This is a genomic window from Pseudoduganella violaceinigra DSM 15887, from assembly GCF_000425385.1.
GTDB lineage: Bacteria > Pseudomonadota > Gammaproteobacteria > Burkholderiales > Burkholderiaceae_D > Rugamonas > Rugamonas violaceinigra.
On the sequence record NZ_AUDI01000004.1, the window covers coordinates 507572 to 564881 of the forward strand.

Consider the following 57310-nt stretch of genomic DNA (forward strand, 5'->3'; position numbering starts at 1 on the left):
GGAAGGCGGCGCTGGAAGCGGGGAAGCCGGTCAATGTGCACCGCGACCTGAAGGCGATGTCGCTGGACGTGATCGTGGCCCTGGCTATGGGCTTCGAACTGAATGCCATTGACTCCGACGGCAATCAGCTGCAGCGCGATATCGACGGCCTCTTCATGCGCCTTGGCCAGCGCATGAACGCCATCTTCCCGCATTGGCGCCGCGTGCGCCTGCCGCGCGACCGTGATGCCGACGCGTCGGCTGACCGCATCGAGTTGGCGGTGAAGGACTTCATCCAGAAAACACGCGAACGCATCAAAAACAACACGCAGCTACGCGAGAAACCAGGCAATATGCTCGAGGCGATGATCGTGGCCAGCGAAGAGGAAGGCAACGATTTCACCGACCAGGAATTGATCGGAAACGCCATCACTGCCGTGCTGGGCGGCGAGGATACGACCGCCAACTCCATCGCATGGATGATCAATAACCTGGTGCAGAACCCCGCCGCCGCCGCCAAGCTGGCCGCCGAAGCCGACGCCGTGCTGGGCGAACAACGCTTCATCCAGGACTGGGAGATGCTGACGAAGCTGACTTACCTCGATGCCGCGCACAATGAAAGCCAGCGTCTGAAGTCCGTGGCGCCGGTGTTTGGCCTGGTCAGCAACGAGGCATGCGTTGTGGCCGACACCTTCTTCCCCAAAAATACCGTGGTCTTCGCCTCCGCCGTCGGCGCCAGCTTCGACGAGAACCACTTTCCGCAGTCCAGCCAGTTCCAGCCGGAGCGCTGGATTTTCGACGAGAAGCCGGACGAAGCCAATGACCCGAACCGCAAGCTCTTCCCCTTTGGCGGCGGCACGCGCCTCTGCCCCGGGCGTTTCCTGGCGCTGACGGAAATCCGCATGGTGATTGCCATGTTGTTCCGTAATTTTGAGATCGAACCTGATCCCAAGGCCTTGCCGGTGAAGGAAGTGATGAACTTCTTCATGGTTCCCAGCGGTGTTCCGGTGCGCCTGAAATTGCGCGCCTGATGCCGGTAGACAGATTTTTAAACGGATCGGAATTGAATATGACAAGCAATCCGGCTAAGCGCGACAGCAATGCCGCCATGCCCTTTATCATGCTGACGGTGCTGATCGACATGATGTCGGTCGGTCTGAGCATGCCTGTGCTGGCCCCGCTGATGGGTAGCTTCACCACTTCGCCGGCCGACCAGGCCTTCTGGTATGGCGTGGTAGTGGTGGCCTTCGCCATCGGGAACTTCTTTGGCTCGCCGATACTGGGCGCGCTGTCCGACGCCTATGGCCGCCGCCCGGTCCTGCTGCTTGGCTTTTGCGGCCTGGCGCTGAACTTCTTTGCCACCGGCTTTGCCACGTCGTTGTGGATGCTGGTGGCGGTGCGCCTGGTCGGTGGCGCCATGCAGGCCAATGGCGCGGTGGCCAACGCCTATGTGGCCGATATCACCGCTACGCCAGAAGAAAGGGCGCGCCGCTTCGGCATGCTGGGCGCGATGTTCGGCCTCGGCTTTATTCTGGGACCGGTCCTGGGCGGGCTGCTTGGGGCGATCAATCTGCAGCTGCCCTTTATCGTGTCGGGCAGCCTGGCCTTGGTCAATCTGCTGTACGGCTGCTTCGTACTGCCGGAATCGCTGCCGCCGTCGCGCCGCCGCCCGTTCTCCTGGCGCATGGCCAATCCTTTCACCTCGCTGCGTGCGCTGGCGCGGTTGGACGGCAATGGCCGTCTGGTCACGGCGTTTGCGCTGACCACGCTGGCGCAAACCATCGGCTTTATCATCTGGGTCATTTACGGCAATTTCAAATTCGGCTGGGGACCGCAGGAAAGCGGCTGGTCGGTAGCCGCCATCGGTGTGATGTCGGTGATTGTGCAGGGGGTGCTGTTGAAAGGGCTGCTCAAGGCTCTGGGTCCCCACCGCCTGGCCATGGCCGGCATGTTCTCCGCCTCGGTTGCCAACTTGCTGTATGGCCTGGCGAACGAAGGCTGGATGTTCTACGCGATCATTGTGGCAAATGGCCTGGGTTATATCGTCACCTCGACAATCCAAAGCATCATCTCCAGCTCGGCCGATGCGCGCAGCCAGGGCAATACCATGGGCGCGGTCAGCTCCGCCGGCAGCCTGATGGCGGTGGCGGCGCCGGTGATCGGCGCGCCGCTGCTGGCCATGATTTCGGAAATGCCGCGCAGCGACTGGCGCATGGGCGCGCCGTTCTATTTTTGCTGCCTGCTGCAGGCCAGCGCAGCGCTCTTCGCCTTGTGGCAATTCCGGCGCAATCGTGGACGGGTTGCCGCAACCGAGCCGGCAGCAGAGGCGGCGGGTTGATATGAGGGAGCGGGATGCTAGCCGTTGAAACTGAATGGAAGGCTGCCAGCGCCGGGCCGCAAGCCTTGCCCGGCTTTTGCGGACACTCGCGGTTGCGCTTGCCGCTCGCGGGCCGCGCTTGCGATGCGCAACTGCTGCGTTACGATGCCGCTGGTTTCCATGTATCTGCTTTTGCCGCTGCGGGCATCGCAATGCCTGCGACGATAGAGAGAAGCGTGCAAAAACGCCAGGCTGAATTCTTTTTTGGCCGCCTTGCCGCTGCTTTGGCGATCCAGGAACACGGCCATGCGGCGGGACAGGTGACGATAGGGGCCATGCGGGAGCCCGTATTCCCGGCCGCGCTGGCAGGAACGATCACCCATACCGGCTCGGTCGCAGCGGCCGCCGTGTTGCCCGCGTATTACTGTCAGGGCTTTGGCATCGATATCGAACAGCCCATTGCAGCCAGCTCCATCGACAGCGTGGAACAGCTGGTGCTTGACCGGTTCGAGCGCATTCTGCTGCAAGGGCTGGCGCAACTGCCATATCCGACGGCGCTGGCACTGGTCTTTTCCGCCAAAGAGAGCTTTTACAAAGCCGTGGCGCGCGCAGTGGGCCGCATCTTCGATTTTTCCGCCTTGCGCCTGGAAGCCTTCGACTTGACGGCGCAACGTATGCGGTTCGTGACGCAGGAGGCGCTGTGCGCTGACTGGCCAAGCGGACGCCGATGCGAAGTCGCCTTCTGCTTGCTGGCCGGCGGCGAGGTGTTGACGGCCTTCAGCTGGTAGCGTCGTGATGACCGTGGTCCACAGCAGGCGGTGCTCCCGAAGCCCTAGAGGTATATGACCGACTCAGGTACGGCATCGGCGTCCGTCAGCGGCTCGCCCTGTTCCCAGATCTTTTCCAGATTTGCTCGTACGATATCGAGTCGCGTGGAGACGCCTCGCTTGCCAGGAAAACGCGCCTGATTCATCGCCTGCAGTTCCAAGGTGCGTTCGTCCTGGCGTGCCACCTTATGCAGGAACGGGTAGACGAGCCAGCGCACCGCCCAGCGAGGCGCCCAGCGGTTTTCGACATGCATCGTAGTAAACACATGCGTGTGGTCCTGGGTTTCCGGCGTGAAGTGGAGCGTGATCCGAATCACACTGCCATTTGCGTACACATACTCGATCTGCGCCGATCCCGCGCCGGCAAAGTGCAGCTTTTCCGAAACGCGCGGCGACTCGAATAGTCGGAACAGGATCCCTGACTGGGCAGCCTGATCGCGGTAGTTCACGACGAATCCTTCGCCGGTGATATCGAGCTTAACCCGTACGGCCGAACGCGGCGCATCTGGTTTTCTTACCAGGCCGGGATGCACGGTGTGCGTATGGAGCGGATCCAGGAAATTCTCGATCACGTCGACAATGTAGCCGCGCCAGTGCAGCTGGTTCAGAAACTTGCGGGAATCCGGCAGAAACTTAGCGACCATCTCGGGAGGCGCGGCGTCACCCTCGGCCGCGAGCCGCACCCAGACCATGCCATCCAGTTCGCGTACTGCAATCGTGCGCGCGCCCACTTTGGGCAGGCAGTCGCCTTGCGCCAGCCCCGGTACGGCCTTGCAGCGGCCATCGGCGCCGAACACCCAGCCATGGTAGGCGCACTCGATGCCGGTGGGTGTCACACGACCTGCGGATAGCGGCACCTGCCGGTGTGGGCAGCGGTCTTCCATCGCGACGATTCCACTGTCCAGGCGCATCAGCACGAGCGGGCGGCCGAGCACCGTTACGGCCAGCGGTTTATGGCCGATCTTGTCAGCGATGGCAGCGACGAACCAGCGTTTGCTAATGGAAGGGTGCCAGGTCGTCATAGCTTGAAACGCCGCATTAGGGGAACTCCTATCTTGTTGGTCAATGCGCTCAGTACCCCAACCGCGCGCCGCGTGGATTTCGGCATGTGAGAAACCAGGACCGCGCTGTATTCGATGGCGGGCGTCCCGCCGCGCAAGCGCTTGAAGTGCGCGGCACCGGCGCTCAGATTGATATTAGACCCGGTGGCCATCGCTTGTTCGAAGACACATGCCATCAGCAGCCGGTACATTCCCAGCGATTGCGGCAGGGCCGTTTCGTAGCCGACGATGGGGGCGGTAAGCATCCCGTCCTGCGCGAAGATGCCGACCACGGCTTGTAGTTCGCCTGCATTGTCACGGAAGCCATGGAAGCGGAGAAGGCCCGCCGCGTGCCAGCGCTCGATGAAGCGGGCCGTATATCGGGGATTCAGCATCGAGTACTTTTCAAGGTATAGCCGGCGGTATAAGGTCTGGATGCGCAAATAATCGGCTTGCGTGAAATCGCTGCCGTCGGTGCGTTTCATCGATGTCTTGGAGAGCAGCATCAGGTCACGCTTCAGACCCTGATGGCGCTTCACCTTTGATGGCAGGTCATCAAACAGGTAGACTTGGCGGCTGGGCACCATCTGAAATCCTTGCGCGGCCAGCGCGGCGATCCAATCCTGGTTCAGGATGCTGTTCAGCGAGCGGAACCACAAGGCATGTTGCGGCCAGCGTTCCCGGGCGTTCTGCACCAGGTTCTCGAGCCACGGGGAGTCGAGGGGGGGATAGAGATTTGTGCTCAACAGCCAGTTATTCAGCGTGACCGCGCGGTCGATGACGGCGCGCTCGAGGACCCGTCCGTAGGCGCGACAGACCAGCCCTAGTGGCGCGCCGATGATGGGGTGAACATTGCGATGTAGCTCTTCCAGCGCGTAGTCACAATAGGTCGTCAATGGAGAGCACACCCAGGCATTGCCTTTCTCGCCATCGTTGACGGTGACCGGCAGCGACCGGCCGTCGACCATCAGCAACGCCACCTCGGTCCGCAGGTTGTCCGCGAACACGCGCGGATCCGTCCCACAGTGAATGACGCCAAACGCCGCCGCGCTGCTGGTGAACGTCGTCGTCGACTGGTTGGGGGGAAGCGTGTTCATAGATGGGCCAGTGCCTCGCCATCCCATTCGATATCGCGGGTGGCCGCTTCGCGCAGTGTGCAGCGCTGGCGCCGCGATAGCAGCAGATACGAGCCGATGTCGGCTACTGCGCCGACCAGCGGAACGCGGTCGCCAGTCACGCCGATCACATCGTCCGCCGCCAAAAAATCACGGCGCCATGCGGCGATGCGGCCGCTTGCCAGCGCTTGGCCCAGTCCAACGCTCGCCATGACCGGAGCGATCATTCGTGCCCGTAGCGTGGAAGGCGTGACCAGCCCCGGCGTGGCGCCGGCAAGGGCGGCGGGCAATGCATCCCCGGTCCCGAACAGATGCACGCCACTGATGGCCCTTGGATTGCACTCGATGACCGCCGGGTCGTCGTTGCCGGCGTCGATCCAGTCGAATGAAATCTGTCCGGTGAAGCGCTGCTGTGCGACAAAGCGCGCGACGAACGCGGCGATGCGCTGCGACGCATGGTGTGCAAAATAATAGCTCGAGCTACGCTTCAGGCGGTACTTTGGCAGGTAGACCGCGTGGGCCGTCAGCACTCCCTGGTCGGCAACACTGTACGAGCATAGTTCCTGCCCGTGGCGATAGTGCTGCACAATCCAGCGCCCCATTTCCGCCAGTTCTGGTGCGTCGGCCGGAATCCCGTCGGCAAAGAGCCGTACGTGGACGCCGAAGCGCGAAAACTCCGGCTTGAGCACGACCGGCGCGCCGTTTGCCCATTCTTTAGCTTCACCGATGTTGCGGACCTGTGCGCTGGCCGGCGCGTTGCCGCCGCATTCGCTGGCAAGCTGCAAAAAGTCCCACTTGCTGTGCAGGGTGCGCAGTTTGTCGAAGTCGTCCGCGAGGACGCGACATGACGACGGCAGCGCGTACCGGTAGCGAGACAGGTAAAACACTTCCTCGCAAGTGGGAATAACAAGATCGATCGCGTGGCGCCTGATGGCGTCCGACAGGCCCGCGATAAACGCGGCCGGATCGAAGCGCGGTGACGCCAGCGAAACCGTTGACCCCACCGCACGGGACCAGCCGGAAATGCGGCAGGGGATGCTGTCGGCGATATGGACCATCCAACCCTGGCTGGCAAAGCGGCGGGCGTGGTCCAGGGCCACGGGGGCGCGTCCGCCGAGTATCAATACCTTAGGCATGGGTGGCCTCCTGTCCGGTGGTGGGGCGCTGGACACAGCGGATACGCCTGCGCTTGACGTGGGCGTCCGTTTCGCTGAAAGGCATGCGCTCGAAAATCGGCGGCGTTAATTGATGGCGGGCGGTCAGGCGGCGCAGCGCCGCCGTCAACTCCGCGCAGGATGCGTCTTCCTCGTCCGCGACGGCGATGCGCCACGTCATGCCCCGCTGTTCGATGCGGTAATCCGGCAGCGTCGCCGGTGCCGACGCCACTGCCTGGCGCACCATGTCCGGGAAAAGTGGCGCTGGGCTGGCGTCTTGCGCGCTGTGCAGCCACAGCACGTCGTCGCAGCGGCCTTCGATGGCCTCGATCGCGCTGCCGGCAGCACCGCAGCCGCAAGGTGTGGAGCGCAGGCGCAGCACGTCGCCGAGCCGGTAGCGGACGATAAGCTGCGTGGTACGCGAAAAGTCGGTGATGATGGGTGTGAAACGCGTCTTGTCCTCATCCAGCCATTCCGGCTCGACGTGCACGAATTCCTCGTTCAGGTGCAGAACGCCGGCATCGCAGGTATAAGCCAGGAAGCCCTCCGTGCATTGATAAAGCTGGTGAACCTGCTGGCCAAAGGCTTGCTCGATGCGGGCCTTGTCGTCGGGCTCGAGCACCTCGGCCACTGAGATGACGCGCTCGGGACGGATCGGCAGAACACCGTCCAGCGCCAGTTCCGCGAGCCGGCCAAGTATGCGGGCGGGAGCGACCAGCAGATCCGGTTGCTGCGCGATCAGACCGGCCAGGTGGCAGTCAACGCCCTGCACCAGATCGTAAAAGCGGAAATCCACGCGGCGGCTCTTCAAAGTGGTGTAGAGATTGCTGTTCGCGCGAAGGAAAAACGCGACCTTCACGGGCCGGTTCCCGGCGAGCAGCTGACGCATCAACTTGCGAGGCAAGGCGCGCGCCATCATGATGCCGGCCCAACGCGCGCGTTCCCCGGGCGACACCAGGAACACGCCACGCGTGCCCGAAGTACCGCTCGACAGTCCGACTGTGATGCCGCGCAGCTGTGGCGTGAAATCGCGCGCCGTTTCGGCGGCGAGGCCGGCTTGCGTCGCTTCATCGAGCGTAATGCCGGCGGTATTCATGCCGTCGAAATGCGCGAGCATGGTCTGCTTGTCGACGATCGGCAGGGCGGACAGCGCTTGTCCCGCATAGCTGCGGTAATACGGACTGCGCGGCAGGTGGGTGTCGAGGAAGCGCTGGACCTGTCGCTGCTGCCAGGCCTCGAATGCGGCGCGGTCGCGAAAGCGCAGCAGCCAGCGGGTACGCGCCAATTGGCCTGCCAGGCGCAGCGTGTCAGTAAGTCTCATTCTGCCAATCTTTCAAGGTGCGTTCGCAATGCGAGGGTACGATAGCGACGCCGGTACGGCGTGCGGCCAGTTCGCGCAGTCTGGCGAAGGTGGTATGGTAATCGCGCCGGCTGTCGAATATGCGGCTGGCGATCCAGGTGGGCGGCCTGTCCTCATCGAGGGCGCGGCGTGTCCAGGCGGCGTCCGCCACCAGGAAGACGTGGCGACCGTCGGCGCGGCGGAATGCGATTCCCAATTGGCCCGCCGAATGGCCAGGCAATGGGATGCCTGCCACGCTGCCGTCGCCGAACAAGTCAAACCCATAGTCGAACGGTTGGAACTCGCGGGGCAGCGGCATGTGTTTCGTTTCCTCGGCAACTTCCAGGCGCGCCGCGAAATCGGCCGGCAACAGGGCTGGCAGGCAGCCGTGGAGCAAGTTGCCAAGGCGCGAGCGCTTCAGCAGTGCGTGGAAGTCGGCATGCGTCGACCAGAAGCGCGCTTGCGGAAAATCTTTGAGGCCAGCGATATGGTCACCGTGGTAGTGCGAAATAATGATGTGCCGGACTTCGTTGGCCGCGATGCCCAGACCTGCCAGCTGGGCCACAAGCGTTTTCTTCGGCGCGAGCGTGGGCGGCGTAATCCATCGGTAGGCGCGTTCGGGAAAGGGCTGGGTCGCCTCGAAGAAGTGCGGGCTGTACCCGGTATCGAACAGGATCACGCCGTGCTCGGGGTGCTCGATGACGCCGCACAAGGCCGGAAAGCGCAGGCTTGACCAGCGTCCGCCGCGCATCGCGATACACTCGGGATGCGAGCAATGTCCTACATCGAGCAGATGGAATTTGATTGGCTTCATCTTGGGGTGTTTTCCATTGTCTCGCGCCACCACTGGCCGGTGCGGCGTATTCCTTCGTCCAGGCTGACGCGTGGCCTGTAACTCAGGTGGGATGCCGCGCGCGACAGGTCCAGGGTTTGCGAGAAGGCGATAGCGCCGAGTGAGTAACGCGTGAAAGGCGGTTCCCAGTCCGGCGCCAGGCGCGCCACGGCTTCAAGCAGTCGCGCTGCCAGGTCGGCGGCGAAGTATGGCCGCGGCGCCGCATTGAACGGTACATCGAATGCCGCTGCGATGCGTGCCAACAGGTCCCCGATTTCAATCGGTTCGCCATTCGATACATTGAAAACCGGTTCAATGCCGACCGGGTTGGCGGGCAGGGCGAGCGCAGCTTCGATCGCGTCTACGACATTGTCGACATATGTCATGTCGACTAGCGCGCGGCCGCCGCGCAGCAACGGCACGCGCCCCAGCCGTATAAGCCGCAGGAGGCGCGGCAACAAGGCATTGTCCCAGGGACCGAAAATGGCGCGCGGACGCAGGATGATCGAATGCGGCAGTGCCGCGTCCAGGATCAGGGCTTCCGCGGCGCGCTTGGTGCGGGCGTAATCGTTCACCGGGGCCGGCAACGGACTTTCTTCACGCACCTGCAAACGGTCGGCGAATTCGAAATAGATACTGGGGCTCGATATGTGAACGAGTTTGGGAACGTCCCTGGTCCGGCAGGCTGCGAGGACCTCGTTTACGGCTTCGACGTTGCTACGCTCGAAGCCCTGCCGGCGGCCCCATGGCGAAGCCAGCGCCGCGCAATGTACGACCGCATCCATCCCCCGGCAGCACGCCGCGAGCGTGGCGTGCGCTGCAGCCGAACCATGATCAATCGCGACGAAATCGACGTCGTGTCGCCCTAAAGATTTGACCGCTGCCGCTTCACGCGCATTGCGGCCGGTGAACAAGACCCTGTGTCCGCGTTCGGCAAGTCGCCATACGGTATGCCGCCCGAGGAAGCCGGTCCCACCTGTGACCAGGATGTTCATAGGGTCAGTACCATGCCGCCCATCGTCAGGCCGGCTCCGGTTCCGAGCATCATGATCGTATCACCGCGCTTGGCGCGTCCTTGCGTGAGGCAGAGGTGCAGGGCTGTGGGAAGCGAAGCGCCGACTTGATTGCCGTAATCGGGAAAGATGTTGACCAACTGTCGGGGCGAGATATCCAGACGGCGCGAAAGATGCGTCAGCGCGAGTTGGCTCGCTTGATGGGGGACTACGGCCGCCAGATCCTTCATCCGCACACCGGCATTCGCGAGCAGCTTGTCGGTAAAATCCGGCAGCGCTTCGGATGCAAGCTTGAACACCGACTTGCCGTCCATCTGGAATACGGTGAGCGACGCGAAAGGCTGGTCCAGCTCGCGGCGCGGATGGTAACGCGAACCGCCAGCGGGGATTCGGCAGTGGTGGACGCCCTTGGACAAGGTTTCGATCTTCGACGACAAGATGGCGGACTCGCCACCTTCTTCCGTGCGCCGAATGACGGCCGCAGCAGCGCCATCGCCGAAGATTCCGCCCTCGCGCAGATTGCTCCAGTTGATGCCGAATGTCGCAATATCCGACGATACGAGGAGGACATGTCGATAGCGGCCAGCCTCGACCAGATAACTCATCGTGTCCAACGCTGCCAGGAAGGATAGGCAGCTCGCATTGATGTCAAACGTCGTTGTGCGCTGCGCCGACAGTCCTAGCTCGGCATGAATCAATGCGGCGTTGTATGGCAGGGATTGGTCCATCGTGGCGGAGGCGGCGACGATGCAGTCAATGTCGTCCCAGTCCAGACCGGCGTCCTCCATCGCCCGCCGACAGGCTTGCGCGGCAAGCTCGGCTGCGGTTTCGGTGGTGGACAGGAAGCGGCGGCGCACCCCGGTTTGCCTCAGGGACGTTCCCGGAGACAAGCGCAAGCGCTCGTCCAGTTGCTGGCTGCTCGTTGCTTGCGCTGGCACGGCCATTCCCGTGCCAGCAATTTGTATCGATCTCATGTTCCGCGCTCTGTGGGGTTCTCGCTTTGGCGTTGTTGCCTAACGGAACTTTATCTTAAAGCATTAAGGATGAAATGAAAGTCTCTTTGATACTGATATTGTATTGTTAGCTGATTGGTATCGATTTGTGATGCGTTAGTCGAGCGCCGGGTCATCAGTTCGGCAGGCCGCAAGGGGGCGCATGCGCTTTCCGATTCGTTCTGCTATTGCAACCGGGCCGCCATTGATACTCGGTGCCAGCAAGCGAAGTGGAAGTCAATTTCCGACAGAACTGGCATCGCTAAATCGGCAGGAGGCGCGGTGACGTTTTCGGCTGCTGGGCCGATGAATTGGCGGGGTATGGAAGTAGCGTGGTAATGCTCTTGAAGCACCGTAGCAAAAGAATCGCAGGCAGTCGGAAGATGCGCTAAAACTGTTCGGTTTTATATGGTTGTGTCAAGTGAGCTGCCGCTTCTCGCTCATTCCGAACGGTTTCCGCCCATCGAAGGAGATTGGGCTTGAATCTCAGGACATGGAGTTGCGCCCTCCAGCCACCATTTCTCTTTGTTCTCTTCTGGGAGAAAGTAGCTGGTTTCAAACCCGTACGCGTAATAGCCCGAGTATGTGCTTCGTTCTGATTCGGCATAACCACAAGAGACGAGGCAAAACAGGGTGAGGAAGCCTGGGAAGATCTTCATTGAGTTCCAACGTGTGCGATAACCGGTGGCTGGAGCGCGCAGCGCGTAAGCCGTCCGGTTGATTAAGAGGTTAGGCGAATTACTCATAGATTTTGCCGCAGTAAAGGAAAACTGCAAACCGCTTCCAGTAGTTAGATTCAGGAATACCTTGTTTGACACCGAAGTCGGTCGACTCGGCCCAAGCCGCAGCGCCTTCAAGGAACGTCTCAATTGTCAGATTTTCCCACCCGTTCGCGCTCGCCGCGTAGGGCGACGAAGGTTCAGCCGCTTCCTTAGCCAGGCAATCCAAACGATCAGCGCGAAGCGCATGAACGAATTCGAGGAACGAATTTGAGTCCGTTACCTTTTCAAGGAGTTCGTGAAGTTCCAAAGTATGCCTAACGTGTTGAATTCAGCGGCGCCGTAGGCGTCCGCTGGAATGAGCTGTTATGCGATTGCGTCATGCCAATTTCAAAAGCTCTATCACGAGTTGATCCAGTCCTTCCGCTCGTTCGCCGTACGTTGGCGCATTTGCGATGCGCTTGAGTTCTGGCTGAAGCAGCACAATTAGTTCTTTAGAGTTCACAACAACACCACTAACGAGACTCGATTTCCAGGTGTCGTCGCTGGATTCGAGTACAAGGCGAATGCCCGGCGCCACAATACTGCCAGCACTTGCCAAGAATGGAGCAAGAACTCGCGCGACAGGCCAATTTAAGTCCTGCACCCATTCCAGTAGGCCCGGGTCAGTCGCATCCCCCGAGGCTACTATTTCTTGAACAGTACTCGTATCGAACTTATCAGCGGGCATCATCGTAGTGGGCATAACGTGACAAGTAACCGGCTGCCGGAACGCGCAGCGGGGAGGCAGTCCGGTTGACTGCATTGGTAGGCCTTTTCAATTTTTTCATGCTGCCCCACCAACATAGATTGCTCTTCGAGCGTCGGCCAACGCTCCTCATTGAATTCGAAAGTGGCATACAAAAAGTTCGAGCGAAAGCTCTCCAGTCCTTTGTCCGGAAAAGTATCTCGCAGCCATTCAAGTCGGGTCCAGAACGCGCTCTCGTCAAAACCTTCAAAATCAATCGCAGAAAACAAGGCGAGGTTGTGTAGCCAGTCTGCGATACCCCCCGCAATTCGAATACTATCCTGCTCCCGAAGCCAATACATCGGATTCCATCGCTCCCACCATCGAAGCCCGATGGAGGCAACGGGTCGTATGCAAAGTGCGCCGTGGTAGATCAAGTACCGATATGCGTATTTTCTTGCTGCGTCCATCGCCGGATAAGGTCTAACGTGGCTGTTCAGCGGCGCCGGTAGGCGTCCGCTGGAACTGGAGGTTATGCCAAAGCGTTATTGTAAGGGTCATCGGGTTTGGCGACGGAATACCTGGTTAAGGAGCGGCAAGCGAATCTCAGATATGTTGGGGTTGTGCTTGAACTCTTTGATCTGGCGCAGCTCGTACAAGTAACGATCCCAGAAAGAATTCCACTTCTTTGTTTTCTTCGGAGACGGGACATGAAGCTTCCAATGCACACGAACGCTCTCGCGACCGCAAAGCGGGCAAAAGAAAGCCTCGATGTTTTGATCTTTGCGTTGAAGTTTGCGGCAATGGAGGCACGCGAATGTTCGATTACTCATGATGCATAACGTGATGTTAACCGGCGGCTGGAGCGCGCAGCGCGGAAGCCGTCCGGTTGAACCTGATGTTGGGCACCGCGCGTGAACTTGCCACGAATGCCCACCGTTTGCGCGTCCGCGCCAGCGCCCGCACGAACGGCAGCATACCGCACCGCAAGGCGCTTGCCAACGGACGCAGCGCCGCCAGCGGCCCAAACTCCAGCGCTTGTGGCGGCGGCTGATTTGCCGGATGCCTTGCAGCTAAGCGGAGTGGCGAGGACAACGGTCATGTTGAATGCGAGGCCCAACGTGATGTTAACCGGCGGCTGGAGCGCGCAGCGCGGAAGCCGTCCGGTTGAACCTGATGTTGGACACCGCGCGTGAACTTGCCACGAATGCCCACCGTTTGCGCGTCCGCGCCAGCGCCCGCACGAACGGAAGCATACCCTACCGCTAGGCGCTTGCCACAGGACGCAGCGCCGCCAGCGGCCCAAACGCCAGCGCTTGTGGCGGCGGCTGATTTGCCGGATGCCTTGCAGCTAAGCGGAGTGGCGAGGACAAAGGTCATGTTCAATGCGGGGCCCAACGTGGAGCTAACCGGCCGCCGGAGCCGAAGGCGGAGGGAACCGAAATGCGCAGCATTTCGGCGGTCCGGTTGAGCGAAGGGTTATGCCTCATTGCAGCCACTTGACCTCAAGGTTGTTCATAAAAAGCGCAATGATCTCTTGATCGTATGTGATGACCGTTCGGGTCACCGCATCGTTGACGACTCGCCACTCAGCAACGAAGTTGCCAGCGCCATCAGAGAACACTCCGCGAAAGGCGCAAATGTCTTTCACTAAGCAACTGCCTCCAAAGTAGCGGACTGGTTTTCCCTCGTGCTTTGTTAGATGGCGATCGCCCCACGCGTTGAACATTTGCGTGGTGTCGAGTTTCAGCGACTTCCCGTCGACCACGACGGTAAGGCTTTTGACATACGTCGAGGGAATACCACAGTCCGTGCCAAAAGGAATGCGACCATCAACCAGGCATGGTGAGCTATCGGAGTATTTCAGCTTGCTCTCTGAAAACGGAGCCTCAACTATTGTTACTTTGTGGCCGGACGGAAGCTTGAACGATGCAGTGCTGTCAGCCCCCAAGACAGACGCGGGGGCAAGAAAAAATGCAGTACAAGCGACAAGGATGCGAGTTCTATGAGGCATAACGTTGGACGTAACCGGCCGCTGCGGCGCGAAGCGATGCAGTGGTCCGGTTGACGGAATTGTTGGGCATAGGGATCAGCGTTCTCATCCGCGTTCAAAATGTACCCAAAAATGATTGTTGGGACAGTAAAGGCCCAGCGCTTTCTTATACTTGATAATGTCTTCTACCGTTAGCACAACTATTACGGTTTCACTGCATTTTGGACAGATGACTTTCAGCTGGCCAGCGGAGTACTCGTTCACAATTCGGATTTTGGTCTTGAGCGTCCCATCGTAGACGATCTCTTCCATCGATATCTCAATCTAAGTAAGCCCAACGTAAAGTAGACGTCAATTTGACTTTTTTGCAAATTTTACCACGACGTATAAACGCGGCTTGCCGAATCTCCTCAGCGGGCACGCACGTACCGGGATGTGAATATAAAACCTCCCAAAACCTGCAGAACTTCTTCATTTCGCCAAATAAAACCGAAGTTGCTCGACCATGTGCACGCGGTTATACCGGATTCTTCGTTGCAGCATTCGAACTTCGCCGGAATTCGTGGACTAGTTGGGCACGTTACCTTCTTCACGAAGAACGCCATCCGGGCAAAATGGGTAAAGGGAAAATTGACGTCTGGGCCATAGCCAATCTCTTGCGGCACCGCTACCAATGAGTGCTGCTTTACAGGACGAACAGGATGCCGGTCAATGCAGCCCGATCCCAGATGGATTTTCTCCCCGGATAGTGAAGCGACCTGGATGGGATTGCGGGAGTAGCGCTTCAATTCCTGGCCACAGTTCGTCGTCGGAAGTCTGTTTTCCCATCTGTTTGCTCCGTTCGTCATAATGAGCACAGTGAACAGGTATCTTGACGAGTGGGAGGAGGGCTGTGGTTATCTTGAAGTGTCTTTTAGGGACTCTTGTTTGTTCTCGCAAGAAATACTGGCGGCAATCTACCGTCTGCGAACTTATTCAACAGGAATGATCGTGAAATCGAAATTTGGCGTTCGTGCACTATTCGTTTGCTTTGCTTTTGCTTTAACCGTTACTGGATTCCTCGTTTGGGCAAAAGCAGCGTATGGCCAACCGGAGGCTATATCGGTAGCAAAGACCTTTTTGCTCAGATTGCAAAGCGGTGATTTTGAAAGTGCCCATGAGCTGACAACCAAGAAAGGATACGTCGGCAAGACCGCAGCAGAACTGCGCGAGTTCTCCCAGCGGCACACTTGCTTCAGCGGGCGATTTGTTTCGACCTTTCCTAGACAGACCAATGGAAACCGGCTGCGCAGGTTGTTCCGTGGTCAAGACGTCGATATGGACGAAGTCAATGTCGAATTTGAGGGCACGTGCTTACTGGGTGTCAGGTTGCGGCGAACGTCGGACAAGGCATGGAGGGTTTTCTATTTCGCCAGTCATGCCGGATAGTTGAGTAGCGCAGCCAGCCCACACGCTGACAAGCCGCTTAAAGTGGATGGGCGGAACCGATGAAGCTTACCCTCACCCAAAAGAGGTAGGCGGGGCACCCCCGGATGGGCGATTTAGAGCAGCGCATCGTTGGCTATTCTTCTTCTTGTGATTACAACCCCACAAGAAAGAAAGGCCAACACCATGTCATCTCCTATCAGCAACCGCCGTCGCCATGCCCTGCTGGGCGCCGCCACTGCCACCGCCGCCGCTGTCGCAGCGGGCGCCTCGTTCTCCGCTGTCGCGGCACCGGCGAGCCCCAAAGGCAGCGCCGCAGCCGGCCGCACCTCCGGTACTTTTACCACCCGTGATGGTGTGGAGATCTATTACAAAGATTGGGGCCCGCGTAACGGTCCTGTTGTGGTATTCAGCCATGGCTGGCCGCTGAATTCCGATAGCTGGGAATCGCAAATGCTGTTCCTGGCCGACCATGGCTACCGGACGATCGCCCATGACCGCCGCGGCCATGGCCGTTCCAGCCAGCCTTGGGACGGCAACGACATGGATCACTACGCAGACGATCTGGCGCAGTTGCTGGATTTGCTGGACGTGAAGAATGCGGCGCTGTTCGGCTTCTCCACCGGCGGCGGCGAAGTGGCGCGCTACCTGGCCCGTCACGGCAGCAAGCGTGTTGCCAAGGCCGGCCTGATTTCCGCCGTGCCGCCGCTGATGTTGAAGACCGCGGCCAATCCGGGTGGCTTGCCGATGGAAGTATTCGATGGTATCCGTGCCGGTTCGCTGAAGGACCGTTCGCAGCTCTACCTGGATATCGCCTCCGGCCCGTTCTTCAATTTCAACCGTCCAGGCTCCAAGCCATCGCAAGGCATGATCAATGCGTGGTGGATGCAGGGGATGATGGCTGGTCACAAGAACACCTATGACTGCATCAAGGCTTTCTCGGAGACCGATTTCACCGCAGACCTGAAAAAGATCGACATCCCGATGCTGGTGTTGCATGGCGACGACGACCAGATTGTGCCGATCGATGCTTCGGCCAAGGCTGCTGCTAAGCTGCTGAAGAACGCCAAGCTGGTGGTGTACCCGGGCGCCCCGCATGGGTTGACCGATACCCACAAAGACAAGCTGAACGCCGATCTGCTGGCCTTCATCAAGGGCTAATTCATGGAGCGATACCTGACTACCGCGGCCGGCGCACCGGTCGCGGACAACCAGAACGTGGAAACGGCGGGTCCGCGCGGCCCAATGCTGCTGCAGGACGTGTGGCACCTGGAAAAGCTGGCCCACTTCCACCGTGAAGTCATCCCCGAACGCCGCATGCACGCCAAGGGATCCGGTGCCTTCGGGACGTTCACCGTGACCCACGACATCACGCGCTACTCCAAAGCTGCGCTGTTCGGCGCTGTTGGCAAGAAGACCGATGTGTTCGCACGCTTCTCCACCGTGGCCGGCGAGCGCGGTGCGGCGGATGCGGAACGCGATATCCGCGGTTTCGCCGTCAAGTTCTATACCGAGCAAGGCAACTGGGACGTGGTTGGCAACAATACGCCGGTGTTCTTCATGCGCGACCCGCTCAAGTTCCCGGACCTGAACCACGCCGTGAAGCGGGACCCTCGCACGAACCTGCGAAGCGCCGAAAACAACTGGGACTATTGGACCTTGCTGCCGGAAGCGCTGCACCAGGTCACCATTGTCATGAGTGAGCGCGGCATTCCTGCCTCGTATCGGCACATGCATGGTTTCGGCAGCCATACCTTCAGCTTTATCAACGCTGCGGGTGAACGGCACTGGGTGAAATTCCACTTCACCAGCCAGCAAGGGATCGTCAATCTGAGCGATGAGGAAGCGTCGGCGCTGATCGCCAGGGACCGCGAATCCTCGCAGCGCGACCTGTTCGAAGCGATCGAGCGCGGTGAATATCCGCGCTGGACGCTGAAAGTGCAACTGATGACGGAGCAGCAGGCCGCAAATGCGTCCTTCAATCCGTTTGACCTGACCAAGGTCTGGCCGCATAAAGAATACCCGCTGCATGAAGTTGGCGTACTGGAGTTGAACCGCAACCCGGAGAACTACCACGCCGACGTCGAACAGGCGGCTTTCACGCCAGCCAATGTGGTGCCGGGCATCGGTTTTTCGCCTGATCGCATGCTGCAATCGCGCCTGTTCGCTTATGGCGACGCGCAGCGTTACCGCCTGGGCGTGAACCACCACGCTATCCCGGTCAACGCGCCGCGCTGCCCGTTCCATAGCTACCATCGTGACGGCGCCATGCGCGTCGACGGCAACCAGGGCTCCACTATCGGCTACGAGCCCAATTCCAAAGGCGAATGGCAGGAGCAAGCTGCCTACGCCGAGCCGCCGCTGGCGTTGGATGGCGCGGCTGCGCGCTGGAACCATCGTGTGGATGACGACTATTACAGCCAGCCGCGCGCGCTGTTCCGCCTGATGGACGAACGCCAGCGCCAGACGCTGTTCGACAACACCGCGCGTTCGCTGGCCGGCGTGCCGCTGCATATTCAGCAGCGCCACATTGAAAACTGCAGCAAGGCCGACGAGGCCTACGGCGCGGGCGTTTCCGCCGCGCTCGACAAATTACGACCACTTTGGTAATTCTTCGAAACGAATACAAATGACCATTACCGCTAAAGCCGCTCCAGGCACCCTGTTGCTGACACCGGGCGACCACACCCTGATCATGATCGACCATCAGTCGCAGATGGCCTTCGCAACCCATTCGATCGACGCGGTCACGCTGCGCAGCAACGCCGCTCTCGTGGCGCACGCCGCCGCCGGCTTCGATGTGTCGACCATCGTCACCAGTGTGGCGGAGAAGAGCTTCTCCGGCCCGGTTTTCGACGAAGTCAAGGACGCCTTCCCGGGCGCCGAAGTGACTGACCGCACCTCAATGAACACCTGGGAAGACGAAAACGTGATCCGCCGCATCAATGCCATCGGTAAGAAACGCATCGTGCTGGCTGGCTTGTGGACCTCCGTCTGCATCGTTGGACCGGCGCTCTCCGCACTGGACCAGGGCTTTGAGGTGTATGTGATTGCCGACGCTTGCGGCGACGTCTCGGCCGAAGCGCACCAGCGTGCAATGGAGCGCATGATCCAGGCCGGTGCGCGCCCAATGACTTCGCTGCAGTACCTGCTGGAACTGCAACGCGACTGGGCACGGACCGATACCTATGAATTGACCACCGGGATCGCGAAGAAATTTGGCGGAGCTTACGGTCTGGGTATCATCTACGCTCAAACCATGTTCCACGCCAAGGAAGGCCAGTGAAGATTTATCTTCTCTCGCTGGGTGCCGGCCTGTTGGCCGGCATCTTGTACGGCGCGCTGAACGTGCGCTCACCGGCGCCGCCCGTGGTGGCGCTGGTGGGGCTGCTCGGCATCCTGTTGGGGGAGCAGCTGCCGCCGCTGGTTCGCCAGTGGCTGGCGCCGAAAGAACAGCAGATTTCATGGTTGCGTGAGCAGGTCAAGCCGCATTGTTTCGGCGAACTGCCATGCGCCGGCAAAGATGAGGGAAAGCAATGAGTAAGATACCGGAGCTGATACTTCATAATGGCCGCTTCACGACCCTGAACAAGGGCCAGCCCGAGGCCAGTGCAGTCGCCGTGACAGGCGGCCGTTTCACCCATGTAGGCGAGGCGCGCGAAATACTGCCGCTGGCGGGACCGCAAACCCGCCTCATCGACTTGCAAGGCCGGCGCGTGCTGCCCGGCCTGATTGACAACCATCTGCACCTGATACGCGGTGGCCTGAACTTCAATATGGAGTTGCGCTGGGACGGCGTGCGCTCGCTGGCCGATGCGATGGCCATGCTGCGTGCCCAGGTGGCGATTACCCCGGCGCCGCAGTGGGTGCGCGTGGTGGGCGGCTTCACCGAGCACCAGTTCGCGGAGAAGCGCCTGCCGACCATTGAGGAGCTGAATGCCGTTGCTCCCGACACGCCGGTGTTTATCCTGCATCTTTACGACAGGGCGCTGTTGAATGGCGCAGCACTGCGCGCGGTGGGCTATGACCGCGACACGCCGGAGCCGCCGGGTGGCCAGATCCTGCGCGATCGTGCAGGTAATCCGACCGGCTTGCTGCTGGCGAAACCGAATGCATCGATCCTGTACGCCACGCTGGCCAAGGGACCCAAGCTGCCGCCGGAATACCAGCTCAACTCCACCCGCCATTTCATGCGCGAGCTAAATCGCCTTGGCGTGACCGGCGCACTGGATGCAGGCGGTGGCAACCAAAACTACCCTGAGGATTATCAGGTGATCCAGCAACTGGCCGATGCTGGGGAATTGACCATCCGCCTGGCCTATAACCTGTTTACGCAAAAGCCCAAGCAGGAGAAGGACGACTTCCTGAACTGGGCGGCCAGCAGCAAGTACCAGCAAGGCGACGACTACTTCCGTCACAACGGCGCAGGCGAGATGCTGACCTTCTCGGCCGCGGACTTCGAAGACTTCCGCCAGCCGCGCCCCGATATGCCTGCCGGCATGGAAGATGACCTGGAAGGCGTGATCCGTATCCTGGTGCAGAACCGCTGGCCATGGCGCATGCACGCAACCTATGACGAGACCATCTCGCGCGCGCTGGACGTGTTCGAGAAAGTGAACCGCGACATGCCGCTTGATGGCCTGCATTGGTTCTTCGACCATGCGGAAACCATTTCTCCGAAGTCCATCGACCGCATTGCGGCGTTGGGAGGCGGGGTAGCAGTGCAGCACCGCATGGCTTACCAGGGCGAGTATTTCGTCGAGCGCTACGGAGCTGCGGCAGCGGAAGCGACGCCGCCGGTGAAGTACCTGCTGGAGTCGGGCGTCAAGGTGTCGGCTGGCACAGATGCGACGCGCGTGGCTTCTTACAATCCGTGGGTCTCGCTGTCATGGCTGACCACTGGACGCACTGTAGGCGGAATGCGGCTTTATCCGCAGCGCAATCTGCTGGACCGCGAGGCGGCGCTGCGCATGTGGACCGAAAACGTGACCTGGTTCTCCAACGAGGAAGGCAAGAAGGGCCGCATCGAGGTTGGCCAATTGGCGGACCTGATGGTGCCCGACCGCGACTTCATGCGTTGCCCGGAGGACGAGATTACGGATATCACTTCGCTGCTGACCATTGTAGGCGGCAAGGTGGTTTACGGTGCCGGGCTGTTTGGCGCATTCGACCCGCCGATTCCGCCTGCGATGCCTGACTGGTCGCCGGTACGCCAGTACGGCGGCTACGGCTCCTGGGGCACCATGCCCGGCGCCATGGCGCTTGGCCAGGGCAGGGCGGCAACGGTGGCCGCGGCGGCGGGATGCGGCTGCGCCAAACAATGCGGCATGCACGGCCACCAGCATGCCACAGCGTGGACGCGCTCCCTGCCGATCTCGGATCTGAAGTCGTTCTGGGGCGCGCTGGGTTGTTCCTGTTGGGCAGTGTGACATGGCGCAGCACACTCGCGGCGCTGGGCTCTGGCACACCGGCATCGGTGGGCTGCATTGGCTGTTCCTGCTTCTGCTGTGCTCCGCCTACCTGCAGGGCGGCCTGGCCAAGCTGCTCGATTTTGGCGGGGCTGTCCGGGAAATGCAGCACTTCGGACTTCAGCCGCCTGCACCGCTGGCGATACTGGTGATCGCCAGCGAACTGGGAGCGGCGGCCATGATCCTGAGCGGCCGCCTGCGCTGGCTGGGCGCCATCTGGCTGGCCTTGTTCACGGTGGCGGCCACGTTCATCGCCAACCGCTATTGGAATTTCAATGGCCAGGAACGATTTGCCGCTGTGAACAGCTTTTACGAGCATTTGGGACTGGCCGGAGGCTTCTTGCTGGTGGCCTGGCATGACTTGGCGGGGAAGGTGGGAAGATGACACGCAATACTGCCCTGAGTTTCGTGGCCGGGTATGTCGATACCCTGGGATTCATTGCGCTGCATGGCCTCTTTACGGCTCACGTGACGGGCAACTTCGTGCTGCTCGGGCGGGAGGTGGTCGCGCCAGGAAACGATGTGCTGCTCAAACTTCTTGCCTTCCCGGCCTTCGTGGCGGGCGTGGTGGCCGTGCGCGCTCTGGTGCGTTTGCGCCAGCGCACCGGCAGCGATGCATTACGCCCGGCCCACCTGTTGCAAGCAGCGTTGCTGCTGGCATCGGCGGCTGCGGCGCGCTGGGACATGGCGGCTGGCCTGCTATGCGCCGCGGGCATGGGGGCGCAGAACGGCTACGGGAAGCTGCTCTTGGCGAAACTGCCTGCGAGTACCGTCATGACGGGCAACGTCACTCAGTTGGTGATCGATTGCCTGGATCGGGTGGACGGCGCCCCACGGCCCGCGCTGGCCAGTCTGGCGGGCGGCATACTTGCCTTCGGGTTGGGTTGCATGGCAGGCGCGCTGGCCTCGCAGTGGGGAATGGCTGTCGGTTTGCTGCCGGCAGCGGTACTGTTGCTAGGGTTGGCCTGGTTCTCACAGACCGATAATGCCGCGCTTTAGCGCAATAGTGACGGCGTGCGTGCGGTCGTTGGCATCGAGCTTGGTCAGGATGCTCCGCATGTGCGTCTTCACAGTTTCCTCGGAAATCTCCAGCAGGCTGGAGATGCGCTTATTGGAGTTGCCGGCCGCCGCGCATTGCAACACTTCGACTTCGCGCTCGCTAAGCAAGGATGCGCCCATATGATTGGCGAGTTGCTGCGCGATCGCGGGCGAGATGTAGCGTTGTCCGTCGTGAACCGTGCGGATCATCTGCACCAGTTCCTTTCGTAGACTGCTCTTGAGCAGGAAGCCGTAGGCGCCAGCTTCCAATGCACGCCGCACCTGGGCGTCGCCGCCGAAAGTGGTGAGCATTACGATGCGGGCGGCAGGGAACCGTGATCGGATTGCCTGCAGCGCTTCCACTCCGCACGTGCCTGGCATCGCCAGGTCCATAATGGTCACGTCCGGCCGGTGGGCGGCCCAGGCGGAGATCGCCTCGTCGCCGTCTCCCGCCTCGGCCACCACCCGCATGTCCATCTGGCTGTTAATGGCTTCGGCTACGCCGCTCCGCAACATGGGATGATCGTCTACCAGCAGTACGCTGATTTGTGAATCAAGTGACGGGAAATCCTGACTGCTCAAAAATACTCCTGCATTGGATAAAAACGGGGATTCTACCAAAGGCAACGATTCCCCTAGTCCGTGACCGCTACCGCACGTTATCCGGCCAGGACTTGGTCTCCGGTGAATGGGAACGTAAAATGCCGGGTTGATTACCCGAATTTACCTCTATGCCGACACTGCTCTTCGATCGGATCTTATTTATCTTGTTTTTGTCTGTCACGCCTGTCCTTTGCGGCGCTGCCACGGCGGGTTTCAGTCCGATTAATTTGCACCAGCGTAGCTGGACTGCCAAGGATGGCGCGCCATCAGCAGTCATCGGAATTGTCCAAACTCCTGACCGGTGGATGTGGATCGCGTCGTTGAACGGGATATATCGCTTCGATGGCACGCAATTTGAACGTTTCGCTTCGGGGAACGGCGTTGGGCCGAGGAGCGATATATGGGGGATGAAGGTACTGGAAAACGGTGATCTATGGATTGGTTACCGCTTTGGCGGCGCCAGCATGTGGCGTAGCGGCAGGCTGCAAACCTTTGGCGCTGAGGAAGGACTCAACGGGGGCAGCGTTTTGGACTTCGCAGAAGATGCTCGTGGCCGCGTGTGGGCGTCGACATCGCGAGGATTTCGTATATTCGATGGCATGCGTTGGACGTCGGCCGACGAAAGCAGCTCAGGGCGTACCGGTTCATGTTTCCTTGCCAAGGACCTCGGCGGCACCATCTGGGCCCGGTGTGAAACCGGGGTGTACACGCTGGATAAACACGCTGAAGCGTTTGGCGGAAAAGTTCTCGATTTAAGTTTCGGACGAATGGCCCTCGCATCCGATGGAACCCTTTGGGCGACCGGCGGTGCTGAAAATGAACTTGTCGCACTTGCGGGACCAGGTAAGGGCAAGCCTGTTCCGGCTTGGCCGCGTCCTCGAGGGGGTAGTGGGCCAATGATGTTTGAGCGCGATGGCCGCCACATCTGGTCTTCCCAGCCGACTGGCGTCATTCGCTACGGGCCAGGCGAAAATGGCGACTTGTTTGGTGTCGCAAACGGATTAAGCGGCAGTCTTGCCAACTGCTTCTATCAGGACGACGAGGGCAATATCTGGGTTGGCACTGAAAACGGGCTGGACCGCTTCAGGAAAACCGCATTATCCGGCGTAGCCCTGCCGCCGGCCTACTGGGATGCGGAAGCTATTGCTGCAGACGATGACGGTGCCTTGTGGGTCGGTAACGTGAAGGTGGCGGCGCCCGATATTCGCACGCTGGGCGAGCTTCCCACTCAGAACGCAGCGACCGCGGTGAGTGTCGTGTACAGGGATGGCGCAGATGTTTGGACCGGGGGACGTGACGGTCTTTGGCACTACGTAGCTGGTCAGCGTACCCGTGTTCCATTGCCCGACTACGTCAAGGTAATGCAATTTTTTGCGATATGCCGCGATGCAGAAGGGGCCTTGTGGGTCTCGGTCCGGGGCACCGGGATTATACGGCTAAAAGACGGCGTATGGCAGCGGGGCGGTGGCTATCGGGGATTGGACGCCCCGGCGAGTTCGATTGCGCGCGATGGCCGCGGGCGAATGTGGTTCGGACTTCCGAATAACGGCATCCGCATGCTCGACGGAAGTGCCGTTCACGCCTATGGGGCAGCGGACGGTTTGGCAATTGGGTCTGTTCTGCAAATCCTCAGCGATGGTAAGGATCTGTGGGTCAGTGGGTCCGAGGGTTTCTTTCACTTCGATGGCACCAGGTTCAGGAGACTTGTCGGCGAAGGGGATGACGAGTTCCTCGGCGTATCAGGGCTGGTTGAATATAACGGTTCCCTTTGGCTTAATGGAGCCGCGGGAATCACAACGATAAGTAAGCCGGAGCTTGAGCTCTCCTTGTCTGATGCGAACCATCGTTTGAAATTCAGACGCTTCAATCATCTTGACGGCTTGCGAGGCGTGCCAACGAACTCTTTCCCGGTTCCGACCATGGTTGCCGGCACGGATGACAAGCTATGGTTTTCCACATCAGCTGGCGTCTTTTGGTTTGATGCAAAAAGTCCAATAAAAAATCACGTTCCACCGCGGGTCTACGTAAGGGGTATTAACGTCGATGGCGCCGACGTCAAACGGCCGCTGGGCAATGCAACAGCTATTCAACCAAACCCTGGCCGGATTCGGATCGATTTCACCGCCCTCAGTTTCAGTATGCCCGAGCGCTTACGATTCCAATATCAAGTGGAAGGTATCGATCGGGGCTGGCAGGAGGGAGGCGCTACCCAGAGCGCGACTTACACCGGACTTGCTCCTGGCTTGTATCGCTTTCGAGTCCGTGCCGCCAACAATGACGGCATCTGGAGTGGATCCGATGCGGTGGCGGACTTCGAGGTAAGCGCCGCGTACTATCAGACCGTGTGGTTTCGAACGGTATGCGCATCCTTGCTTGTGCTGGTCTTATGGTTGCTGCACAAAGTTCGAATCGCCTATGTCGCCCGGCGTGCAGCCGAGGGTTACGCGATCAAATTGGGTGAGCGGGAGCGGATCGCTCGAGACCTGCATGACACTTTGCTGCAAAGCGTCCATCTACTGTCCCTAAGGCTGGGCAGTATGCTGGATCGGATGCCATTGGAAAATACCTCAAGGCAGGAGATTGAACGCTCGCTTTGCCTGGTTGAGACAGCGCTCCAGGAGGGGCAGGACAAGTTGCATGGATTGCGGCGTAGCCCGGTCTCGGATTTGTTGGACGATGTAAGAAGCACTTTTCTGACCGAATTCCCGCAGTTTTCGCTGTCAACGTCGTTTACGGGCAGGGTCAGGTTTCTGCAACCTTCGGTCAGTGAGCAGCTCCGTGCCATCGCATTCGAAGCACTTCGCAATGCTGCCCGACATTCCGGGACTGAGCAGGTTCGTTTTGCCCTGGATTACGATACGCATGAGTTCACGATGACCGTGATCGATAATGGAAAGGGATTGCCGGAACATGTTGCCGCTGCAGGCTGCAGTAAGGGGCGCTGGGGCCTGGTTGGAATGCGCGAACGTATTGTTCAACTTGGCGCCGAGCTGGTGATCGATAGCCGGCCGGGACTGGGCACCAAGGTCAAGGTCGTGGTAGCCGCAAAGCGCGCATACGTCGGGCTGGAGTAATTTTAAAAGGAGTTGTCCTGGCCCAGCCCAGGTTGCCCATTGTCGAAAATCTTTACAATATGGCGTGGCTCGACAAGGTATCACTTTCTAATTGCTTGTTTGTATGCGCTATTTTCTCTTGGTATGGCTATTGCTTGTGAAGTCATCAGCGTCAATCCGTCTGAGGGAGAGAGAAATGAGCGCATTGAAAGATTGCCGTTTGGCCATCGCCGGTCTTGGCTTGGCCTTGCTTGCCGCAACGGCCAGTGCCGATGTCATCTTCAATAACTTCAAGGGCCCCAATGCCGACGCGTATACGGAAGAGTATCGTGAAGCCGAGTTCGTCTTTGGCACGGTGCTCAATAGCCTCAACGACACGACCATTAAGCAAATCGGCGTACGCTGGCAGCTGCTGCAGGATACCAACGTCAAGTTCCTGATCTGGGAAAGCGGCTTGGGCGGCTTGTATGGCAGCTTGGACTGGCCAGGCGGCAGTAACTCTCTTCTGTATTCTCAGACCAAGTTCTTTACAGCAGGCAGTTCGCTGGACTTCATTTATTCCGATCCGCTGTCTTTCAGCTTCGAGGCCAATAAGCGCTACGATATCGGCATCGCGTTTGAATCCGGTGCAGCAATTGGCAGCTGGGACGTTGTGAATGGCTGCTCGGCAGTCAATACAGCGCAGGGGGGATTCGAGTCGATCAACCGCAATGCAAACATCAGCGACTATAGTTCGCCGCGAAGTGACAATGGCTACGCTTGTGTCGATCCGCACATTCAATTGCTTGGCGATCGCCCGCAAGGCAGTGCGAATGAAGTACCTGAAGGCGTAACCTTGGCACTACTCCCGCTCGGCTTGGTGGGCATGGCGCTTGTCCGCCGGCGCCGCGCGCCGGCGACTACGTTGCTTCAGGCGGCGCCAACCCAGCAGCAGCCCCGTCGCGCTTAGCATCGCGCCCAGGGTACAAAGGGACGCCACCGTGACGTCCCATAACGGGCGGGTGCGCAGGGCGGCTGTGAAGTCGAGCTGGTGCAAGCCATTGAATAGCCAACGGTTCCACTTACTATTGCTGTCGCTGTGCTCCACCAGTGCGCCTTGGACAGGATCGATATAGAACATGGTCTCATCTGCCGAGTCGAATTGCACGCGCAGGACGGGGAAGGGGCGGTTTGCATGGTGGCTGTAGTAATAGCTGTCGCCACTGGTAATCCTCTCGTATGCCAGTATAGGCATAGCTGGCCGCGTGGCATGCACGGCCTTTACCAGCACTTCATCCGAAATCGAGTGCGCGGCGGCGCCGTCTTGCGTGTCCAGTAGGCTGCGCGCAGCGCGATCAAGCGCACTTAGGTATAGTTTTCCGCCGACCCGCCGCCATTCCAGCTCAAGCGCACCGGGGTGGGCGCGAATGACCCGATCCAGGTCGATAGACAAATCATCTTGGCTCAATGGGCCGCCCGCGAAGGCGAGGCGGTCCGCTTGTGTCACGCCTGGCGATGACAGCCAGTCGAACGGCGTAACGGAAAGCCAGCCGCTGAATAACCAGGTGAGCGTCACTGCGCCGATGCTCAGGCCGAGCCAATGATGCCAGGCCTGCCAGCCGCGATATGGAGACATTCGGCCACCGCCATAGCGCTGACGGAACCTCACGCGCTGTACACCTAATACCATGCCGGCCATGACCAGCACAAAGGCCGCCGCCGACGACCACATCACCGCCTGGCGCCAAGGCTGCCCATGTGTACGCAAAGGGGTAAAGTAGATCCAGTGGATCACCGACCCGGCCCAGTTCCAAGCGCGTTCACTGCGCGTTGTATCTCGCACCAGCTCGCCTGTCCGGCCGGATACGTACAGCACACTGCCGACAGCATCGTCCGCTTCTACCCGGTATAGCGGCCGGTGCATTCTGACGGCGCCGAAAGTCCATTGATCCAGCTCGATTTTTTCGACTGTGAATGCCGCGGCGCCTGGGGCGGCGCCGCCGGCGGATGCTCGCGCGATCGCCTCAGTGATATGCAGCGCGGCCCCGGTGTCGGCCCAGACGGACGACCAGCGTCCATTTGCCAGGAAATGGAAAGCCGGCCGGTCCGCTACAGTGTTGATCTTGACGAAGTCGGGAACGCCAGGCTGCGCCGTGGATTGCCATGCATCCCACGCATTGACCTTGACCTGGCCCGCATTGAGCGGCGCGAGCCAGACCATGCGTTCCTGTGTACTCAGTTCGGGATACGGCACATACATCATGACGATGCCGGACCCAAACCACATCAGCACCAGGACGCCAACTGCGATGCCCAGCCAGCGATGCAGAAGGTGCAGCCGACGTTTCCAGGAGCCCATGGCGCCAGCGATCAGTAGTGCCATTGGACGGTCAGTTCGGCGTGTCGGCGCTCGCCCAGCAGATATTGGCTATCGCTGTACGAGGTACGGGCATACAGCTTGTCGGCGAGGTTGCGCAAGTTCAGCTGGAGCAGGATGTTGCGCTTGACGCTCCAACCCAGTGAGGCATCCAGCGTGGTGTAGGCAGGCAATGTTTGGGTGTTGCCGTTGTCAATGTAGCGTTCGCCGACATAGCGCACACCGAGCGCCGCACGCGAGCGCTCGGTACGGTAGTTAAGCCACAAGTTGGAGGAGATTTTCGGGACGTCGGCAGGGCGCTTGCCGGCGCGCGAGAGGTTGCCGCTTTCGATCAACTGGTCGAAGCGGGCATCGGTATAAGCTGCGTTGGCTTCCAGGCGCCAGGCTGGCGCCAGTGCGACGCTGGCACTGGCCTCGGCGCCTCTTGAAGACTGTGAACCGCCCTGGATCGACAGCGCTGGATTCGACGGATCGCGGGTGATGATATCGTCCTTGCTGATGTGGTAAAGCGCCGCAGTCCACTCCGCCTTACCGTTTGCCAGCGATTGTTTGATACCGGTCTCTACCTGGCGGGAACTAGTCAGTTTATAACGGCTGTTGGCCAGGTTCAGCGACAGCAGGCTGGTGACCGGGTCGCTGCCGCTACTGACTTGGCCGTACAGAGATGTGTCCGGCGCCACTTTCCATGTCAGGCCGAGACGCACGGCGTTGGCACGCAATTTGGAGCTGAAGCCTGCGGCACCCAGGAGGCTGGTACGCTCGACTTTGTATTGATCGTGGCGAACGCCGCCCAACAACAGCAGTGCTTCATTGATGCTGTATGCATCCTCAAGGTACAGCGCGTTGGTGATGGTGTCGGTGGTGAAGTTCGGCCGCAGAGGATCCGGGCTGTCGAAAATCCCTGGATTGAAACCGACAGCTGCCACCGTGGACGTGCCGCCGTAGGGAGCGTTATTCGTGTGCGTGAAATTGATGGTGGCCGCCTCCCATCCCGCCACGATGCGGTTGGCGCCGGCGTTCCAGCGCGCTTCGAGGCGATTGCCGGCCTGTTCCTGCTCATGCCGGATGGCGATGTAGTCATTGCGCTCGACGGCCTTGGCTTGCGTATTGTAAGAATAGGATTCCGCGTTGCGCCAGTTGCGGTGTGCCTTCATGTAGGCCAGTTCGTTGCTGATGGTTAGCGCTGGCCCAGCGCGCCAGGTCAAGCGGGCAATTGCCTTGTTGTCCCTGAACGAAATATCGGCGTCGCCGATGTCGTAGTTCTGGTCGCGCAATTCGCGCGAGATGCGGCCGTCAAGCAGCGGTGTACCAAAATAGCGTTGCGGCTTCTGTTCAACGTGATCGAGGGACAGGTCCAGGTCGAGATCTGCGGTCAACGCGTAGGCGAAGCTCGTCATGATTTTGCCATGACGGGATTGGCCGCGATCGATGAATCCATCACTATGATCCGCGTAGGCGTCGATGCGGAACGCCGCCTTTTCGCCCAAGGGGCCGGTGGCGCCGATGCCGCCTCGAACTGTCCTGCCGCCGCCGATACCGGCCATTGCCTCGACGCTGGCGGTGCGTCGCGGTGCCTTGCGCACGGCATTAATGGTCGCACCGGTGGTGCCGCTGCCGTAGACAATCGAGCCGGGGCCGCGCAGCACTTCGATGTAGTCGTAGCCCCACGGGTCGGCCGGATAGGTCGCTGTGCCTGAGCCTACCTGAGGACGCACGCCGTTTTCCAGCAGCGCGATGGCGCTGTTGCCGCTGAAGCCGCGGGCGGAATAGGCGACACCGTTGCCCGGCGAGCTTGTGTCGGTCAGTCCGGTGGTGCGGGTGATAGCATCCTTGACCAGCAGGTCGCCGCGCGCCTGCATGGTGTCCGCGCCCAGCAAATCTACGCTGGCTGGCAGTTCCAGTAGCGTGATGTTCAAGCGGCTGGCCGTCGTACTCTCGCGCGCCAGTCCTAGTCCTTCATGCAATGACTCTCCCTGCACCGTGATAGTCGGCATCACGTCGGTCTGTTGCGCCCAGGCGCCGGAAGTGGAAAGTGCGGCGATGGTGGCAACGATGGGGCGCAGGGAGATGGCAAGGGTAGGACGGAACGGGATCATGGAAGCTTCTCTGTATTAAGGAAATTCGAGGTGCACCAGCCCACGCCCGGGCATAGCGCACGCCCGTGCGCAAAGCGTACGGATGCACGCACGACGGCCGTGTGCGGTTGCCTGAGCGATCAAAGAAAAATTGCGAACTTATTTCTGGCCAAGCCACACCCCGTAGCTTGGTACATGCATCGTGACTGGCCGGTCTTCTGGCTTGCCCTCATCCTTCCTGGTTCTTGCCTTCCCGCGCGTTGCGCAGTGGCGGATGAACCGAGTCGTCAGGCTTACAGCAGCGGGGGCTGCGCCGGACTGGTGCGAAATGAAAATCTCGCGTGTCACCGGCTTCCCGTTTCACCCTCCCGCTGACAAGCTGGAGGGCACCATTCACGTATTCGGCGCATTTTACTTGCAAATTGAAGCAGTCAGGGAGAATTGTGCTCCGGGCGCGGTTCACGCATCAGCCGTCCAACGTGAAGTGCGCAGACAAATTCCTTGCTGGGCCGGTAGACACGCCGTACATCGCGTCCTGCATTGCGTTGGTTGGTTAGCGGAATCGCGCCTGTACCCCTTGGAAATCGAGTCGTGAGGTAAAATCTTCCGCTATCGTGGCGCAGCCGGAGTGCTTTCCCGGCCTGATAATCAACTCGGCTGCGCTGAAGCGCGCCGGCTAACTCAAGGACCTTAGGACGTTATGAGGCAAGCTGTATTTATGGGTGTGGGGGCGATCGTCGGCGCCATTGCTTGGTTGGCACTTCCTTCCGCTTCGCCGGTTCCGCAGATAGGTCGCGTCTTCCTTGGCGCGTTTATTGGGGTCGGGTTGCACGGCCTCATCTTCGGCCAGCTATCTTTTGTTGGTCGCGGCGGCACACCCGTGCAAATTCATGGGAAATTGGCGCGGCTGATCAGCGGCTTGATGATCGTCACATCGGCAGTCTTTTCGGTATTGGGGTAAGAGGAGGGGGCCTTCGCGTTTGCCGCCATCGTTGTGGAGACACCGCTTCTACGCGAACTTGGCTCACGGCCAACACCGAGTACAACGGTTTGCCAAAATACTCCGTCGACCGGACGTGAAGGCTGCCGAGCTCAAAGCGCTCCTGCCACCTTCCAGCTAGGCGCCCGGCCTGCCAATTGGTAGGACCGGGCGCTTGAGGAAACGATTAGAACTTGTACTGCAGGTTGGCAAAGAACGAGCGGCCGCGCGGATCCCCATAAGTTGGGTCCCAGGTCACTTCGAAATAGCGCGACTGGTTGGTGAACGGCGGCGCCGTATCGAACATATTGATCAGGCCTGCGCGCAGCTTGAGGTTATTGTTGAACGAATAGCTGCCCGTCAAGTCCCACAGCGAATAGGCTTTCACGTCGCGGTCGTTCCAGCCTGGATCAGCCAGACCCGGAATATTCTGATCGCGATAGCCGGAGAAGAAGGTGTTGCCCAGGCTTACGTTGACAGGCCCCTGAGTCCAGTCAATATTGAGCTTATGGCGCCAGCGCTGCACGGCCTTATCGTCACGGAATACGCCCAGGCCGTTTGTCATCGGCGCATGCGGATCGGACTGGAACTTGTACTTGGTGATCAGCGTCCCGTCCAGGCTGGCGCTGAAGCGGCCCAGGGAGCTGGCATCGCCGCGCCAGTTCAACGCGATATCGACACCGGACGTGTTGAGCTTGCCGCGGTTCTCTTTTTTGAACTGAAGGAAGGACACGGCGCCATCGTCGTCCCGCACCACGATGTTCGGATCGTTGTAGTAGACCGGGTTGTCGAACACGGTTTGCTCGCCGATTTCCGAAATGATGTCGGTTTTGCGAATGATCCAGTAGTCCAGGCTGGCGTTCCAGTTATTGTTAGGTTGCAGCACCAGCCCGGCCGAAAACTGCTTGGATTTTTCCGGTTTCAGCTGCGGGTTGCCATAGCGGTCCAGATCGAACTGGGCCACTTCGCCCGAGATCGGGTCTTTCACGAAGCTGGCCGTGGTATCGGAGCGCACTGGCAGGAACATTTCGGCGATCGACGGTGCGCGGAATCCGGTGCCAAACGACGCTCGGCCCAGTATTTCCTTGCTTGGCCGGTAGCTGACTGCGATTTTCGGATTGGTGGTGTTCAGTGCCGGCGTGGTGATATTGGTCACCGGATCATGCACACCTTTATAGCGGTCGTGGCGGATGGCGAACTGGCCTTCCCATTCCTTGCTGAACGGGGCACTGATTTCCGTGTAGATGCCGGCGATGTCGCGCGAGTTGGACGAATCGGCCAGCAAGGCGTCGGAACTGGCGCGGTCGCCCTGCACGTCGTTACTGCGCAGTGCTGTAGTGGCGGTGAATGCCGTCTTCTCGCGCCGCAGTTCGGCGCCCACAGCCAGCATGGCATCGCCACCGCCCAGCGTCGTCAGCGCATGGGTCAGTTTGCCATCGACGCTGTTGCTGGTGCCTTTGGAGATACGCGCTGCGTCATGGATTTTGATCGAATCCATGAACTTGCGCCCCGTGTCATCCGTGGCCGGGACAAAGGGATTGTATTGGCCAGCGGCCAAGCCAGCCAGCATCTTGCTGTGCGAAACCCAACCATCGATATCCAGGTCGGTGGCCTTGTTGACGCTGTGGCTATAGGCCGTATCGTAGTCCCAGGCCCCCACCTTGCCGGTGGCGCCCAACACGAAACGCGACGCTTTGCTGGTCACTTCCGAGGTGCGGCGGCCGGCGTCTGTCAGACGGAAACGGAAGTTAACCGGCGTGGTGATGCCGGTTTTGGCTTGCAGGTCGGCTGGCAGATAAATGCCTTCGGTGGTGCCGTTGATGCTGCTTGAGACGGCGGGCGAGGCGGCATAGCTGGTCCTGGCTTTGCTCAGCATAACTTCAGCAAACACCTGATGGGCGTCGCTGGCCTGGAACGTGGCGCGGCCGATAAAGCTTTGTTTCCTGGATTCGGGATAGACTTCCGAGTCGCCCATGTAGTTGAAGGAACAGCCTTCCGTGCCGCCGGGACCGAGCGGACGCACCACGTTCGGGCTGCCGTCCACGCAGGAGCTCTTACCAAAGTTGACGCGTTGCCTCGACGATGGCACCCAGGTGCCGCCGGGACCGGAGCCCTTCAGGTAGCCCGAACTATTCAAGGTCGCCAATTGGGCGTCGGTCAGCTCGACGTTGGCTGGGAAAGAGTAGCTCGACAGCTGTGGGGACAGGCGGTCGGGCAGGCTGTATTCCTGCATGAATTTGCGTTGCGAGCTGGCCAGCCGGTCGGTTTTCTGCACGTCCAGCGCGCCGAACACGTTGTAGCGGTCGGTGCTCAAATCGCCAAAGCCGCCGGACAGGGTAGCCGATTTCTTGCCGCCGCCGCCTTCGCTGGTACGCAACGCATACACGCTGGCATCGCCACCCTGATAGTCCTTGCGTGTGATGAAGTTGATCACGCCGCCCATGGCGTCGGTGCCGTAAATCGCCGATGCCCCGTCTTTGAGCACTTCCACGCGCTGGATGGCGCCGGCCGGGATGTTGTTCAAGTCGACGCCGGAGTTGTCGCCAGGGCTGGCGAAGTTGGCCATGCGACGGCCGTTCAGCAGGACCAGCGTGCTCGAAACGCCCAGGCCGCGCAAGTTGGCGCCGTTAAAACCGCGTTGGCCGCCCATGACGTCGCTGACGCTGGCGCCATCGGTCAGGCCGCCCACATTGGAGGAAATCTTTTGCAGCAGTTCGGCAGCCGTGGTGACGCCGGACTTATCGATATCTTCGCGCTTGATGATTTCAACTGGCAGTGCCGATTCGCCCTCGATGCGCTTGATACTGGAACCGGTGATTTCCACGCGCGGCATGGTTTGCGCGTATGCGTTCAGGCTCATGCTGCCAAGCGCGAGTAATACAGCATGGGTGCATTGGGAGCGGCGGAATGCCGATGCCTTGTGCTTGCCAGGTATCTTCATGCGATCAGTCCTTGTAAATGGGGGTTCATCCGCAAGCAACATGCTTGCATCGCCCCGGTTGCGATGGAACAGTTTCAGTGTATGCAACTTTGCCCGGCTTGCGCGCGCCGGAACTTATGAAGATCGCTCTACGCATGAACCGTGTTGCAATGTTGCAACAAGGGCAATGGCGGCATGTGCTGGCCTTAAGGGCCCGATCAATGGCAACATGCACGGAATTCCATCGTGGTGAGGGGCTGGTAAGTGAAATCCATGTCGATACTGCTGTTAAGTGCGGCGCTTCTGAGCGCCCAGCTGCCGCTAGATGCTCACGCGGCGGAGACTTCTCCATCGCTGGCATTCCAGCCTGTTGCTGGCACGGTGGTCCCGATGGGCGGCGCTGTGCGCCCCGATAATGAGGCCGTGCGTCAGCGGCTGGTGCAGCTGGCCGGTGGATCTGCGGCACGTTTTGTGGTGATTCCCTGCGCTTCGGACCACCCCGAAACGTCGGGCGCGGATGCCGTCGAGCAGTTGCGGCGCCGTGGTGCGCAGGCGGAATTGCTGAAGATCGCACCGCGCTGGGCTGGCGAGACGCTGGAGTCGGCACGCCGTGCCGCGGCCGACCCCGCTAATCTGGCCAAGATCCGCAACGCCACAGGCGTGTTCTTTACCGGTGGCGCGCAGGAGCGCACGGCCGATGTCCTGAATCCGGACGGGGTTGCCTCGCCCGTGCTACAGGCTGTGCGCGAGGTGCAGGCGCGCGGCGGGGTGATTGCGGGCAGCAGTGCGGGGGCCGCCATCATGAGCAGTACGATGTTCCGCGATGCGATGAATTCCGTGCAGGTGATGAAGGGCGTTATGCGCGATGGCAAGGAAATTGACCGGGGCCTGGGCTTTGTTGGCGACCAGCTGTTCATCGACCAGCATTTCCTCAAGCGGGGCAGGGTGGGGCGCATGCTGGCGCTGATGCTGGCCAAAGGCTACAAGGTGGGGTTAGGGGTGGACGAGAATACCGCGGCCATTATTCACGGGAGCGATATTGAAATTGTCGGCGGCAGCGGGGCGCTCTTGCTGGATTTGCGCCAGGCAACGCAGGAAGCGGGGCCTGTGAATGTGCGCAATGTACGGATTTCCTACCTCGATAATGGCGACCGATACGACTTGGCCAAATTGCAGGGGCAGGTGCTGGCCGCCAAACAGGCCAGGGGCGAGATCAAGTTCCGCCAGCCAGGCTTTGTTTCGGAACTGGAATTTGTCCGTCCCGCGTTTACCGACATCCTCGGCGAAAACGCCATCCTGCGCGCACTGACGCAACTGGTGGATGGCCCGCGCGATCACGTTCGCGGCATCGCCTTTGACCTTGAGAACTTGCCCGATGCTCCGGTCGCCGACCCCGCCCCTGAGCTGGGTTTCGAATTCATGCTGCGGCGCGATGAACATACGCACGGCTGGGATAATGAAGGACTCGATAACAACGATTACTCGATCTTCGATGCGCGGCTCGATGTGCGGCCGGTGCGTCTTAAAGCTCCGTTCTATCAGGCCTGGTAGGGGAGTCATTGCATCCGGTTGCCTGAACCTGCTGCGTGTTCTGCTTGACAGGCAGCAGTCACCAGCCTACATTCAACCATATGGGTGAATATGGTGAAGATCAACGGCTGGATCATGTGTTTACTGCGATGGCCGACCCGACCAGGCGCGCCATCCTGGCACGGCTGGCTCATGAAAGTGCACGGGTGACGGAATTGGCGCGTGATTTTCCGATTTCGTTGAACTCCACCTCCAAGCACATCAAGATCCTCGAGCGGGCAGGCTTGGTCGTCCGTACCATAAATGGACGTGACCACGTGCTGTCATTGAATGCAGCCCCGCTTGCCGAAGCGGCCTTTTGGGTCAGACATTTCGAGAGTTTCTGGGAAGGGCGCCTGGCCGCGCTTGATGAATTGGTGAGCACCCGCCGCAACGCCAGAAAGGAGGAGTAGCATGGCTGAAATCGCGCTCCAACAGCGGGTCTGCGTGCGCCGCACGATAGGCGCTCCGGCCAGCGAAGTATTTGATGCATGGCTGGATGCGGGTCTTCTCGCGAAATGGATGAAGACCCGCGCCTTCACGCACGCCACCGTCGCCTGCGACGCCCGCGAAGGTGGCGGCTTTGAGATTGTGATGCAGTCCCCTGGTGGCGAAATTCGGCATACGGGCGACTACCTTACGATCGACAGGCCGCGCAAGCTGGTATTCACCTGGCGCTCTCCCGCCACTGGGCAGCGTGATTCGCTTGTCACCGTCGAATTTTCCGGCGACGCCAACACCACCGACATCGTCGTCACCCACTGCCAACTTCCCGCCGACACATGTGGCGCGCATAGCGAGGGATGGGGCGATGTACTGGATCTTCTTGCGCGCCTTTTCGCACACTGAAGCACCCCTTTCATCCGGGAGTTCATCATGATCTTGCAAGGGAAACGCTGCATCATTCACGGTGCTGCGGGCGCCATTGGCAGTGCTGCGGCACGCGCCTTTGCCCGCGAAGGCGCCCAATTATTCCTGGCTGGCCGCACGCAGGAAAAGCTGGATGTACTGGCGCAGGAATTGCGCGCCAATGGCGCCACCGTCCACGCTGCCCGCGTCGACGCGCTCGATGAGCACGAGGTCCGGCAACATGCGCACACCGTCGCTGAATTAGCGGGCGGCATCGACGTCATGCTCAACGCGGTAGGCTTCGCGCATGTGCAGGGAGTGCCGTTTATGGAATTGTCATATGATGAATTTCAGGCCCCGGTGCGCGCGTACACCCGTACCATGTTCCTTACCGCGCAGGCTGCTGCGCGATATATGGCGGCACAGAAGTCGGGCGTAATCCTGAGTCTATCGACGCCAGGCGCGCGCCTGTCCGGTACCGGGTTTCTCGGCAATGGCACCAGCAGCGCAGCGGTCGAAGCCATGTCGCGCCTGTTGGCCGGTGAGTTGGGGCGCCAAGGTATTCGGGTGATATGCATCCGTTCCGACGCCATTCCGGAAGCAGTGCCTATCTCGCATGCCAGGGCGGCCTTTGAGGGAATGGCTGGCAAAATGGGCATAAGTGTGGATGATTTCTTGCAGGCGCGCGCCGACGGCGCGACCTTGCTCGGCCGGCTGCCGACGCTGGCGCAGATCGGCGCATTTGCAGCATTCGCCGCCTCCGACGGTGCCGGCGCCATGACAGGCGCCATTGCCAATCTTACCTGCGGGTCGTTGCCGGATTAGCGCTACGGCAAAGGCCGGTATTTGAAACAGCGACAGTGGTTGGTGATTTATCTTTTTTAGCCAAAAAGTCTTTGCAATTAAAGAAAACAGGATGCCGGGGCACGAAAAGTACCCCGGTTTTCCTTATCGCCAAAATAAAAAAAGATATTAAGTTTGATACCTGGTTTTATTGAGGCTGGATGTTTGCGCGGAAGCCGATAGGGCCTTCACCGCTATAAGTCATACTGCCGTTGAAGGTATTGCCGCCGTCGCCCGAACTGATATGCAGCGCCACCGCATTTTGCCCCCCGCGTGCGCCGATCAGCCATACGCCACCTGGGTGCCACGGTGCGGAATCACCGCCCCACTGATTTTCGACCGCGTAATTATTCCCGGCAACGGCCGATGCACGGAAACCGATGGGGCCTTCGCCAACGTAGGTGATATTCCCGGTGAACGTCTTCCCGTTGTCGGACGATGCGATCTGGACTGCTACCAAACCTTGATCACGGGACCCGAGGATCCATTCGCCGCCCTGATGCCATGGCGCGGATGCGCCGCCCCATTGATTCTGCACCAGGAATACGCCGCCATCGGCAGACTCGCTCTTGAATCCGATAGGGCCTTCGCCCCCGTAAGTCATACTGCCGACCAGGGTGTTGCCGCCATCGCCGGATTCAATATTGACTGCCACCACGCTTTGGCCAATCCTGCAACCAATGATCCAGGTGCCGCCCGGATGCCAGGGCGCTGTGTCGCCGCCCCACTGGTTTTCGACGACGTAGGTATTGTTCTGGGTCAGTGTCGCCTTGAAGCCGATCTGGCCCTCTCCTGCGTATTTCATTGCCCCAGTAAACGTCTTGCCACCATCGGCTGAGCTGATGTTCAAAGCGACCACTTTCTGGCCAGAGCGGCAACCGATCACCCACATGCCACCTTCATTCCAAGGCGCATTGGAGCCGCCCCATTGATTGTAGACATGATGCAGATTATTTACGGATTTGCTGGTTTTGGACATCGTATTCTCCAGGAACTCTAAGGTCGCAAAATGCACGTCTAATTAAGTGCATTAGTTCAGTAACTATTTTGCGAGCATTGCAGCGGGACGGCGCTGCCCCGGCCAAAAAATCTCCAACTGATTGATGGGAGACGATTTTGCCGGATTTTTAACCTGGAATTCTATTGGAATGTAACAAATCGATTTTATTTTATTTTTATATTTTATAATAGTTTCGCGCTACTTTTTATATCGAGAAAATTCAAATAAATGTAACTATAAAAGTTAATGGCGAAGTTTCAACGCGAATTCCCTCAGAACTGCTGGTTGCGTGCAACGATTTCGCCCGGCGAACCTAGCAGGAAGATGTTGTCGTTCAGCGTGTCGTCACCTTTGATGTGTTCATAGGAGGTGAGCGTGGCGAGCAGGTCGCGCGCGAGCGACTGCTGGCTCGGCGTGGTTTTTTCCGATGTCAGTTTGTCCAGCAAGAAGGTTTGCACTTGCTCCGATTGGCTGGCCACTTGTTCCAGGCCTGCTTTCTTCAGCTTGCCTAGCCTGTAATTGAGTGAGACATCGCCGCGCGCGCTGTCGTCGATCTGGTGGTACTCGTAGTTTTGGGTTTGCGGAGTCCCGTCGAAGAATGGCGGGCCGGATTTGCCGATGGCCGTGTGGAACTGGGCGTTCAGGTGTGATTGCTGGGTTTGGCCAATAGAACGCTCATCGCGGCTTGGTCCGCCCACCTTGGTCGCTTGCGAAACGTCATAGGCGAAAGTGTCCTGCTCCCACGCCTTGCGCGGGTTGCTGGATTTTGGCGTCTGGGCGATGGAAGCGCTGAAATCGGAGAGGCCGGTCAGCGCGGAGCGGTCATCGGCGTTCAGTTGCCACTTCGATGGCGTCAGCAGGAAGTCGTCGCGCTCTTCGGCGGTAGCCGTCCGATTCATATCGGAGAAAGCGTCTTTGAACATGGACATCAATTTTTTGTCGCCGTGACCGCGCGAGACCGCCTGGTCGAATTGGGCCAGATAGTTGTTGATGGCTTTTGCCTGCTGCTTTTTGGTGCCCAGGTGTTCAAGTGTGCTGGTGTCCACACGTACGTCCGCCTTGCCATCGGGCCCGCCAATACTGACTTTCCGCATCGATTCGTCGATGTGGAAATCCAGCGCCTGCGACGTGGATTCGGGGCCTGCCACCTCGGCATGGAAGTCGATGGACTGCACAAATTTGCTATCGAACTGGGTCAGGCCGCTTAGCCGGACCTGCGGACTGGATCCCGCCAGTCCATCAATGGCGGCCTGGAAGCCCGCCGCCAGGTTGGACAAGGCATTGCGTTCATCTTCATCGAGCTCGCCGCTCGAACTGACCTGGTAGATCATTTCATCGTCCACATTGGCCAGCGTGAGGTCAACCTGGGCGCCGCTTCGCGTGGTCACACTCAGCGTAAACCTGTTATCGACTTCATCCGGCAATTTGGCACGATCCGGCGGAATGACTGGCGCGGCGGCGAGCTGCTTCAGCATGTCCGCACCGAGGTCCTTGTAACGCTGGCTTGTCGAAACGGGCGTCGAGGCCGCTGCGATCGCTGCGGGACTCAAGGTCACAACGGTCGAAGGCGACAACACCGCCGCTGACCCAGACTTTTCGACTAATGAATTGATAGGTTTGCCGGTCGTAGCGACGGGGTAGCGTACGGCCGGTTGCCAGTTGGAGAGATTGGATATGGAGGTCATTCCCGTTTAACGGCATGCCATTTGCGAAACTTTAATGACTGAACATGTTCCTCCTTCCTGAGTAGGTCCGATGAGACGAGCTAGGCTGACGCAAATCGTCGGCGCAATAATCTGAAAAATCCGCCCACAAGCGGCAATTTCTGAAAAAGCTCCTCGGCCGCATCCCAGTAGTCGCGGTGCATGCAGACCAATCCCTGGCTGTCAAACGTGATGTGTGAGGCGCCCTCGACCGTATAGGCCTTGCCGAGCAGCTCGAAATCGAAGCTCCAGATGACGAATGCATGCTCGTCCTGCACGATGCGCTGCCGGATGGTGAAGCGGGGGTTAGATGTGGACTCGAACATGTGCTCGAAGATCCGCTGGATCGCCTGTGTTCCCCGGACGTTGTTGAACGGGTCGCGAAAGCCCGCGTCTGGGGCGTACAGTTCCGGGACGCGACAGACAGTCTGCGGTGTCAGATGTTCATACCAGTCAAGGAGGGTGTCGAGTGCGGTATTCAAGATTTCACCAGTTGGCCTATGAGGGCAAATCTCAGCCTGTACGGAAGCATCCGTACTAGTTTGACGAGCAAGGTAAAGCGCCACGGAAAGTGTATCTCGAAGCGTCCGGCGGCAACTCCCCGCATGATTGCCGATGCGGCCTCGTCTGGGCTCAGCATGGCGGGCATGTGGAAATCGTTACGCGCAGTCAGCTGCGTATTGACGAAACCTGGGTTGATCAAATACACGTCAAGCCCTTTGGGATGCAGGTCGCTGTACAGAATCTCGGCAAGGTTGATCAGTGCAGCCTTGCTGGGTCCATACACGCTCGCATTGGGCAGACCAATCCAGCCTGCTACGCTGGCGATAATGGCTATGCCGCCCGAACCGCGCTCCAGCATGGCAGGAAGGATTGTCGCCAATCCGCAGTAAAGACTGCCCAAATTGATGCTTAATGTGCGCTTCGAGCCGGCAGGGGTAACTTCCCAGCTGCGTTCGGGCCGGTACTCGGCGGCGCAGAAAATGACGAGGTCAACTCCGCCAAAGCGCGTCTGGATTTCAGCGTAGGCTTCTTTCCAGGACTGCTCCTCGATAGCATCGAATGAAACCGCCAGGGCGTTCGGATTGCCGCCAGCGAGCGCCGCCAGGCGGTCCGTGCGGCGGGCCGACAGGGCGACCTTGGCGCCAGCAGCGAGCGCTTGGCTAGCGAGCGAGGCGCCAATGCCGCTGGATGCGCCGACGATCCAGAGCCGTTTGCCCTCCCAGCCCTCAAATGGCCGATTCAAGGGGAACATGATCTTTTCCTGAACATTAAGGTCACCTGGCCAAGCTCGATGCCGAACTTGCGCATGGTGGCACGATTAATCATGGTGCATTCGTCGATGAGGAACATCCAGTCGTCGAAATGCATTTCGTAGGTGCTGCCGTCTACGGGCAGAAGCATGGTGTAACGCCATCGAAGGGCGTTGCCGGCCACTTCGCCGTATGCTTCGCCTTTGACATCGGCGGCCGTTCCTTGCCAGCGCCCCTGCGCTTGCGGAACCAAGCGCCATATCCGTCGCTGGCTACTGCCGTCGTCGTATTTGAAGCGCTCGTCCAATCGCAGGCTGTCTCCATCCCTGCTGCCTTCGATTTCGACGCGGAAGCGCTTGACCACATCGCCATTTCTTTTCTGGAACATGCCCCAGGCATCGGTGGTGCCTGCAAAGAATTCGGCAACGTCGAGCTTTGGCTGGGCAGGTGCATACTGATGTACATCATTTCCGGCACATGCCGCTAGCAACAGGGCAAGGCAGATCGCTAACTTCTTCACGTATCCTCCCCAGCGAAATCATCGCTGCAAGTTTTAAGAGACAGGGCAGGCCAGCGTAGACCGCGGCCAGGAGATTGCTTGGGCCGTTCCCGGGCTTATAGCCCTGTGCCGCCAGCAGCGGAAGCGCCAAGCCGGTCAATGCCAGCGCGAGCTTCCCGAGCATGGTGTAAAAGCTGAAATAGATGCCCTTGCCAGGGCTTTCGCCGATTGCCTGAGCGAAGAGTACGGGCGGCAGTGCGAGGTCGGCCCCCAGTGCTGAACCGGCTGCAAGGCAGACTGCCAGGTAGGGCAGGGTGTCGCCAGGGCCCAGAAGGCCGGCGCCGGCGAAGGCGCCAATGGATAAGATCATGCCGATGCGCCAGGCTTTGACCGTACCGAGGCGCTTGGCTATGCGAACCCACAAGGGAAGGCAGCACACTGCGGCGGCAAAGTAGGCAACAAGGAACAGCGCGCTTAGCTCAGGTGCGCGCAATTGGTCGCGGATATAAAAGATCACCAGCGTAGCAGGCAAGGAAACCGACAGCGCGTTGAGCAGGTAGGGACCCAGCAAGCGTTTGAAACGCTGGTTCCTGAACGCGGAGCGTAATGCTGGCATCCAATGCAATTCCTGCTGCGCTGCTCTGTGCCAGGTCGGCGCGCCGGAGAGCAGGGCCCATACCGCAATGAAGATAAATACGGCGAAGACAGCGCTATACCATGCCATTCGATACGAGACATGCTCAGGCTCCGCCGATATCACGGCAGCGGGAACCGCACTGGCGAGCAAGATCCCGAACAGTCCTGCCGCCTCGCGCCAGGCCGCAGGGCCCAGCAGTACTTTGGCCCTTGCAGCGCTGCCATCCAGGCTGGCGCCCCAGGCGAGATAAGAGATCGACAGGAAGCTGTGGGCGCTATACACCATGATAAGCGCGACCCCAAGCCAGACGGCAATGTTGCCGTCACTGGGCGGTCGCCAGAGGGCGGTAAAGGCCAGCGCGAGGACGGCGGCGGCGGCTGCCAGGCAGGCGTTCAGGCGGCCCCCGAGCCGGTCAATCATGAGGCCAAGGAAAGGGTCCTGGAGGGTATCGATCAGGCGCGCCGCAAAAAGCACCCATCCAAGCTGCACCAAGCCCACATTGAGATGTAAGGCATAAAAGGCCGGTATGTGGACGTACACCGGCAGTGCCGCCATGGCGAGCGGAAGCCCGAGCAGGCCGTAGACCATATAGCCGCTTCTGAATGCGTTCGCGGTCACTGCCGACCTCCAAGCAATTGCCGGCGCAAGCCTTGGTCGCGGCTTGCCTCGTTCAGCCAGATGGCGAAGAAGGCCCGTGCAAGATCAGGGTCGGGAATCTCGGCCAGCAGCTTGCGTTGATCAAATAGGCGCATGCCATATCCAGGCTGGTTCACTCCGATCAACTGGTCTCCAGGTTCCACGTCGACAAACGCCTTGCGCAGCTGGTTTTCCCATTGCTTTTGCAGCGATGGATCGTTTGGCGCCGTGCCCAGGCGCCGCATTTCGTCCAGGCTGGTCTGCACCAGGCGTTCGCGGCTGATGCTGCGGTGATAGGTCAGTTGCAAGGCAAAGCGGGCGGCCGGGTCGAATGGCCGTTGTTCGCACCATAGTGCAGCGTGGTAGATGCGCAGGCCGAACCAGCGCATCTCGCCGCTGCCGACGGCGACCGCCGCCGGGAACGCATCGCGCCACCCGCCGCCATTGTCGGCCGCTTTCGCTGGTGCGGTAAGGGCAAGGCTCAGGCACAAGGCCGCCCCGGCCAGCCTAAACCACGGTCGGCTTTGCAAGCAGGAATTGAACGACATTGGTTCTTCCCTCATCGAATGCGGCTTCGCAATAGGAAAAGTACAGGTGCCAAATGCGCTGGAAGTGGGTGTCGAAGCCGAGTCCACCGACTTCCTGCCGCTGTGCGAAGCATTGCTTGTCCCAGCGCCGCAGGGTCTCGGCGTAGTCCTGGCCAAATGCGTGAATGTCCTGCGTTGCAAGACCGGCGCGCGCCGCTTGCTGGATGAAGCGCTCAACGCTTGGCAGCATCCCGCCGGGGAAAATATATTGCTGGATAAAGTCGGTGCTGCTGCGGTAGCGCTCAAAATGCCGCTCGCCGATCGTAATCGATTGCACCAGCGCCTTCCCGCCGGGCCGCAAACGGCGCGAGACCGCCTTGAAGTAGTCGGGCCAATACTTCTCGCCGACGGCTTCGAACATCTCGATCGATACGACGGCGTCATATTCGCCGTTGATGTCGCGATAGTCACGCAGCTCCAGTTCGACCCGGTCTTCCAGGCCTTGCTGCACGATTCTTTGTTTTGCGTGCTCCAGCTGGGAGGGCGAAATGGTCAGCCCATGGACGTGGATGCCTTGTTTTGCGGCTTGCTCTGCGAATCCACCCCAGCCGCAGCCAATTTCCAGCACCCGCTGGCCAGGACGCAGCCCGAGCGTGTCGATGATGCGCTGGTACTTGCGCCGCTGCGCTTCTTCCAGCGGCAGGGTGAAATCCCCGTTGAATAACGCACTGGAATACGTCCAGGTCGGATCGAGCCAAAGCGCGTAGAAGTCATTGCCCAGATCGTAGTGCGCGTGAATATTGCGTTTGCTGCCAGCCCGCGTATTGGGACGAAGCAAGTGGCGCAAACGATACCAGCAACGGGCGAATACCCCGCCGAACAGTGCGCGCTCCAGCACATGCTCATTGCGCAAGGCAAGGCGCAGCAAGGCCGTAAGGTCTGGACTGTCAATCCAGCCCGCACCATAGGCCTCGGCAAAGCCAATGTCCCCCGCACGCAGGATGCGCGAGCACGCGCGCCAGTCGCTCACTCTCAATGTGGCGCGCTCCGGCGTGTGGATGTCGCCGAACTCCATGCGGGTTTCGTCCGGTGTGATGAGGGTCAAATGGCCATGCCGGATGCGCCCGAGTAGTGACAGGAATAGCTTGGCGCCAGGAGGTGCCGCGAGTTGGCGGATCGATAGGGAGTGGTTCATTGCCAGGTTTCCTCTTGCTGATTACGGTGTTTATTGCCATTCTTTCCGAAGAAAGGCACGCCTTTGCACCACAGGCGGAGGGCTTGCCAGTGAATGCGTGCCACGATGCCGATGCATAGCAAAGGCTGTTTGACCAGGGCCCCGAGCAATGTGCGGCCGCTGCAAGGTTCAGGCTTTCCGGCGATGGCGGTTTCCAGTAGGAGCCCGCTGGCGTCGTGATAATCGATCTTGGTCAAATGCCGGTCTGCTCCCAGGCGGAACTGGAAACGATATTCGCCTTCCACCTGGCAGAACGGTGATACGTGCAGCCGTTTCAAGCATGAGGCCTGGCCGTCGCGGCTGTCCGGCCGCAAAAGGTAGCAATGGCTGTCGCCGAAGGTGTTGTTTACTTCGGCCAGCACGGCTTTCAGCGAGCCCTGTGCGTCGTAGCAATGCCAGAAATTCACGGGATTGAAGACAAAGCCCGCAATGCGGGGAAAGGTCTGAAGCCAGATCTCGCCGTCGGCGCCGATGCCGTGTTCGCGCAGCAGCCTGCGCATCCATGCATCGAGGCTGGTGCCGTCACGGGGGCCATAGTCGCTGGTGCGGATCGATGCGATGCGCCGCTTATCGACGCCGAACCAGGCCGAGGTGCATTCGTCCAGGCGGCCCAGGTTCAGTCGCAGATAAAATACGGGATAGCTGAAACGATTGCGGGTCGGGCGCAAGCGGTCATGCACCACATGCCCTTGTACCAGCTGCATGGGGGCTGGGCGGCCGCTCATGGCAGGACGGCCCAGTCGGGAGCTGCGCCAAAAGCCTGCGCCACACGCAATGCGGACTTGAGGCCATCCTCATGGAAGCCGTAGCCGGTCCAGGCGCCGGCGTGCCAGACCTGGCGGCGACCCTGGATCTCGTGCAGCCGCTGTTGTGCATCGATGGTGGACTGGTCCATGACCGGGTGTTCATATTCAAAGCTTGCGAGTATCTTTTCTTCCGCGGGTGGCTGCTGGGGATTGAGCGTCACCAGCACGGGCGTTTTCAAGGGCAGGCTCTGAAGCTGGTTCAGCCAATACGTGACGCAGACGGGGCGTTGGCCATCATGCTCGACTCCGGACAGATAGTTCCATGCTGACCAAAGCTTGCGCCGGCGCGGCATCAGGCTCTCGTCCGTGTGCAGCCAGGCGGCGTTGGTCTGGTAACGTACGCCGCCAAGGATGTCGCGCTCCTCGGCGCTTGCATCGGCCAACAATGCCAAGGAAGTGGGCGCGTGGGTGGCGAGCACCGCGGCGTCAAACACCTCCGCGCCAGCAGCGGTGCGCACCGTGGCTTTTCCGGCATTGCGTTCGATAGCCTCGACGCGCGTATCGAGGCGGCAATCGGGTAATGTGGCCGCAATACGGCGAACGTATTCGCGAGACCCGCCACGAACCGTGCACCACTGGGGCCGGTCGTTGACCTGCAACAGAGCGTGATTGAGGCAAAACCGCAAGAACGTGGCGGCAGGGAATTTCAGGATGTCGGCCGGTGTGCTCGACCAGATCGACGCTGCCATCGGCAGCAGGTAAGCATCGCGGAACATCGCGCCGTACGCATTTTCCTGCAGCAGTTCGCCAAGCGAAAGGGGCTTGCCATGCGCTTCGTTCAGATAGCGCCGCGAATTGCGGTTGAAGTGCAAGATGTTTGCCACCATGCGGAGGAAGGAGGGCGACAGGATGCGCAAACGTTGTGCAAACAAGGTATCCAGGCTCGTGCCGGCCCATTCCAATGCGCCGTTTTCCATCGACACTGCGAAGGACATATCGCTTGCGATGCTTGGCACGTTCAGCTCGCGCAGCAGTTCAATGAAATTCGGGTAGGTGCGCTCGTTATAGACCAGGAAGCCGGTATCGACCCCGCAAGTCGCCCCTTCCAGATACACATCCACGGTATTGGAATGGCCGCCAAGGTATCGGCCCGCCTCGAACAGCACCACATCGTGATGCCGGTTCAGGAAATAGGCGGTAGCCAGGCCGGAGATGCCGGCGCCAATGACTGCAATACGTTGACGTGTCTGATTCATTTTTGGATGGGAATGAAGATGGGCTCGCTACCCTTGTGCTAATATTACTACCAACAAATAACAAAAGCTACTGATTGGTAGCGAAAATTTACTCATGAGTATCCTGTCGAAATTCAGCTTTAAGGATCAGGCATTCAAGCTGCGGGAAAACGCCATTCTCGACGCTGCTACTGCTGTGTTGGGTAGCAAGGGCTATGACCTGATGACGATGGATGACGTTGCCGGGGCGGTGGGCATCTCGAAGCCCAGCCTCTACAAGCACTTCAAATCGAAAGAAGAGCTCGTCGGGCAAGCGATGATCCGGCTCCTTGAGGGCGCGATAGAGCAGATCGGCGGGCTACCGCCGCATTTCAGTGCCTGTGAAAAGCTGGAAGCCCTGCTGGAATGGGCTTTGCGCGTGCGCCTGGGCGGCGGCCTGCCATTCCTGCCATCGACCAGTCCGCATGTCCGGGATATGTTGATGCGGAATTTCAAGTACATGACGCGGGTGCTCAAGCTGAACCGGATGCTGGAAAGCCTGGTGAAGCAGGCCCAAAAGGATGGTCAGCTCGACGCGGCGCTGCCGGCGGACGTCATCTTGTTCAGCTACTACGCGCGCACCTGCGACCCGGCGGTTGAATTCTTGCAGAAGTTCAGCAAGATGGCTGACGACGATATAGTGCGGCACATGCTTCGCGTTGCCTTCTCGGGCATCCGCTAACGGTCGCCGACGCGCCGCATTGGCAAAGCCCCTGCACTCCAGGGGCTTTGCCATATTTTGCGGCTCCCCCTTCTTGGGGGCGGCAAATCATGCTACTCTGTCATTGCTTTAGAGGAAATATTTCCGTGCCCGCCTTTGCAAGCCAAGGCGGGTGGTTCCACAGTCCAGGCAGGGCGGCGCTATCAGCCACCGGCCGGCCGGGACTGATTACAACAAGTGCGACACGACCGCACATGAAGGAATCTGAATGAGCAAGGCTGAACCACTGCGCCTGCACGTGCCCGAACCTACGGGACGTCCAGGCTGCGCAACTGATTTTTCCTACCTTCGCCTGTCGCCGGCCGGCGCCGTGCGCCGCCCCGAAGTCGATGTCGCTCCCATGGAGACGCGCGATCTCGCTTACGCCCTGGTCAGCGTGCTGGATCCCGAAGGCAACGCTGTTGGGCCCTGGGTGCCGGAGATCGATATCGAAGTCGTGCGCAAGGGCCTGCGCGCCATGATGAAGACCCGCATCTTCGACAGCCGCATGCTGATGGCCCAGCGCCAGAAGAAGATGTCGTTCTATATGCAAAGCCTGGGCGAAGAGGCGATCGGCACCGCGCAGGCGCTGGCGCTGAATGTGGACGATATGTGCTTCCCCACGTACCGCCAGCAAAGCATTCTGGTCGTGCGCGACTATCCGATGGTCGACATGATCTGCCAGCTGATGTCGAACGAGCGCGATCCGCTCAAGGGCCGGCAACTGCCCGTCATGTATTCGGTGAAGAAAGCAGGCTTCTTCTCCATTTCCGGCAACCTGGCGACGCAATACATCCAGGCCGTGGGCTGGGGCATGGCGTCGGCGATCAAGGGCGACACCAAAATTGCCTCCGCATGGATCGGCGACGGCGCCACGGCGGAGGCGGACTTCGACACCGCCCTGACGTTCGCCCACGTATACCGCGCCCCGGTCATCCTGAATGTGGTCAACAACCAGTGGGCCATCTCGACCTTCCAGGCCATCGCCGGCGGCGAGGACACTACTTTCGCCGCGCGCGGCGTCGGCTGCGGCATCGCATCGCTGCGGGTCGATGGCAACGACTTCCTGGCCGTGTATGCCGCATCGCGCTGGGCTGCCGATCGAGCGCGCCGTAATCTCGGCCCATGCCTGATCGAATGGGTGACTTACCGCGCAGGCCCGCATTCGACATCCGACGACCCATCGAAATACCGCCCCAGCGACGACTGGTCGCATTTCCCGCTCGGCGATCCGATCGCCCGCCTGAAGCAGTATCTGATCAAGGTAGGCGCCTGGTCCGAACAGGAGCACGAGGAAACGCAGAAGCGGCTGGAGGCCGAGGTCCTGACTGCGCAGAAAGAGGCCGAGCAGTACGGCACGATGGCCAGCGGCCACACCTTCAGTCCCGCGGAAATGTTCGACGGCATCTATAAAGAGCTGCCTGAACACCTGCGCGTGCAACGTCAGCAACTGGGGATCTGAGATGGCGGAAAATACAGTGAAAACTTCCATGACCATGATCCAGGCGCTGCGCTCGGCGATGGATGTGATGATGGAGAAGGACGACAACGTCGTGGTCTTCGGCCAGGACGTGGGCTATTTTGGCGGCGTGTTCCGCTGCACTGAAGGCCTGCAAAAGAAATACGGCAAGTCGCGCGTATTCGATACGCCGATTTCCGAAGGCGGCATCGTCGGCGTGGCGATCGGCATGGGCGCTTACGGACTGCGGCCGTGCCTTGAAATCCAGTTTGCCGATTACATCTATCCGGCCTATGACCAGATCGTGTCCGAAGCGGCACGCCTGCGCTTCCGTTCGGCGGGCGACTTTACCGCGCCGATCACCATCCGCACGCCTTGCGGCGGCGGCATTTACGGCGGCCAGACCCACAGCCAGAGCCCGGAGGCGGTTTTTGCCCACGTATGCGGTTTGCGCACCGTGATGCCGTCCAATCCTTACGACGCCAAGGGCCTGCTGATTTCCTCGATCGAGAATGACGATCCGGTGATCTTCCTGGAGCCGAAACGCCTGTACAACGGGCCGTTCGACGGCCACCACGACAAACCGGTCGTGCCATGGTCGCAGAACCCGCTGGGGGAGGTGCCGGAGGGTTATTACACCGTCCCGCTGGACAAGGCGGCCATCTTCCGGCCCGGTAAGCAGCTTACCGTGCTCGCTTACGGCACCATGGTCTGGGTGTGCGAAGCGGCGGCGCGGGAGACCGGCATCGATGCCGAGATCATCGATTTGCGCAGCCTGTGGCCGCTGGACCTGGAAACGATCGTTGAATCGGTCAAAAAGACAGGCCGCTGCGTGGTGGTGCATGAGGCAACGCGCACCTGCGGGTTCGGCGCGGAGCTGGTATCGCTGGTGCAGGAACATTGCTTCTACCATCTGGAAGCGCCAATCGAACGCGTGACGGGTTGGGATACGCCTTATCCGCATGCGCAGGAATGGGCGTATTTCCCGGGGCCGGCGCGCGTTGGCGCGGCGTTCAAACGTACGGTGGAGGCATAAAAGATGGGAATTCACGTCATCAAGATGCCTGACATTGGCGAGGGCATCGCAGAAGTTGAACTGGTTATGTGGCATGTCAAGGTGGGCGACGCTGTCACCGAGGACATGATCCTGGCCGACGTCATGACCGACAAGGCCACGATCGAAATTCCTTCGCCGGTGCACGGCACCGTGGCCATGCTCGGCGGCGCGGCGGGGCAGGTCATGGCTGTTGGTGCCGATCTGATCCACATCGAGGTGGAGGGAGCGGGCAATCTGAAGGCGCAATCCGGTGCGGCCGCTGCAGCGGAAGCTGCGCCGGCGAAGCCGGTGGCTCCGCCTCCGGCTTCGTCTGCTGCTGCTGCACCGCCGGCGCCGGCCGCAGCACCTGTAGCCCCGGTGGCGGCATCCGCTACTGCGCCGGCTTCGCGAGCCACGGTTGCGGCCCGCGTGGCGCGCGAAGCCGGCGAACGTCCGCTCGCTTCGCCGGCCGTGCGCAAGCGCGCATGGGATATGGGCGTGGAACTTCAGTTTGTGCACGGCAGCGGGCCGGCCGGCCGTATCCTGCATGCGGACCTCGATTCCTACGCTGCGCGCGGCGTACAAGGCGCACCGTCCGCAGTTCCGGGCAGCTATCGCGAGAATCACACCGAGCAGGCCGTTCCGCTGATTGGCCTGCGCCGCAAGATTGCGCAGAAAATGCAGGAGTCCAAGCGCCGTATCCCGCATTTCTCTTATGTCGAAGAAATCGATGTCACGGAGCTTGAAAGCCTGCGCACCCGCATGAACGAGCAATGGGGCAAAGAACGCGGCAAGCTGACGGTGCTGCCTTTGCTGGCACGGGCCCTGGTGGTTGCACTGCGCCAGTTCCCGCAAATGAATGCACGTTTCGATGACGATGCCGGCGTGGTCACGCAATACGGCGCCGTTCATCTTGGGGTCGCGACCCAGACCGACGCCGGCCTGATGGTATCGGTAATGCGTCACGCCGAGGCGCGCGACTTGTGGTCTTGCGCCGCCGAGATCGGGCGCCTTGCCGATGCCGCGCGCACAGGCAAGGCCACGCGCGACGAGTTGTCCGGTTCGACCATCACGATCTCCAGCCTTGGCGCATTGGGCGGCATCGTCACCACGCCTGTGATCAACCATCCGGAGGTCGCCATCATCGGCGTCAACAAGATCGTGGAGCGGCCTATGGTGCGCCAGGGCGGCCTGGTGGTTCGCAAGATGATGAACCTGTCGTCCTCGTTCGACCACCGGGTGGTCGACGGCATGCACGCGGCCCAGTTCGTACAAGCTATCCGCGCCTTGCTGGAATGCCCAGCGATGCTATTTGTGGAGTAACGATGAACCAACATACCACTACGCTGCTGGTGATCGGCGGCGGTCCTGGCGGCTATATTGCGGCCATTCGCGCCGGCCAGCTTGGCATTCCTACGACGCTGGTCGAAGCCAGCGAGCTGGGCGGCACCTGCCTCAATGTCGGCTGCATTCCCTCCAAGGCCTTGATCCATGCGGCGGAAGAGTTTGAAAAAGCCAGTCATTTCGCGAGCGGTTCGGCACTTGGCATTTCCGTGCAGGCGCCGCGTATCGACATCGGCCAGACCGTGCTGTGGAAAGACGGTATCGTCGGCCGCCTGACCGGGGGCGTGGCGGCCTTGCTGAAGAAGAACGGCGTGCGTGTCGTCAAGGGCTGGGCCAATATCGTCGATGGCAAAACCGTCGAAGTGATTCGCGACGGCGAAAGCCCGCAGCGCATCGGCTGCGAGCACCTGCTGCTGGCCACCGGCTCGCACGCCACGGAATTGCCCTTCATGCCATTCGGCGGGCGTGTGATCAGCGCAACGCAAGCGCTTTCGCCGAAGACCGTGCCAGGCAAGCTGGTGGTGGTCGGTGCAGGGTACATCGGCCTTGAACTAGGCATCGCCTATGCCAAGCTGGGGGCGCAGGTGCATGTGGTGGAGGCGCAGGAGCGCATCCTGCCCGCCTACGACGCGGATTTAACCCGGCCGGTGGCCGTGGCGCTCAAGGGCCTGGATGTGGAAACCCATCTTGGCTGTTCTGTGCTCGGTCTGGACCAGGCCGGCGGCGCGGTGCGGATCCGCAATGCCGCGGGCGAGGAGTCGGCCTTGGCGGCGGACCAGGTACTGGTCGCCGTTGGACGGCGTCCGAACACGCGCGGCTTTGGCCTGGAAAAGCTGCGCATCGACATGGATGGCCACTTCATCAAGGTCGATGACCAGTGCCGTACGTCGATGCGGGACGTGTGGGCCATTGGCGACGTGACCGGGGAGCCCATGCTGGCGCATCGCGCCATGGCGCAGGGCGAGATGGTCGCCGAGATCATCAGCGGCAAGCGCCGCCATTTCAGCCCAGCCGCCATTGCGGCAGTCTGCTTCACCGACCCGGAAGTGGTCGTGGTGGGCGCAACGCCGCAGCAGGCAAGGGCGCAGGGAATCGATTGCATCGAGGCCATGTTCCCGTTTGCCGCCAATGGACGGGCCATGTCGCTTGAATCGAAGGACGGATTCGTGCGGGTGCTTGCACGGCGCGACAATCACCTGATCGTTGGGTGGCAGGCGGTCGGCAAGGCTGTGTCGGAGCTATCCGCCGCATTCGCCCAGTCCATCGAGATGGGCGCAACGCTGGAGGATGTGGCTGGCACGATCCACGCACACCCCACCCTGGGCGAGGCGATCCAGGAGGCAGCGCTACGCGCCTTGGGGCATGCGCTGCATATTTGAATTGCCGGGATCCAAGCGCGCGAAGCGGCCGCAGCGAAAGGGGTATCGTTAGAACCCACGTGTAGGAGGCGGCCATGTTTAACGGCTTTATCTTTGCCACTGGGATCGAGAATAGTATTCCGACCATTGCGGGCGGCCGAGTGCGGATGGATGAGATGGAGAAGTGCCGCCATTACCAGTATTGGCGCACCGATTTCGACCTGGTCGAGCAGCTCGGGCTGCGCGTCCTGCGCTACGGCCCGCCACTGCATCTGACCTGGACCGGACCTGGCAAATATGACTGGGGCTTTTCGGACGGGGCATTTCACGACCTGCGGCGCAGGAATATTATCGTCATTGCGGACCTGTGCCATTTTGGCGTTCCCGATTGGATTGCCAATTTCCAGAATCCCGATTTTCCGGTCGAGTTCGCGAAATATGCCCGGGCCTTTGCCGAGCGTTACCCGTGGGTCCAAGTGTATACGCCGGTCAACGAAATGCAGATCTGCGCCTTGTTCTCCGCCATGTATGGCTGGTGGAACGAGCAGTTGAGTTCCGACCGGGCCTTTGTCAGCGCCATCAAGCACATCGTGAAGGCCAATATCCTGGCCATGCGCGCCATCCTGGAAGTGCGGCCGGACGCCTTGTTCATCCAAAGCGAATCGAGCGAGTATTTTCACGCCGAGAATCCCGCCGCCATCGCCCAAGCCGAATTCCGCAACGCCCGCCGCTTCCTGTCGCTGGACCTCAACTATGGGCGCCGCGTCGATTCGGAGGTCTACGAATACCTGATGGACAACGGCATGACGCGCGAGGAGTACCACTTCTTCCTGGAGAATAATCTCAAACACCAGTGCATCATGGGCAACGACTACTACATGACCAACGAACACCATGTCGGCGCGGACGGTTCAACCCGGTCCTCCGGCGAGATTTTCGGTTATGCGGTAATCACACACCAGTACTACAACCGCTACCGGCTGCCCGTCATGCACACGGAAACCAACCTGATGGAAGGCCCCAACGGCGACGAGGCCGTGCGCTGGTTATATAAGGAGTGGGCCAATGTCCTCCGGGTGCGCAACAATGGCGTGCCGATCGTCGGCTTTACCTGGTATTCCCTGACCGACCAGGTGGACTGGGATGTGGCTCTGCGTGAAAACCGCGGCACGGTCAACCCGCTGGGCCTCTTTGACTTGCAGCGTAATATCCGAGCCGCCGGAAAAGCCTACCGCGACCTGATTCGCGACTGGTGCGAAGTCCTTCCGACGCAAAGCATTTGCCTGCGGGTGCCGATCGAATTGCCGCTGAAAGACGATGGGGCCGAACAGAATGCCGCCGCAACAGGCGCCGATCAGCCGAGCAGCGAGGCGACGGTGGCGCCGACCAATACGGATTAGGCTGTCCGCCAAGGGACACGCGTCTAGCCGGTCTATTTGTCGATTGAGGGCCGCAATTTGACCGTCTGTCGCATTGACGTTCCAGGAAGGGCTCCCCCTTCATACAATGCATCCTGGCCAATCCGCGCCATTCCAAAAGAGAGAATCCATGAGACTTCCCCTGACTGCACTTGCCTTATCGCTGGCCGCCGTGGGCGCCCAGGCTGAAACTCCGTTTTCCTTTGCCGCGACGCCGGGCAAGCTACCGAAGGACGTGATCCCGCTCCAATACACGGCCCATTTGGTGCCGGATGTGGCGAACAACACCTTCAGCGGTTCGGAAACGGTGGAAATCGAAGTGAAGAAGGCTACGTCGAGCATCATGCTCAACGCCCTGAACATGGAGATTGACGCAGCTACCCTGACCGGTATGGGCCTGGCGGAAACCAGGCTGGAGCCGGTGCTGGATAAGGAAGCCCAGACCTTGAGTTTCAAACTCGCCAAGGCGCTGGCGCCGGGCAAGTACAGCCTTGCACTCAAATTCCGTGGTGTGGTGAATCGCGAGCCGCGCGGCCTGTTCTACCTGAAGTACAAGAACGGGGCGGACGACAAGTCCCTGCTGGCGACCACCATGGAGCCGACCGACGCGCGCCGCCTGCTGCCTACCTGGGACGAGCCGTCCTTCCGTGCCAAGTTCAAGCTGACGGTGGACGTGCCGGCCAGCTTCAAGGCCTTCTCGAACACGCCGGCCGAAAAACAGGAGACGCTTCCAAACGGACTGCAGCGCGTTTCCTTTGGCGTGACGCCCAAAATGCCAAGCTACCTGTTCGTCCTGGTCGCGGGTGAGATGGCGCGCAACGTGGCCAAGCAGGACGGTGTTGAAATCGGCGTTGTCTCCACCATAGGCAAAGAGGGTTCAACCCAGTTCGCCTTGGATGCATCCAAAGACCTCCTGCAGTACTACAATCATTACTTCGGCCAGCCGTACCCGTTGGCCAAACTGGACCAGATTGCCATTCCCGGCATGAACGGGGCGATGGAAAACTGGGGCGGCATCGTCTACAACGAAGCGACCCTGCTATATGACGCCAAGAAGAATCCGGACAGCACCAAGCAGACCGTATTCTCCGTCACCGCGCACGAAATGGCGCACCAGTGGTTCGGCAACTTGGTCACCATGGCCTGGTGGGACAACCTTTGGCTGAACGAGGGCTTTGCTTCCTGGATGGCCACCAAGGCCACCGCCAGGTTCCACCCCGAATGGCGCGTCCCGCTGGAAGCGATGGTCGAACGCGAAGGCGTGATGAACCTCGATGCGCGCGCGACCACCCACCCGATCCAGACCAAGGTCGAAAACGAAGAGCAGGCCAACAGCGTGTTCGACGCGATCACTTACGGCAAAGGCCAGGCCTTCCTGCATATGCTCGAGGCGTATCTCGGCGAGGACACCTTCCGCAATGGCATCCAGGCCTATATGGCCAAGCATAAATACTCCAACACCACGACTGCCGACCTGTGGGCGGCGCTGGAGAAGGCCTCGGGCAAACCGGTCGCCGTGCTGGCATCCGACTGGACCACCCAAGCTGGCGTGCCAGTGGTGAAAGTCGCACAGAGCTGCGAGAAAGGCCAGCGTAAGATCACCTTGACCCAGCAGCCTTTCGTGCTGGACGGCAGCCCCGTGCCGCAACGCCTGTGGCATATCCCTGTCGCACTCGGAACGGTTGGCGGCAAGGCGGAATACACGATGCTGTCGGGTAGCTCGGCCACCGTGACCCGTCCTGGCTGCGACGGCCAGCTGATTGTCGATCCGGACAGCGTGGGCTATTACCGGGTGCAGTACGACGACGCCAGCTTCAACGCACTGGCGGCAATGGCCACCAAGCTGCCGGACGCCAGCCGCGTGAAGCTCCTGGGCGATGCCTGGGCCATGGTGGTGAGCGAACGTATCCCGCTGGCGCGCTATCTTGCCCTGGCCAGCCAGTTCAAGGACGAGCCGCGCCTCGCCGTATGGGGCGCATTGTTGAACAACCTCGGTAACCTGTACAACCTTGCGCAGGACACGCCGGAGCGCGCCAAACTTGGCAGCTACATTGCCGCGCTGGTGCTGCCGAAGTTCCAGGCGCTGGGCTGGGAAGAAAAGCCGGGTGAGTCGGTCGAGGACCGGCAGTTGCGCACCGCACTGGCCGGCGTGTTGGGGCGTACGGGCGATGAGAAAGTGATCGCCGAAGCCCGCGCCCGTTTCCAGCGCTACCTGGCGGATCCGGGCAGCCTGCCGCCATCCTCGCTGGGCTTTGTGATGTCGGTGGTGGGCCGTTATGCCGACGAGGCGACCTATGACGCACTCAAGGGGCTGGCGCTGAAGGCGCAGTCGGTGGAAGAGCGCAACCGCTTCGCGCGCTCACTGTCCATGGCGCTCGATCCAAAGCTGTCCGAACGTACGCTGCAGATAGCACTGTCGCCCGAGTTGCCGATTCAGCTGACCAGCATGATTGTGCCCAGCGTGGCGGCATCGGAACACATCGACCAGGCTTGGGCCTTCGCGGTCGAACACCGCGAGGCGCTGTTGAAAAATCAGGATTCTGTGGCGGGCAACCGCATGTATCCGGCCATTGTCGCCGGCTCGGTCAACGCGGCCGATGCTGACAAGATGGAAGCCTACGTCAAGGAGCACTTCTCGGCTGACGCATTGGTCGATGCAAAACGCATTGGCAACGGAGTCAGGGTGCGTGCCAAACAGCGTGCGCTGCTCGTGTCGCAGATTGGCCAGGCCCTGGATAGCATGAAGTAAACCGGGTTCCGTGGGAAAGTGGCGGGCGCTGCGGCGCCCGCTTTATCTTCGCCAGACGACTGGCGCAGGTGGGTGATTTTGCGTGACGATTTGCTCGCCTGTTCGGAGGCATAATCCAACATCGGGATGCCGGCTGTTGCAGTCGCTAAGGAGACCATAATGAGTGTTCGCAAGTCACTGCTATTTGGCGCAATCGGATTTTGTTTGACGAACTGGGCGATTGCAACGGAGCGAGCGGAATACGCATTTCGCTGGGAAGTTGCCAAGGGCGGGCCGTCGAGTATCCGGCAAGTGGCAAAGACCTTGAACGTGCAGGAAGAAAAGCCTGAAAGATTTGAGGTGCGCTACTTTGATGTCGGCACGTGCAATGCCGTCCCTTCTGGATACACAATCATTGGTCGGGAACGTAGCTTGGGCGGCGAGAAGCCCGATGCCACGGTCAAAGTCCGTGGACCTGATCCCGCAACGTCTGAGCTACTCGATTGGAAGTGCCCCCTGGACGAATCGGAAAA

At 60.2% G+C, this 57310-nt stretch carries 54 protein-coding genes and 1 riboswitch (2 of these 55 cut by a window edge); of the genes, 26 read left to right on the forward strand and 28 right to left on the reverse strand.

Going from position 1 to position 57310, the window contains the following annotated elements:
* A protein-coding gene (locus tag H597_RS0105940) for a cytochrome P450 (protein WP_211232011.1) crosses the window boundary here: on the forward strand, window positions 1-1010 show its 3' portion. It extends 454 nt beyond the left edge of the window; the window shows 1010 of its 1464 coding nt (coding positions 455-1464); its start codon lies beyond the left edge, outside the window; its stop codon occupies window positions 1008-1010.
* 38 nt (window positions 1011-1048) lie between these two features.
* Complete coding sequence (locus H597_RS0105945) at window positions 1049-2317, forward strand: tetracycline resistance MFS efflux pump (RefSeq protein ID WP_028101325.1); 1269 nt, start codon at window positions 1049-1051, stop codon at window positions 2315-2317.
* Between the two features lie 17 nt (window positions 2318-2334).
* Here H597_RS0105945 and H597_RS35625 read toward each other — a convergent pair whose 3' ends face one another.
* Window positions 2335-2604 (reverse strand): hypothetical protein, encoded by a 270-nt coding sequence (locus H597_RS35625; protein ID WP_051293557.1) that lies wholly within the window; start codon window positions 2602-2604, stop codon window positions 2335-2337.
* On the opposite strand from H597_RS35625, the gene H597_RS33955 reads away from it, so the two are divergent.
* On the forward strand, window positions 2509-3084 hold the full coding sequence (locus H597_RS33955) for a 4'-phosphopantetheinyl transferase family protein (protein ID WP_229632109.1): 576 nt from the start codon (window positions 2509-2511) through the stop codon (window positions 3082-3084). The two genes, H597_RS35625 and H597_RS33955, sit on opposite strands and share 96 nt — an antisense overlap.
* A gap of 44 nt (window positions 3085-3128) precedes the next feature.
* Here the strand turns inward: H597_RS33955 and H597_RS29905 are convergent, their stop codons facing one another.
* The 13 genes from H597_RS29905 to H597_RS35630 all read right to left on the reverse strand — a co-directional run bounded on the left by H597_RS29905 (window position 3129) and on the right by H597_RS35630 (window position 14359).
* Complete coding sequence (locus H597_RS29905) at window positions 3129-4145, reverse strand: Rieske 2Fe-2S domain-containing protein (protein ID WP_083940961.1); 1017 nt, start codon at window positions 4143-4145, stop codon at window positions 3129-3131.
* Window positions 4142-5260 carry a GNAT family N-acetyltransferase gene (locus H597_RS0105960; protein WP_028101327.1) on the reverse strand — a complete coding sequence of 373 codons (1119 nt, stop codon included), beginning with the start codon at window positions 5258-5260 and terminating at the stop codon, window positions 4142-4144. The genes H597_RS29905 and H597_RS0105960 overlap by 4 nt, the downstream gene beginning before the upstream one ends.
* Window positions 5257-6414 carry an ATP-grasp domain-containing protein gene (locus tag H597_RS0105965; protein ID WP_028101328.1) on the reverse strand — a complete coding sequence of 386 codons (1158 nt, stop codon included), beginning with the start codon at window positions 6412-6414 and terminating at the stop codon, window positions 5257-5259. The genes H597_RS0105960 and H597_RS0105965 overlap by 4 nt, the downstream gene beginning before the upstream one ends.
* Window positions 6407-7753 carry a F390 synthetase-related protein gene (locus tag H597_RS0105970; protein WP_035373167.1) on the reverse strand — a complete coding sequence of 449 codons (1347 nt, stop codon included), beginning with the start codon at window positions 7751-7753 and terminating at the stop codon, window positions 6407-6409. Before H597_RS0105970 ends, H597_RS0105965 begins: the two co-directional genes overlap by 8 nt.
* Entirely contained in the window at window positions 7740-8585 is an 846-nt protein-coding gene (locus H597_RS0105975) for an MBL fold metallo-hydrolase (RefSeq protein WP_028101330.1), read from the reverse strand. Before H597_RS0105975 ends, H597_RS0105970 begins: the two co-directional genes overlap by 14 nt.
* Window positions 8582-9598, reverse strand: coding sequence for an NAD-dependent epimerase/dehydratase family protein (locus H597_RS0105980; protein WP_028101331.1), 1017 nt, complete (start codon window positions 9596-9598; stop codon window positions 8582-8584). The genes H597_RS0105975 and H597_RS0105980 overlap by 4 nt, the downstream gene beginning before the upstream one ends.
* A complete protein-coding gene (locus H597_RS0105985) occupies window positions 9595-10590 on the reverse strand; it encodes a 3-oxoacyl-[acyl-carrier-protein] synthase III C-terminal domain-containing protein (RefSeq protein WP_028101332.1) in 996 nt (331 codons plus the stop codon). The genes H597_RS0105980 and H597_RS0105985 overlap by 4 nt, the downstream gene beginning before the upstream one ends.
* 458 nt (window positions 10591-11048) lie before the next feature.
* A complete protein-coding gene (locus tag H597_RS34705; RefSeq protein WP_154667973.1) occupies window positions 11049-11267 on the reverse strand; it encodes a hypothetical protein in 219 nt (72 codons plus the stop codon).
* 79 nt (window positions 11268-11346) lie between these two features.
* Entirely contained in the window at window positions 11347-11637 is a 291-nt protein-coding gene (locus tag H597_RS0105990; RefSeq protein WP_028101333.1) for a DUF7660 family protein, read from the reverse strand.
* A gap of 69 nt (window positions 11638-11706) precedes the next feature.
* Window positions 11707-12060: a DUF5071 domain-containing protein gene (locus H597_RS33960; protein WP_211232013.1), complete on the reverse strand. Its 354-nt coding sequence runs from the start codon at window positions 12058-12060 to the stop codon at window positions 11707-11709.
* Window positions 12057-12416, reverse strand: a complete 360-nt coding sequence (locus H597_RS35460) for a hypothetical protein (protein WP_028101334.1) — start codon at window positions 12414-12416, stop codon at window positions 12057-12059. Before H597_RS35460 ends, H597_RS33960 begins: the two co-directional genes overlap by 4 nt.
* Before the next feature lie 1124 nt (window positions 12417-13540).
* Complete coding sequence (locus tag H597_RS34710; RefSeq protein WP_154667974.1) at window positions 13541-14005, reverse strand: hypothetical protein; 465 nt, start codon at window positions 14003-14005, stop codon at window positions 13541-13543.
* A gap of 147 nt (window positions 14006-14152) precedes the next feature.
* Window positions 14153-14359, reverse strand: coding sequence for a hypothetical protein (locus H597_RS35630; RefSeq protein ID WP_028101337.1), 207 nt, complete (start codon window positions 14357-14359; stop codon window positions 14153-14155).
* 615 nt (window positions 14360-14974) lie between these two features.
* On the opposite strand from H597_RS35630, the gene H597_RS0106025 reads away from it, so the two are divergent.
* The 8 genes from H597_RS0106025 (at window position 14975) to H597_RS0106070 (ending at window position 21939) form a co-directional block, all read left to right on the forward strand.
* Window positions 14975-15475: a hypothetical protein gene (locus H597_RS0106025; protein WP_154667975.1), complete on the forward strand. Its 501-nt coding sequence runs from the start codon at window positions 14975-14977 to the stop codon at window positions 15473-15475.
* Between the two features lie 183 nt (window positions 15476-15658).
* Window positions 15659-16633: an alpha/beta fold hydrolase gene (locus H597_RS0106030; protein WP_083940963.1), complete on the forward strand. Its 975-nt coding sequence runs from the start codon at window positions 15659-15661 to the stop codon at window positions 16631-16633.
* 3 nt (window positions 16634-16636) lie between these two features.
* On the forward strand, window positions 16637-18082 hold the full coding sequence (locus H597_RS0106035) for a catalase (RefSeq protein ID WP_028101340.1): 1446 nt from the start codon (window positions 16637-16639) through the stop codon (window positions 18080-18082).
* Between the two features lie 19 nt (window positions 18083-18101).
* On the forward strand, window positions 18102-18758 hold the full coding sequence (locus tag H597_RS29910) for a hydrolase (protein WP_035373169.1): 657 nt from the start codon (window positions 18102-18104) through the stop codon (window positions 18756-18758).
* A complete protein-coding gene (locus H597_RS0106055) occupies window positions 18755-19012 on the forward strand; it encodes a DUF1427 family protein (RefSeq protein WP_028101342.1) in 258 nt (85 codons plus the stop codon). Before H597_RS29910 ends, H597_RS0106055 begins: the two co-directional genes overlap by 4 nt.
* Window positions 19009-20901: an amidohydrolase gene (locus H597_RS0106060; protein ID WP_028101343.1), complete on the forward strand. Its 1893-nt coding sequence runs from the start codon at window positions 19009-19011 to the stop codon at window positions 20899-20901. The genes H597_RS0106055 and H597_RS0106060 overlap by 4 nt, the downstream gene beginning before the upstream one ends.
* 1 nt (window position 20902) lies before the next feature.
* On the forward strand, window positions 20903-21325 hold the full coding sequence (locus tag H597_RS0106065; protein WP_028101344.1) for a DoxX family protein: 423 nt from the start codon (window positions 20903-20905) through the stop codon (window positions 21323-21325).
* On the forward strand, window positions 21322-21939 hold the full coding sequence (locus tag H597_RS0106070) for a YoaK family protein (RefSeq protein ID WP_035373170.1): 618 nt from the start codon (window positions 21322-21324) through the stop codon (window positions 21937-21939). Before H597_RS0106065 ends, H597_RS0106070 begins: the two co-directional genes overlap by 4 nt.
* On the opposite strand, the gene H597_RS0106075 is transcribed toward H597_RS0106070, so the two are convergent.
* Complete coding sequence (locus H597_RS0106075; protein WP_229632098.1) at window positions 21913-22560, reverse strand: response regulator transcription factor; 648 nt, start codon at window positions 22558-22560, stop codon at window positions 21913-21915. The genes H597_RS0106070 and H597_RS0106075 overlap by 27 nt on opposite strands.
* A gap of 149 nt (window positions 22561-22709) precedes the next feature.
* Here H597_RS0106075 and H597_RS0106080 point away from each other — a divergent pair, with 149 nt between their 5' ends.
* Complete coding sequence (locus H597_RS0106080; protein ID WP_028101347.1) at window positions 22710-25655, forward strand: sensor histidine kinase; 2946 nt, start codon at window positions 22710-22712, stop codon at window positions 25653-25655.
* A gap of 175 nt (window positions 25656-25830) precedes the next feature.
* Window positions 25831-26583 carry a PEP-CTERM sorting domain-containing protein gene (locus tag H597_RS33965; RefSeq protein ID WP_161630580.1) on the forward strand — a complete coding sequence of 251 codons (753 nt, stop codon included), beginning with the start codon at window positions 25831-25833 and terminating at the stop codon, window positions 26581-26583.
* Here the strand turns inward: H597_RS33965 and H597_RS0106090 are convergent.
* Complete coding sequence (locus H597_RS0106090; RefSeq protein ID WP_028101349.1) at window positions 26476-27996, reverse strand: hypothetical protein; 1521 nt, start codon at window positions 27994-27996, stop codon at window positions 26476-26478. The two genes, H597_RS33965 and H597_RS0106090, sit on opposite strands and share 108 nt — an antisense overlap.
* Window positions 27984-30086, reverse strand: coding sequence for a TonB-dependent receptor (locus tag H597_RS0106095; protein ID WP_028101350.1), 2103 nt, complete (start codon window positions 30084-30086; stop codon window positions 27984-27986). Before H597_RS0106095 ends, H597_RS0106090 begins: the two co-directional genes overlap by 13 nt.
* Window positions 30087-30256: 170 nt before the next feature.
* Window positions 30257-30474, reverse strand: a riboswitch (cobalamin riboswitch).
* Window positions 30475-30765: 291 nt separating this feature from the next.
* Between H597_RS0106095 and H597_RS0106100 the strand changes: the two genes are divergently transcribed.
* On the forward strand, window positions 30766-31026 hold the full coding sequence (locus H597_RS0106100; RefSeq protein WP_154667977.1) for a hypothetical protein: 261 nt from the start codon (window positions 30766-30768) through the stop codon (window positions 31024-31026).
* Window positions 31027-31231: 205 nt separating this feature from the next.
* Here H597_RS0106100 and H597_RS29915 read toward each other — a convergent pair whose 3' ends face one another.
* Window positions 31232-33904 (reverse strand): TonB-dependent receptor, encoded by a 2673-nt coding sequence (locus tag H597_RS29915; RefSeq protein WP_211232014.1) that lies wholly within the window; start codon window positions 33902-33904, stop codon window positions 31232-31234.
* A gap of 333 nt (window positions 33905-34237) precedes the next feature.
* Here H597_RS29915 and H597_RS0106110 point away from each other — a divergent pair, with 333 nt between their 5' ends.
* The 4 genes from H597_RS0106110 to H597_RS0106125 all read left to right on the forward strand — a co-directional run bounded on the left by H597_RS0106110 (window position 34238) and on the right by H597_RS0106125 (window position 37207).
* Window positions 34238-35515 (forward strand): cyanophycinase, encoded by a 1278-nt coding sequence (locus tag H597_RS0106110; protein ID WP_028101352.1) that lies wholly within the window; start codon window positions 34238-34240, stop codon window positions 35513-35515.
* 80 nt (window positions 35516-35595) lie between these two features.
* Window positions 35596-35946, forward strand: coding sequence for an ArsR/SmtB family transcription factor (locus H597_RS0106115; protein ID WP_028101353.1), 351 nt, complete (start codon window positions 35596-35598; stop codon window positions 35944-35946).
* A 1-nt stretch (window position 35947) separates the two neighbouring features.
* Entirely contained in the window at window positions 35948-36382 is a 435-nt protein-coding gene (locus H597_RS29920) for an SRPBCC family protein (protein ID WP_051293562.1), read from the forward strand.
* 27 nt (window positions 36383-36409) lie between these two features.
* On the forward strand, window positions 36410-37207 hold the full coding sequence (locus tag H597_RS0106125; RefSeq protein ID WP_028101354.1) for an SDR family NAD(P)-dependent oxidoreductase: 798 nt from the start codon (window positions 36410-36412) through the stop codon (window positions 37205-37207).
* A 166-nt stretch (window positions 37208-37373) separates the two neighbouring features.
* On the opposite strand, the gene H597_RS0106130 is transcribed toward H597_RS0106125, so the two are convergent.
* From H597_RS0106130 to H597_RS0106175, 10 genes are all read right to left on the reverse strand, one after another.
* Entirely contained in the window at window positions 37374-38204 is an 831-nt protein-coding gene (locus tag H597_RS0106130) for a lectin OAA family protein (RefSeq protein ID WP_028101355.1), read from the reverse strand.
* Window positions 38205-38497: 293 nt separating this feature from the next.
* Window positions 38498-39700, reverse strand: coding sequence for a hypothetical protein (locus H597_RS29925; protein WP_051293563.1), 1203 nt, complete (start codon window positions 39698-39700; stop codon window positions 38498-38500).
* Between the two features lie 290 nt (window positions 39701-39990).
* Complete coding sequence (locus H597_RS0106140; RefSeq protein WP_028101356.1) at window positions 39991-40410, reverse strand: nuclear transport factor 2 family protein; 420 nt, start codon at window positions 40408-40410, stop codon at window positions 39991-39993.
* On the reverse strand, window positions 40407-41183 hold the full coding sequence (locus tag H597_RS0106145; protein WP_028101357.1) for an SDR family NAD(P)-dependent oxidoreductase: 777 nt from the start codon (window positions 41181-41183) through the stop codon (window positions 40407-40409). The genes H597_RS0106140 and H597_RS0106145 overlap by 4 nt, the downstream gene beginning before the upstream one ends.
* Window positions 41171-41701, reverse strand: coding sequence for a DUF3833 domain-containing protein (locus H597_RS0106150; protein WP_028101358.1), 531 nt, complete (start codon window positions 41699-41701; stop codon window positions 41171-41173). Before H597_RS0106150 ends, H597_RS0106145 begins: the two co-directional genes overlap by 13 nt.
* The gene (locus H597_RS0106155; RefSeq protein WP_229632099.1) at window positions 41646-42935 is read right to left on the reverse strand and encodes an MFS transporter; all 1290 of its coding nucleotides are present in this window, start codon (window positions 42933-42935) and stop codon (window positions 41646-41648) included. The genes H597_RS0106150 and H597_RS0106155 overlap by 56 nt, the downstream gene beginning before the upstream one ends.
* Complete coding sequence (locus H597_RS0106160) at window positions 42932-43444, reverse strand: chalcone isomerase family protein (RefSeq protein ID WP_229632100.1); 513 nt, start codon at window positions 43442-43444, stop codon at window positions 42932-42934. Before H597_RS0106160 ends, H597_RS0106155 begins: the two co-directional genes overlap by 4 nt.
* Before the next feature lie 16 nt (window positions 43445-43460).
* Window positions 43461-44675 carry an SAM-dependent methyltransferase gene (locus H597_RS0106165; protein ID WP_028101361.1) on the reverse strand — a complete coding sequence of 405 codons (1215 nt, stop codon included), beginning with the start codon at window positions 44673-44675 and terminating at the stop codon, window positions 43461-43463.
* A complete protein-coding gene (locus tag H597_RS29930) occupies window positions 44672-45439 on the reverse strand; it encodes a DUF1365 domain-containing protein (protein WP_051293565.1) in 768 nt (255 codons plus the stop codon). Before H597_RS29930 ends, H597_RS0106165 begins: the two co-directional genes overlap by 4 nt.
* Window positions 45436-46716: an NAD(P)/FAD-dependent oxidoreductase gene (locus H597_RS0106175; RefSeq protein ID WP_028101362.1), complete on the reverse strand. Its 1281-nt coding sequence runs from the start codon at window positions 46714-46716 to the stop codon at window positions 45436-45438. Before H597_RS0106175 ends, H597_RS29930 begins: the two co-directional genes overlap by 4 nt.
* A 94-nt stretch (window positions 46717-46810) precedes the next feature.
* Between H597_RS0106175 and H597_RS0106180 the strand changes: the two genes are divergently transcribed.
* The 8 genes from H597_RS0106180 to H597_RS0106215 all read left to right on the forward strand — a co-directional run.
* Window positions 46811-47416 carry a TetR/AcrR family transcriptional regulator gene (locus H597_RS0106180; RefSeq protein ID WP_028101363.1) on the forward strand — a complete coding sequence of 202 codons (606 nt, stop codon included), beginning with the start codon at window positions 46811-46813 and terminating at the stop codon, window positions 47414-47416.
* A gap of 247 nt (window positions 47417-47663) precedes the next feature.
* Window positions 47664-48896, forward strand: a complete 1233-nt coding sequence (locus tag H597_RS0106185) for a 3-methyl-2-oxobutanoate dehydrogenase (2-methylpropanoyl-transferring) subunit alpha (RefSeq protein WP_028101364.1) — start codon at window positions 47664-47666, stop codon at window positions 48894-48896.
* A gap of 28 nt (window positions 48897-48924) precedes the next feature.
* Window positions 48925-49929 (forward strand): alpha-ketoacid dehydrogenase subunit beta, encoded by a 1005-nt coding sequence (locus H597_RS0106190; RefSeq protein ID WP_211232017.1) that lies wholly within the window; start codon window positions 48925-48927, stop codon window positions 49927-49929.
* 3 nt (window positions 49930-49932) lie between these two features.
* Window positions 49933-51252: a dihydrolipoamide acetyltransferase family protein gene (locus H597_RS0106195; protein ID WP_028101366.1), complete on the forward strand. Its 1320-nt coding sequence runs from the start codon at window positions 49933-49935 to the stop codon at window positions 51250-51252.
* A gap of 2 nt (window positions 51253-51254) precedes the next feature.
* On the forward strand, window positions 51255-52652 hold the full coding sequence (gene lpdA / locus H597_RS0106200) for a dihydrolipoyl dehydrogenase (protein WP_028101367.1): 1398 nt from the start codon (window positions 51255-51257) through the stop codon (window positions 52650-52652).
* A 74-nt stretch (window positions 52653-52726) separates the two neighbouring features.
* Window positions 52727-54031, forward strand: coding sequence for a glycoside hydrolase family 1 protein (locus tag H597_RS29935; RefSeq protein WP_035373171.1), 1305 nt, complete (start codon window positions 52727-52729; stop codon window positions 54029-54031).
* 148 nt (window positions 54032-54179) lie between these two features.
* Window positions 54180-56798 (forward strand): M1 family metallopeptidase, encoded by a 2619-nt coding sequence (locus tag H597_RS29940; protein WP_035373172.1) that lies wholly within the window; start codon window positions 54180-54182, stop codon window positions 56796-56798.
* A 159-nt stretch (window positions 56799-56957) separates the two neighbouring features.
* Window positions 56958-57310, forward strand: partial view of a hypothetical protein gene (locus H597_RS0106215; RefSeq protein ID WP_035373173.1) — the 5' portion only. Its footprint extends 358 nt past the window's final position; the window shows 353 of its 711 coding nt (coding positions 1-353); its start codon is at window positions 56958-56960; its stop codon lies off the right edge, out of view.

Bases quoted from the DNA above. Each gene is read 5' to 3' on its own strand.
- H597_RS0106180 (WP_028101363.1), top strand. From the start codon at position 46,811: ATGAGTATCCTGTCGAAATTCAGCTTTAAGGATCAGGCATTCAAGCTG.
- H597_RS29940 (WP_035373172.1), top strand. From the start codon at position 54,180: ATGAGACTTCCCCTGACTGCACTTGCCTTATCGCTGGCCGCCGTGGGC.
- H597_RS34705 (WP_154667973.1), bottom strand. From the start codon at position 11,267: ATGAAGATCTTCCCAGGCTTCCTCACCCTGTTTTGCCTCGTCTCTTGT.
- lpdA (WP_028101367.1), top strand. From the start codon at position 51,255: ATGAACCAACATACCACTACGCTGCTGGTGATCGGCGGCGGTCCTGGC.
- H597_RS0106070 (WP_035373170.1), top strand. From the start codon at position 21,322: ATGACACGCAATACTGCCCTGAGTTTCGTGGCCGGGTATGTCGATACC.
- H597_RS0105960 (WP_028101327.1), bottom strand. From the start codon at position 5,260: ATGAACACGCTTCCCCCCAACCAGTCGACGACGACGTTCACCAGCAGC.
- H597_RS0106175 (WP_028101362.1), bottom strand. From the start codon at position 46,716: ATGAATCAGACACGTCAACGTATTGCAGTCATTGGCGCCGGCATCTCC.
- H597_RS0106065 (WP_028101344.1), top strand. From the start codon at position 20,903: ATGGCGCAGCACACTCGCGGCGCTGGGCTCTGGCACACCGGCATCGGT.
- H597_RS0106195 (WP_028101366.1), top strand. From the start codon at position 49,933: ATGGGAATTCACGTCATCAAGATGCCTGACATTGGCGAGGGCATCGCA.
- H597_RS29935 (WP_035373171.1), top strand. From the start codon at position 52,727: ATGTTTAACGGCTTTATCTTTGCCACTGGGATCGAGAATAGTATTCCG.
- H597_RS0106185 (WP_028101364.1), top strand. From the start codon at position 47,664: ATGAGCAAGGCTGAACCACTGCGCCTGCACGTGCCCGAACCTACGGGA.
- H597_RS0106060 (WP_028101343.1), top strand. From the start codon at position 19,009: ATGAGTAAGATACCGGAGCTGATACTTCATAATGGCCGCTTCACGACC.
- H597_RS0106145 (WP_028101357.1), bottom strand. From the start codon at position 41,183: ATGTTCCCCTTGAATCGGCCATTTGAGGGCTGGGAGGGCAAACGGCTC.
- H597_RS0106110 (WP_028101352.1), top strand. From the start codon at position 34,238: ATGTCGATACTGCTGTTAAGTGCGGCGCTTCTGAGCGCCCAGCTGCCG.
- H597_RS0106090 (WP_028101349.1), bottom strand. From the start codon at position 27,996: ATGGCACTACTGATCGCTGGCGCCATGGGCTCCTGGAAACGTCGGCTG.
- H597_RS0105965 (WP_028101328.1), bottom strand. From the start codon at position 6,414: ATGCCTAAGGTATTGATACTCGGCGGACGCGCCCCCGTGGCCCTGGAC.
- H597_RS0106130 (WP_028101355.1), bottom strand. From the start codon at position 38,204: ATGTCCAAAACCAGCAAATCCGTAAATAATCTGCATCATGTCTACAAT.
- H597_RS0105970 (WP_035373167.1), bottom strand. From the start codon at position 7,753: ATGAGACTTACTGACACGCTGCGCCTGGCAGGCCAATTGGCGCGTACC.
- H597_RS29925 (WP_051293563.1), bottom strand. From the start codon at position 39,700: ATGCTGAAGCAGCTCGCCGCCGCGCCAGTCATTCCGCCGGATCGTGCC.
- H597_RS0105975 (WP_028101330.1), bottom strand. From the start codon at position 8,585: ATGAAGCCAATCAAATTCCATCTGCTCGATGTAGGACATTGCTCGCAT.
- H597_RS0105985 (WP_028101332.1), bottom strand. From the start codon at position 10,590: ATGAGATCGATACAAATTGCTGGCACGGGAATGGCCGTGCCAGCGCAA.
- H597_RS33965 (WP_161630580.1), top strand. From the start codon at position 25,831: ATGAGCGCATTGAAAGATTGCCGTTTGGCCATCGCCGGTCTTGGCTTG.
- H597_RS0106100 (WP_154667977.1), top strand. From the start codon at position 30,766: ATGAGGCAAGCTGTATTTATGGGTGTGGGGGCGATCGTCGGCGCCATT.
- H597_RS0105980 (WP_028101331.1), bottom strand. From the start codon at position 9,598: ATGAACATCCTGGTCACAGGTGGGACCGGCTTCCTCGGGCGGCATACC.
- H597_RS0106115 (WP_028101353.1), top strand. From the start codon at position 35,596: ATGGGTGAATATGGTGAAGATCAACGGCTGGATCATGTGTTTACTGCG.
- H597_RS29905 (WP_083940961.1), bottom strand. From the start codon at position 4,145: ATGACGACCTGGCACCCTTCCATTAGCAAACGCTGGTTCGTCGCTGCC.
- H597_RS0106095 (WP_028101350.1), bottom strand. From the start codon at position 30,086: ATGATCCCGTTCCGTCCTACCCTTGCCATCTCCCTGCGCCCCATCGTT.
- H597_RS0106080 (WP_028101347.1), top strand. From the start codon at position 22,710: ATGCCGACACTGCTCTTCGATCGGATCTTATTTATCTTGTTTTTGTCT.
- H597_RS0106125 (WP_028101354.1), top strand. From the start codon at position 36,410: ATGATCTTGCAAGGGAAACGCTGCATCATTCACGGTGCTGCGGGCGCC.
- H597_RS0106030 (WP_083940963.1), top strand. From the start codon at position 15,659: ATGTCATCTCCTATCAGCAACCGCCGTCGCCATGCCCTGCTGGGCGCC.
- H597_RS0106035 (WP_028101340.1), top strand. From the start codon at position 16,637: ATGGAGCGATACCTGACTACCGCGGCCGGCGCACCGGTCGCGGACAAC.
- H597_RS35630 (WP_028101337.1), bottom strand. From the start codon at position 14,359: ATGGAAGAGATCGTCTACGATGGGACGCTCAAGACCAAAATCCGAATT.
- H597_RS33955 (WP_229632109.1), top strand. From the start codon at position 2,509: ATGCCTGCGACGATAGAGAGAAGCGTGCAAAAACGCCAGGCTGAATTC.
- H597_RS29920 (WP_051293562.1), top strand. From the start codon at position 35,948: ATGGCTGAAATCGCGCTCCAACAGCGGGTCTGCGTGCGCCGCACGATA.
- H597_RS0106165 (WP_028101361.1), bottom strand. From the start codon at position 44,675: ATGAACCACTCCCTATCGATCCGCCAACTCGCGGCACCTCCTGGCGCC.
- H597_RS35625 (WP_051293557.1), bottom strand. From the start codon at position 2,604: ATGGCCGTGTTCCTGGATCGCCAAAGCAGCGGCAAGGCGGCCAAAAAA.
- H597_RS0106190 (WP_211232017.1), top strand. From the start codon at position 48,925: ATGACCATGATCCAGGCGCTGCGCTCGGCGATGGATGTGATGATGGAG.
- H597_RS33960 (WP_211232013.1), bottom strand. From the start codon at position 12,060: ATGATGCCCGCTGATAAGTTCGATACGAGTACTGTTCAAGAAATAGTA.
- H597_RS29930 (WP_051293565.1), bottom strand. From the start codon at position 45,439: ATGAGCGGCCGCCCAGCCCCCATGCAGCTGGTACAAGGGCATGTGGTG.
- H597_RS29915 (WP_211232014.1), bottom strand. From the start codon at position 33,904: ATGAGCCTGAACGCATACGCGCAAACCATGCCGCGCGTGGAAATCACC.
- H597_RS29910 (WP_035373169.1), top strand. From the start codon at position 18,102: ATGACCATTACCGCTAAAGCCGCTCCAGGCACCCTGTTGCTGACACCG.
- H597_RS35460 (WP_028101334.1), bottom strand. From the start codon at position 12,416: ATGTATTGGCTTCGGGAGCAGGATAGTATTCGAATTGCGGGGGGTATC.
- H597_RS0105945 (WP_028101325.1), top strand. From the start codon at position 1,049: ATGACAAGCAATCCGGCTAAGCGCGACAGCAATGCCGCCATGCCCTTT.